Source organism: Pedobacter sp. MC2016-05 (assembly GCF_026239735.1).
Taxonomy (GTDB): domain Bacteria; phylum Bacteroidota; class Bacteroidia; order Sphingobacteriales; family Sphingobacteriaceae; genus Pedobacter.
Genome location: NZ_JAPIVT010000004.1, coordinates 173,015 through 230,685 on the forward strand (window position 1 = coordinate 173,015; position 57,671 = coordinate 230,685).

Consider the following 57,671-nt stretch of genomic DNA (forward strand, 5'->3'; position numbering starts at 1 on the left):
TCCATAGAAGGATTGCCAAAAGAATACGAAGGAAGAAATACGGTATTACTAGTGCCAACCTTTGCTGCCGGCTACAGCAACCCACTTGGCGAATTGACCGAAGAACATGAAGATGATTTGGAAGACATTGAAAACAGAGGGGAACTTTGTCCTAGCGTATGCCAGGGAACCGGACTTTAAAGAATGAATTTCACATCACCGATAGTTATAGCCGAAATAATGTGCCTTATAGGTGCAATTATATTTCTAAGAAATAATAAAAGCATTTTCTGGAAACTAAATATTGCCTATCTTCTTTTGGCGTTATTAACGGAGGCTGCAGGAAGTTATATGTCCTCTAAAAGAGAAAACAATCTTTGGTTATTTAACTCCTTTGTATTTTTCGAAATTAGCTTCATTTTTATTGGCATCTGGCATTGCCTGAAAAATTATTTAATCCCTAAGCCCATTATATATGTAGGTTTAGGGATCGTTTATTCGATTTATTTTGGCTTTATTGCTAAAGATTCGATTATGGTTTTTAACTCGACTGCTGTAACAGTAATGTCGGTGGTTTTTAGCCTCTACTGTCTTTATTATTATTATCTCTTGTTAAATGACGAAAAATTTATTGAAATCAAATATCATCCAGAATTTTGGTGGATAACGGGTGTATTGTTTTATTATTTTGGTGGAACGGTTTGTAACTTGTTAAGTGATGTATTTGATGTTCGTTTCGGCAAAAGTTTCACCCTCAGGTACGCTATTACCATAGCATTGAATTTTATTTTATATAGCGTTTGGACCTATTCTTACTTATGCAGAGCGAAACAACAAAAATTGCAATCTTAGTTGTTATTGCAACTTTGATTTTCTTACTAATGCCTGTTTTTTTGATTATGTACATCCGTTCGTATAACCGGCATAAAAAAAACCACATATTAGAGAAACAACACATGCAACAGCAGTTTGAGGCAGAGATGCTTCAAGCCAGAGTTGAAGTGCAAGATAATACCATGCAAGCTATTGCAACAGAACTGCATGATAATGTAGGGCAACTTTTAAGTTTAACTACTTTAACATTAAATTCAATTAATCTTGATCATAGCGACAAAGCCACTGTCAAAATAGAAAATTCCTTATCGCTGGTCAACAAATCTATCAAAGAGTTAAGAGAACTTGCCAAACTTTTACATGGTGAGCAAATAGTAGAAAATGGATTAGGCAATGCGTTACAACAAGAAATTAACTGGCTGGAAAAAACAGGTAGTTATGAATTGGAGGTTACCAATCAACTTCATAATCTGCAGGAAAACTCCCCAGATAAAGACTTAATTATTTTACGCATGCTACAGGAAATCATCAACAACATCATCAAACATGCAAACGCTACTTCAATCAGTTTTAATGCATACTACGAGGATAAAAAATTATATTTAAATGTTGAAGAAAATGGAGTAGGTTTCAATTACGAAAAGGCTAAAGCAAATAAAGCAGGTTTGGGATTAAGTTCCATTTCAAAGCGCATTGAAATGATAAATGGTAAAATGGCTTTAAATTCAACTCCAAATAAAGGCACTAACATCCTAATCGAAATCCCATATCCCTAAATCATGTTACCTCAACCCATATCTATTGCCATAGTTGATGATCATACCTTATTCCGTTCTGGATTAGCCAGCTTATTAGACGAATTTGACGAAATTAAGGTGTTATTTGAAGGCAAAAATGGCCAGGATTTACAACATAAGATTGTGAATCATCCAGATGTTCAACTCTTATTAATGGATATTAATATGCCAGTAATGGATGGATTTGCAGCTACTAAGTGGGTAAAGGAGCACCATACCAATGTAAATGTATTAGCATTGAGCATGCTTGAAGATGAAAAAGCCATTATTGGAATGCTAAGGGCTGGCGCAAGCGGATATATGCTTAAAGAGTCTACACCTAACGACCTTCTCTTGGCCATTAAGGCTGTTGTTGAAAAAGGGTTTTACATAAACGACCTGGTATCGGGCAGGCTTTTGATTGCTTTAAAAAATGGCGATTCAGGCCCAATCTTCAGTACAAGGGAACTTGCATTTTTGCAGCATTGCAGTACCGAACATACCTACAAAGAAATTGCCGACATGATGAATGTAAGCCCGCGAACTGTTGACAATTACAGGGAATCATTATTTGCCAAACTCAATATCCGATCTCGTACAGGATTGGTGGTTTATGCGATCAAGAATAACCTAATTACCATATAATCAGCACCGCTGAAAATCTTTACCTATTAAAAACTTGATAAAAAATTTGCATAACTAAATAATTAGTTTTAACTTTAGTTAAGGCATTGCCTAAAGCTTATCTCTATTTATTAAATATTATGGAAATTAAAGATCTAACCAAAGCAGAAGAACAGCTTATGCAGGTATTGTGGCAGTTGGAAAAAGCATTTGTAAAAGATGTTATCGATGAACTTCCCTTGCCAAAACCCGCTTATAATACCGTTTCAACGATTATCAGAATTTTAGAGACAAAAGGTTTTATTGGCCATGAGGCCTTTGGAAAAGCCCATCAGTATTTCCCGCTCATCAGCAAAGAAGAATATAAACGCCACGCCACCGAAAAGTTACTCGGCAACTATTTCGAGAATTCAGTAGAAAGTATGTTTTCTTTCTTCGTGAAAGAAGAGAAGTTAGATTTAAGTGATGTGGATGAAATTTTAAAAATGATTGATAAAATTAAACATAAGCCAAAATGAGTTTTGCCCATTACCTACTTCAGGTAAACTTATATTTAATTGTTTTTTATGGCTTTTATAAATTACTTTTAGATAAGGAAACCTACTTTTTACTCAACCGCGTTTACCTGGTAAGTGCTGGTGTATTATCATTATTTATTCCATTTATCCGACTGGAATGGCTCACTGAGCAAAAGGCTGCACAGCAGGTTTATACATCGGTAAATTGGGAAGCCGTATTAGAAAAAGCTACTATTGTAAGCGATAATAGCCATGGCCTTAATTGGGGTAATGCGTTTGTGTATATCTATTTTGCAGGCATAATCTTCTGCTTAGGCAAGCTTGCTTACAATTTACTCTCAGTACATAAGCTGATAAAAAATGCGAAATCGGGTTCTGCGTTTTCTTTTTTTAGTAAAAAAGTCGTCGATCAGGATTTGCCACTAATGGCGGTGATTGATGTACATGAAGAAGCCCACATTAAACAATGCCATACTGCAGATATTTTGTTTTTTGAGATTATTGGAGTTTTTACCTGGATAAATCCAATCATTTACTTCTACAAAAAATCCATTAAAAATATTCACGAATTTTTAGCAGATGAGCATGCTGCAGCATTTCAAGGTGACAAAGCTGAATATGCTATGCTCATCTTGAGTCAGTCGTTTGGAATTTCCCCTAATCGCCTAACCAATGGTTTCTTTGATAAATCACTCATCAAGAAACGGATCTTTATGTTGCAAAAAGAAAGATCAAAGAAAATAGCCATTTTGAAGTATGGCTTCTTTATTCCGCTTTTTGCAGTTCTCATTATTTTCTCCTCAGCAACGGTAAGAAAAAATGAAAAGCTGATTTCGATTACCAACCAAATACCACTGGATAAACCTATTGAAATGGTTCAGGAAATTATTATTCCTGAGCCAGGATTTGCTCCAGAAAAGTCATCTACCACTGAGATCATTCCTACAGCAGAAAAAGTAGCCGGAAATTGGAACAACTTTTATGCTTTCATGGCCAGATCTATAAAATATCCATCCGAAGCTCAGAAAAACAACCTTCAGGGCAATACTCAGATAAAATTCACCCTTCAAAACAATAAGGTAACAAACGTAAGCAGTGTTGTGAATTTGGGCGACGGCTGCGATGAGGAAGTGAGGAAAGCCATATTGTCGTACAGAAAATTTGAAAATCTGCCTAATGGTAAATACACGTTGAAAGTAGGTTTCACACTTTCCGGAAATAAGGCCGCCCCGCTTAAAAATAAGGAGACGATTAAACTGGCTACTTACCAAAAACTTTCTGATATTAATATTATTGGTTATTCTTCGCCTGTAGAAAGTGGCAGTGAGGAGGATAAGTTAGACAAAGTTTTTGACTTCGTTTCAATAGAGAAACAGCCGGAGTTTCCCGGAGGGATATCTAAGTTTTATGAGTATTTAAGCAAGACCATAAAGTATCCAAAACCAGCACAAGAAAATAATGTGCAGGGAAAAGTTTTTCTATCCTTCATCGTCGAGAAAGATGGTTCGCTTAGCGATGCTTTGATAACCCGCGGCCTGGGCAGTGGGTTAGATGAGGAAGCCTTAAGGGTAATAAAAAGTTCGCCAAGATGGAATCCTGGGATAACGGATGGTAAATCCGTTAGGGTAAAATACAACATCAACGTGAATTTCACACTAAATGTTGATGATGAGGTGAAGAAAGCAACTCGGATTAAAGGCCTTTCTACGAGCGACGTTTTTAACAACTCGAAATTTGATGGTGTTGTTGTGCTAAATGGAAAGGTAAGCCAAAGTGGCTTCGATTTTACAAAAATTGATAGTCGCGATATTCAATCAGTTTCGGTACTAAAAGATGCTGCAGCAACAAGTTTATACGGAGATAAGGGAAAAAACGGCGTGCTCATCATTACCACAAAAAATAACGATTTTAGAAAAGCAAGTGACACGGAACTTAGGTTAGATACCAACACACCGATTCTCAAAATAAGATAATTAAGATCAACGAATATGAAAAGAATATTAACGATTGTTATAGCGCTAGGTATGGCCTATAGCGTAAAAGCACAAACGAAACCAGATAGTACCAAAACGCCGAGCATTACTTTACGCGGTACAGCTACATCTGTTACGGAGCCCCTTATCGTAATTGACGGAAATAAGCAATATCAGCGAGGAACGGCGTCTATGGCTGGTGTGGATCCAAATAATATCGAATCAATAAACATTTTGAAAGATGCTGCATCAACCACTAAATATGGCCCTGACGGATTTGCGGGTGTTATTGAAATCAAAACTAAAAACGGTTTAGCAGGAATTTATAATAAGAACATAGATTCAAATAGTATCGGACTTAGTGGAAAAATTACCGGACTTAGTGTTCGCCCAAATGCTACAGGTGTGATCAGGAATTACAAGAGAAAAGATTCTGACCAAAAAGTGATTATCAGAAATCTCCTGCAAAAAGATTCCGATCCAAAAGCTAATCCAATTTATGTAGTTGATGGCAAGCAAGTAGATAATATAGAAACGCTTGATCCAAATACAATTGAATCAATTAATGTGCTGAAAGATGCTGCTGGAAAATCACAGTATGGTGAATCAGGCGCAAATGGAGTAGTTATTATTACTACAAAAGTTCCTAAAAAAGAATATCAAAAGAAAAACTAAATAAAAAACTTTAATACTATTTAACCATGAGAAAGCTAATGATTTTAGCCCTAACGGGCATTGCCATGCTTACCAATTCGGTAAAAGCACAAAAAATTTACGATTTTGTATCAGTGGAAAAGCAGCCAGCTTACCCTGGTGGAATTGTTAAATTCTATCAGTACATGAAAAACGAAATTAAATATCCTGAAGTAGCGAAGAATAATAAAATACAGGGAAAGGTATTTTTAAGCTTTATAGTGGAAAAAAATGGCAAGCTAACTGATGTGATTGTTGTTAGAAGCCTATCAAAAGAAACGGATGCAGAGGCCGTAAGAGTAATTAAAAATTCTCCGAACTGGAATCCTGGTGTACTTGACGGAATGCCAGTAAGAGTGAAGTATAACATTGCTGTTAACTTCAATTTTTCTGGAGATAAAACGAGTCAAAAAACAAGCAATAAACCAGGGTTAACACCTGAATTTCCTGGGGGAACAGAGAAGCTTTATAGCTATTTGGCTAAAAACATTAAATACCCAAAAGAAGCACAGAAAAATAATGTCCAAGGAAAAGTTTTTCTTGAATTTAATGTAGAAAAAAATGGAACCTTAACAGATATTGTTGTAACCAGAGGGCTATCCAAAGAAACTGATGCAGAAGCTATGAGGGTAATGAGAGCTGCACCAAGGTGGAATCCGGCAATTGGCACAGATGGCCATCCTGTAAAAACTAAATACCGCATGACGGTGAATTTCACGTTGTCTTAACATTTTGTAACGCCGTCAACATCGCAAAGTCTTAATTTCAACATAAGATTTTGCGATTTCATTGTACAATTCAAAGCGCATTGTATATTTGAGAATGATAAGTCAGCTCTTTAAATTTAGTATTTTGTCAATAGCGCTACTGTTTGCCTTAGAAAGTAAGATCAAGGCACAAAAAGTGATGATTCCGTTAGACTCGATCAAAAATTTCGATTTTTATGCTATAGAAAAGCCACCAGAATACCCCGGAGGATTACAAAAGTTCTATCAATATTTAGGCAGAAATACTAAATACCCAAAGCAAGCTTGGAAAGATAGAATAGGTGGAGCTGTAACGCTATCATTTGTTGTTGAGAGAAGTGGAGATTTAACGGAAGTAATGGTAGTTAGCGGCGTGAGGAAAGATATTGACGATGAAGCGATAAGAGTGGTAAGCAAATCGCCAAAATGGAATCCAGGAATACAAGATGGTAAACCAGTTAGGGTGAAATACAATATCAAGGTTAACTTTTCGCCCATTTAAGTACTATAGTTAACCACAAAACCCCAGCTAATAATAGTCGGGGTTTTATGTTTTCTCTCCTGTCTCGGAACACTAAATTTATAAAATATTTAATGTATATACAAATAATACAAAATAAAATTTCTAATTAGATATTTTTTTAATATGCTAACATAGAATATTTGCAACTTTCGCAAACTTTTATTTTGATGATCACATCAAGTTTAAGAACTCACCTGTTCAATTTTTTTACTTCTGCACCGCAGCACACCAAAAATAATCGAATCTGGTCAAGTTCTATCTTGGCAAGATTTACAAAATAAAAAGCCCCCATAAATATGGAGGCTTAAGAATCCGGTAACTAAACCGAACGCACAGTATAGTTTTAAACCGTTTCTTCTGAAACAAACTTTGCAGATGCAAAATCACGGTTCATCAAAGCAATATTTTCTAAAGAGATTCCTTTAGGGCATTCCGCTTCACATGCACCTGTATTGGTACAATTACCGAAACCTTCAGCATCCATTTGCGCTACCATGCTTTGCACACGACGATAACGCTCTGGCTGGCCTTGTGGTAATAACGCCAGCTGAGAAATTTTTGCAGAAACGAACAACATTGCCGAAGCATTTTTACATGTAGCCACACAAGCGCCGCAACCTATACAAGCTGCCGCTTCGAAAGCAGCATCTGCTTTCATTTTTGGAATTGGTAAGTTGTTAGCATCTTGTGCGTTTCCTGTGTTTACAGAAATAAAGCCACCAGCTGCAATCACTCTATCAAATGCAGAGCGATCTACAGTCAAATCTTTTACCACTGGAAAAGCTGCTGCTCTCCAAGGCTCCACAACGATAGTATCACCATCTTTGAATGAACGCATGTGCAATTGACAGGTGGTAACCAAGTCTTTCGGACCATGCGGACGACCGTTGATGAACATCGAACACATTCCGCAGATACCCTCACGGCAATCATGGTCGAATACCACCGGCTCTTCACCTTTAGTAATCAGATCTTCGTTTAACACATCGAACATCTCCAAGAAAGACATATCCGGAGAAATACCAGACAATTTATAATCGACCAAAGCACCTTTGGTTTTGTTATTTTTTTGACGCCAAACTTTTAGCGTTAAGTTCATATTTCCTGTACTCATGATATTGAGATTTTAGGTAGTTAGTACTTAGTAGTTAGTATTTAGAAGGAAGTTATCTAAGTACTAAATACTAATTTCTAAATACTATTTATAACTTCTTTGTGCTACTTTAATATTTTCAAACTTTAATTCTTCTTTATGAAGTTCAAAGTTTACACCTTCTTTAAATTCCCAGGCTGCTACGTAAGCAAAGTTTTCATCGTCACGTAAAGCCTCGCCCTCTTCTGTTTGGTACTCTTCACGGAAGTGACCACCACAACTTTCGTTACGGTTTAAAGCATCAATACACATTAGTTCGCCCAATTCGATGAAATCAGCAACACGGCCTGCTTTCTCCAACTCCGGATTTAATTCTTCTGCTAAACCAGGTACACGAACATTACTCCAGAATTCAGCACGTAAAGCTCTGATTTCCTCAATAGCTTCTTTAAGGCCTTTTTCATTACGAGCCATACCACATTTTTCCCACATGATATGGCCCAAACGTTTGTGGAAATGATCTACAGATTTAGTTCCTTTAATGTTGATAAGCTTGTTAAGAATCCCTTTCGCTCTCTCTTCTGCCTCTACGAATGCCGGGTGATCTGTCGGGATAGCCTTTACAGAAATCTCTTTGGATAAATAAGCACCAATAGTGTATGGAAGCACGAAATATCCATCAGCCAAACCTTGCATTAAAGCAGAAGCACCTAAACGGTTTGCTCCATGATCGGAGAAGTTAGCTTCACCAGTACAATATAAACCAGGTACAGAAGTCATTAAGTTATAATCAACCCAAAGGCCGCCCATTGTGTAGTGAACCGCTGGATAGATACGCATTGGCGTTTCGTAAGGATTCTCACCGGTAATCTGAGCATACATATCAAATAAGTTTCCGTATTTCTCTTTGATAACTGCTGTTCCCAAACGCATACAGGTTTCTTTATCAGGATTATGAATACCTGATTTAGAAGCTTCTATTCTACCGTAGCGTTCTGTATTAGCTTTAAAATCTAAATAAACCGCCAATTTTGAAGCACCTACACCGTAACCTGCATCACAACGCTCTTTTGCTGCCCTAGAGGCCACATCACGAGGCACAAGGTTACCAAAAGCAGGGTAACGACGCTCTAAATAATAATCTCTTTCATCTTCAGGAATTTCAGAAGCTTTACGGTTATCATCTTTCTTCTTAGGAACCCAGATACGTCCATCATTACGTAATGATTCAGACATCAGAGTTAATTTAGATTGGTGATCACCAGAAACTGGAATACAAGTTGGGTGAATTTGAGTGTAACACGGATTGGCGAAGTAAGCACCTTGTTTATGTGCTTTCCATGCTGCCGTAACGTTACTGCCCATTGCGTTTGTAGAAAGGTAAAATACGTTACCGTAACCACCTGTTCCTAAAACAACCGCATGACCAAAGTGACGCTCAATTTCGCCAGTGATTAGGTTACGGGCGATAATACCACGAGCCTTGCCATCAATTTTAACCACTTCAAGCATTTCATGGCGGGTATACATTTCTACTTTGCCCATACCAATCTGGCGTTCTAAAGCAGAATAAGCACCTAATAATAATTGCTGACCAGTTTGACCGGCTGCATAAAATGTACGTTGAACTTGCGTACCACCGAATGAACGGTTATCTAACAACCCACCATATTCGCGAGCTAAGGGAACACCCTGAGCCACACATTGATCTATAATGTTAGCACTTACCTCAGCCAGGCGATGCACATTCGCTTCGCGGGCTCTGTAATCGCCACCTTTAATTGTATCATAAAATAAACGATAAGTACTATCGCCATCATTCTGGTAATTTTTTGCTGCGTTAATACCACCTTGAGCAGCAATAGAGTGCGCTCTGCGTGGTGAATCCTGAAAGCAAAAACACTTTACCTTGTAACCCATTTCAGCTAAAGTTGCAGCTGCCGAAGCACCCGCTAAACCAGAACCTACAATAATTACTTCAATAGTTCTTTTGTTCGATGGGTTAACCAAAGGCACAGAAGACTTATACTTGGTCCATTTGGAGGTTAATTCGCCTTCTGGAATATTTGAGTTAATATCTGACATATCTCTTTTGTGCTAAAAACTTAATCAATTAAATGAGTATATACGGCAATCGGCATCAAAGCGAAAACAAGCGATATAATAATCGAATACCAAACACTTGTGCTTTTAATAATGCCATTGTATTTTGAATGATTCCATCCCATAGTTTGAAATGCCGAAGCAAAACCATGAAGTAGGTGATAGCACAATGAAATCATTAACAAAACATAGGCAACTACACGTACAGGATCCTGAAATTTCTCTCTCATTACCGCATAAAGATCTTCGTGACCGTTAGCATCTACCGTTGGAATACCAGTAAAGCGAGAAACCACCCAGAAATCTTTAAGGTGAATTACAAGGAAAATCAACAACAAAGTACCTAGCAAGCCCATAGAGCGGCTATACCATTTACTGTTGGCGCTTCCATTATAAACAGCATAGTTTTCTGGTCTTGCTTTTCTGTTTTGAATAGTCAAGTTTACCGCCTGGTAAATGTGAACCAGTAAACCTATAAACAATATGTACTCCCCAGCTCTGATAATCCAGTTTGTTGCCATAAAATGGGCTCCAATATTGAAAGTCAAACCATTATCGTCAAGAAATATCAACGAATTAATACCAGCATGTACAATTAAAAAGAGTATCAGGAATATTCCTGTAACACCCATAACGTATTTTCTTCCTATTGATGAAGAAAGCGCATTTCCGAAACCACTCATTTGATTAGGATTTATATCTAAATTTCTTGCAAAAGTATCTAATTATGAGTTTAATTTATAAACGATTATGACAAAACGCCGATAAAACATTTATTTAGAAACATTCTAAAAGCATTATAGATTTTTCTACAGAAATTCAATAACAACTATCCTCACATCATTATCTGATAAGCAAAATTAATCCATCATGTAATTTAACAAAATCTACAGGAACTAATCAGATCATCATTTAAAAGAAACGTTAATGATTTTCCATCGAGAATCATTTTTTACAGCTAGATTCTTATATTCATTCATAAAATGTTTTTTTTTATGAAACGTAACGCCATCTTGTTAGCTCCAATTTCTTTGATTCTATTTTCATGCGGAAGCATTAGGAAGTAAACAACGAATCCTCAGGCATTTAAATACAATTATTGTACTCCTACGCGTCCGTACATTAATTCCACTGGATTTTTCAAGGAAAAAACGGCCACTGATCTATCTGCTATAGATGCACTTTCTAAACACGATCAATTGCTGTGTCATTTGCTTGGCTTAAGTAATGAGATAAATGCGCTTTCACGCCTGAAAAAAGAAGGGACAAATAATACCGATTATTTAAGGTTAAAACAAAAAATAAATAGCCGCGTTGGTTTAGCGCAAGCGCAACTAACGGCGGTTACTGCAGAATTTGATTGTGAAGGGGAACGATCTGATATGGCCGCAGACTATCTGAATGGACTAAATAGCAAACGAAATCGGCAGCTCACCGTCGGTTCGGTGGTTATAGGTGCCCTCACTACGGTTGTAAGTGCAGTAGCAAAGAATAATACGCAAACTATTGTGGGCATAGGTGGTGGCTTGGTTAGCGCTGGTCTTGGTGAAATGACAATTAACCCCAAAGGGAAAAAGGTGGGATTTTACCATGGACACAACCCTTTAAGAACCATTTGGCGGGATGGAGAAAAGAATACCCATTACCCGGATTTTGTATGGAAGATGCTCAATGAAAAGCAATTCAGCTCAAGCGGTAACGTGACTTTGATTAATAGTATTAAAAACCGCTGGCTAAAGTTCGAGTTTAATGGGGGCGTAGATATCGATGAAGAAAAATTGCTGTTTGGGGATGGTGGGCTTTACGGAGCTGATGATTTACACACACGCTCAGCGATGATTAACCAATTGCAATCTACCATAAGATCAATCCATCAAGATTTTATCAGCCTAATGAGTTGGTCGATTCGATATAAAAACAATAAGAAAACAATTAATCCTCAAAGATCAACCTACCTTAAGGCAAATTATTTTGCACAAAAAAAGTCCTGATTTTCATCAGGACTTTTTACGATTTATGTGTTCGAGTTTTCTTAAGCTACTTTTACATTTACCGCGTTTAGGCCTTTTCTACCTTCTTCTACATCGTAGTTTACGGTATCATTCTCACGAATGTTGTCAATTAAGCCTGAAGCATGAACAAAAATTTCGGCATCGCCATTAGATGGAGTGATAAATCCGAAACCTTTAGTTTCATTAAAAAATTTTACTGTTCCTTGTTGCATTATATTGTATTTTAATTTGTTTCAAAGATAATGTTAATTACCTATAAATCAATTTTTTATTTTTATTTATTCAAATGAAGCTAATTATATTGATTCATTGCTATTTAAACCCCTATTTAGATGCATTAGGCAATTCAATCATCTCTGAAATTTTCCATTTTCAACATCCATGTCAACTAAAATAGCCTTTCAAATAATCAAATAGTTTGTGCTAACTGTATACCAGTTCATGCTTTTGGATGTATTCAATCCTTACCTTTTCAGTCATTTTGATCTTAAATATAGAATTGGATTTGCCTCCAGTTTCTTCACTCAAAACCAATAGTTCCTTATCAATCTCATGCAATAACATTTTTGGGCTAGTATAAGTTAATGAAACCACGTGAGCAGCCTTGTTTAACAAATCTGAATCTATTATTTCAAGTTCAGCCCATTCAAATTTGATTGCATTTCCATTTTCGTCCTTTAAAATTGGGATTTGATGTCCTAATTTTTCAATAACCTCCATGACCGAATAATGGAGCTTCTGATGCAAATCTTTGGCTTTTTTATTAGCCAAGATCATTTGAGAAAACGTATTTAACCGCTCGCCAGAAGTATATGGTTTAGATTTTTCTTGAAATTCCTTATAGGTATCATGAAAAATTCGTCGTTCGAAATCCGATCGGCACATAAAATTAAAATACTGTTTAGCACTAATGTTGATATAAGCCAAAGCCATAATTATTCGGTTTTAATTCTGGTCAAATGTGAAATCATAAAAATCTGGTTGCTACAAAGAATCCTTAGTGATCGGTACAAGCGAATTAAATAGCAAAAATGAATTTAAAATGAACTGTCATTAGCTAAAACGAGTAATCGTTACTATTCGCTTCAATTATAAAAATAAATATTCGAAAAGCAGGTTTCTATGCCTATCGGTAAGGATAGTTCTGCCATCCGCTTTACTCACCGAAAAAACGGGTTCGTGTTCGCTATTGCCAGGTTTAGAAAACATAAAACAAAGCAAGAAACAAAAAATATAAGTTACAGATTGGCACTTTCACCACTGCTGGAGCGAATAGACATCCCGTTCTGCTAATCCCAATTTTTATTAAAACTCTTTATATACTCAGGGGTTAATTACATACAATAATAGCTAACCAAAAAAATATGGAAACGAGAAACAACCACGCATTAATTCAGGCCTTATTAGATTGCGCTATGGCATGCGAACATTGCGGTTCTTCAAGCCTGAAGGAAGAGCAAGATATTGCAATGATGGTAGATTGTATTAAATTGAATAGAGATTGTGCAGACATTTGTACTCAGGCAGCAAGATTGCTGCAACGCGATTCAGTTATCGGAAGACAATACCTTTTGTTATGTGAAGAAATTTGTCGTTTATGCGCAGAAGAATGTAGTAACCATGATCATGAACATTGCAGACAATGTGCGGTTGCCTGCGAAGAATGTGCCGATGCCTGTCATGCTAACCACCAACCTATTGAGCAAGATTAATCCCAAAAAAATGTCCCGATGATTAAAGAGGGCACTGAAAAAGTAGACTTAAAATGGTCTATAGAAAAATTAGCGGATGAGTAGATTATAAGATCTCCATCCGCTATTTCCTTTTTGAGTATTTTATATTTTTTACTGATTCCAATTCATCAAGTTCTCTCGACCAATTTTAGTGTTTTATGGCCCTTTTGGCATGTTTTTTTTGTTAATAATGATCCCGATTTAGAATTTTAGTATTCTTTTTAGATTTACTACGAATATCGCAAGTGCACCTTGCATTCTCATGCTTTCAAGGCCATAGGAATTTGCTCTTTCATATCCATGCACATTTTTCAATTCACTATTTTCCGCCTCAATTTATATCTGTGTTTTGACTTTTCTCTGAAGTAATCGCTTTGTTGGAAGATCTCCTGCTCTTTGTGCTCATCTGGTTTTATTACAACCGAGTACGTTCTGCTTTTGGCTTCTGCTTTGTAACAGCCATCCTTTAGTGGGCATACTTTGCATTTTTCGATATCGAAATAATAGGTCATTACCTGATTGCTCTTATCTACCTTTTTGCCCTGCACCCGTTTATACATAGCCGGGTGCCCTGCAGGGCATACGAACATATCAGCGTCTTTGTTGTAATCAAACTTTTCTTCCTCTTTCCTGGTGCCATGGGTAATAGCAGGGTTCATCCTGGCAACGATCTTAATCTTATTTCCGTTCAAATCCTTAAGCTTGAGGTTGTTCTTGCCGGCATAAGCTGCATCACCTATGATGGTGTCAACCTCCATTCCGTTTGACTGTGTCTGTCCAATAATTTTGGCAACTCAGGACCATCGCCTTTCTCCCCGGAAGTAACAACAGTGGCCGTTATGATACGTTCCTCTGTCATTGCCAAATGAGTTTTGTAACCAAAAAAAACTGCTGTCAGCTGTTTTGTGGCCAACATTGGCATCCATATCTTTGGATATTGCATAGTTCTCCCGGGTATCTTCCACTGTTTCCTTTAAGAGGTTTAGCTCTCTTTCACAGCAGGGATTTCACTTAATGCTTCATCAGACTCGATAAGTTTTTGTAACTCCTTGCAGTATTCTATTTCTTTAAGGATATCATTTGACTCATTTTTCTCAGCCATCTGCCCCTTCAAGCCATCATCCAATAGATACACTGCCTTTCGAAGCAGTTTCGAGCGTTGCCTGAGTACTTCAATAGAGGAATATGGATTGGATCTGGAAAGTGAATGCGTCGCATCGGCAATGATGGACCTGGATTTAATAATGCCTTTTTCCAAGGCCAGGGAAACGGTTTGCCAATTAGAAGGTTTAAAAAATCCATATCCTTAAGGCGGAGCTTTCTGAACTTGGTCAATGAGCTTGAATTGATCACATCTTCTTCTGGGGATATCTCCAGGAAATATTTGAAGGACATATCATAGCGGGAACGCTCTACGACATCAACATCTGAAACGGAGAATGTGGTTTTCAAAAGCAGGTATTTAAACATGCGTACCGGACTCTCAGCATTACGCCCGTTGTCTATGCAGCCAAAAGTTCATTATATATAAAACCAAAATCTATAAGCTCGTTAATCTTGCGCAGCAGGTTTTCTTTGGGAACAATCAGATCATAAAGCCTGGAAAACTCGCTAAAGTGGATTTTTTGTTGTTGAAGAAGCATCTTAAAAGCAGTGATAATACACCTTTAAAATACAAAAAAAGGAGCAGAAAAACTAGTTTTCCACTCCTATATATCCTTTTTAATTAAGGGACTTTTTCAGTGCCCTCTGATTCAAATCGGGACATTTTTTTTGTTTCGTTCTGTCTGAATTATTGAGCTGGGAAACTAAAATTATAAGTTCCTTGTTCGCCCACACCAGAAATACTAATCATATTATTTCTGCCCTGAGGTAGCGCCTTTTGAACATCGGCAACCGAATTTACTGGCTGACCATTCACTTTAGTAATGATTAAACCTTTTTCTACTCCGATATTATCAAATGCTTTACCGGTAACAACCGATGTTACCACCACCCCACTATTAATTCCAAACTTGGTTTTTTGAGCTTGAGTTGCCGGAGCAAATGTTGCACCTAACTTAGAAACCTCTACATTTTTAGTAGCTGCATTATTGGCTGTTAAACCGATGCTAGATTCACCTTTTAAAGTAACCGTTATATCTTTCAAAGAACCATCTCTTAAAACACTTAGCTTCACTTTGTCTCCAGGATTCATACGGCCAATTCTTTCCTGCAAATCAGGAGAATCATTAATAACAACACCATCTACTTTTTTAATGATATCGCCTTTTTTAATTCCCGCGGCAGCGCCACCGCCACCAGCTACCACATCACTTACATACAATCCGCTTACTTCTGATGTTGTAATTCCTTCTGGTTTCTCATCACCACTTAAAGGGTAAAAATTAACACCAATGTATCCACGTTTTACCATTCCATATTTCATAAAATCATCAACGATTTTACGGGCTAAATTTACAGGAATAGCAAATCCATAACCTTGATTGTATCCACTTTGTGAAGCAATTGCAGAGTTAATACCTACTAATTCTCCATTTGCATTTACTAACGCTCCTCCACTGTTACCTGGGTTAATGGCCGCATCTGTTTGAATAAAGGATTCGATACTGGTGTTTGCAGGAGCCTGTGGTCTTTTACCCGTACGCTGATATTCGCGGTATTCTTCTTCTGTAATCTCGTTACCTTGTTGCTCACGACCGATAATGCCAATACTTCTATTTTTTGCACTCACGATACCCGCCGTAACTGTTGTCTGTAAATCGAGAGGGAACCCTACTGCCAATACCCATTCTCCTACCTGAACATTATCAGAGTTACCCATTTTCACAACAGGTAAACCAGTAGCATTAACTTTAATTAAAGCCAAATCTGTGTTAGGATCGCGGCCAATCACTTTTGCTTCTACTTTACGTCGGTCAGTCAATACGACCTCAACCTTCGATGCATTTTCTACCACGTGATTATTGGTAACGATATAACCATCCTGACTAATAATTACACCAGAACCTGATGCTGCTCGTGGTTGGCGTTGCATCTGGCGACCGCCGCCTCCAAAGAAATCATCGAACATATCAAATGGCGATGAGTTTCTTGATCCACCACCACTTTTGGCTTCATAAGTTGTTTTAATGTGTACCACTCCTGGTGCAACCGCGGCTGCAGCCTGGGTAAAATCAGCTGTGCCAGCCGATGATACTTTAAGTGGATTATTGGCGAAATATAAATTCTGCTTTTCAGAAATCGTACTGCCAGTTTGATTGCGTTCAAATAATTTGTAACCTCCAATTGCTGCTGCCCCACCTATAAAAGCAGCCAACACCGTAATACCTAATATTTTTTTCATGTGTTTGTATATTGTTTTTTAATGGTCATGAAGCGATCAAAAGCAATTGATTACTTTTTTTATTCGTTTAGCTTTTGATGGTTTCATGTGTTTGTATATTGTTTTTTAAATCCCCTGATTATTACAAGCATTAATGCTAGCTAATTGTTTGCTTATAACATTCGTTGTTATTTGTAATGATTGCAAGAGCAAAATTCACTTTGTTTTAGCAGATTGCCCCAGCAGTTTTTATCTGCTCAAATTTTCTTTAACAAGTTTATTCAAATTTAATACCATATAAACGATATTTGTATCAGTTAAGCACCACAAGGCATGTTAAAAAATGTTAAAACCTTTAACCCAGGCTTTGCGATTGCTAATTGCATCTCAAATATTGCATAAAAAAATGAAGGTTTCATGAAAATTAATTTCTTTAAATACCAGGGAGCGGGCAATGATTTCATTCTAATAGATCATACCATGAAACAATTAGAAGACATTGATAATGAGTTAATTGAACAACTATGTGATAGAAGATTTGGCATTGGCGCAGATGGATTAATGTTTTTAACGCAACATGATGATTACGATTTTGAAATGCATTATTTCAATGCGGATGGTAAGTTAGGTAGCATGTGCGGTAATGGTGGCAGGTGCATTGTGGCATTTGCCAAACAACTCGGTATTATTCAAAATGAAACGAACTTTTTGGCAGTAGACGGACCGCATTATGCCAGAATTTCAGAATCAGGAGATTGGGTGGAGCTACAAATGATTGATGTTGACAGCATTACCAATGATGGTGAAGCATTTGTTTTAAACACCGGCTCTCCACATTACGTTGCTTTACAAAGTGATTTAAAAAATTTCGATGTTTTTACACAGGGAAAAAACATTAGATACAATGAAGTTTATAGCGAAAAAGGCATCAATGTAAATTTCGTTGAAGATAAAGGCGACCATTTATTTGTGCGAACTTACGAACGTGGCGTAGAAGATGAAACTTATGCCTGCGGTACCGGCGTAACTGCTGTTGCAATGGCTATGGCGAAATACAAAAGTCAAACCGGCCATATCAAAACCGATATAAAAGTTTTGGGTGGAGATATCAAAATCGACTTTGATTACGATGGAAATGCATTTACAAACGTATTTTTATGCGGGCCGGCAAAATTGGTTTTTGAAGGAGAAGTTGGTTAATGCTAATCGATTGATAATAACCTTGCAAACACAAATCTACTCTCATTACAGTAACCCGATTTCTCTAAAGTGTAGATTTCACACTAAGGAAATGAAATAATGACTGTTTTTCTAAACAAAATCTTTAACAATTCTGCTAAGAGAAGAGGCTTATTTAACATCGATTAACATCTGTCTCAAGATATTTACACAATAATTTCTGGAACAAATCAGCGATATCACCCTCGAAAACAAGCATTTAATACCAAAAATAGCCCTTTAGAGATAAAAAATAAATCAATCGATTGATTAAATGACAGAATTTGGACAGACTTAATTTCTTTTAGGCTTTATTTTTGGGCAGAAATCGGCAAGTTGAAAACCACCATTCACTACGCTTTCAGATCCGGAAATTAAAATTTAAATACACACAAAAATAGTCCATGAGAAAAGTAACAACTCTCGTTTTTGGCATGAGCATCGCTATTGTTTTAGCATCATGCGGAAATAATGATGAACAGAAGAAAGCCGCCGCAGCTGCAGCGGCTGGTCCCCAAGCCTACCCTGTTTTTACGGTTAACGCACAAACCACAGAACTGAATTCAGATTATCCAGCAACCATCGAAGGGATTCAAAATATCGATATCCGCCCTAAAGTTGATGGTTTCATTCAAAAAATATTGGTAGATGAAGGTGCAGTTGTTAAAAAAGGGCAATTACTTTTCACGATAATGGCACCACAATATGAGCAAGAAGTTAGAACGGCGAGAGCTGCGATTAGCAGTGCAGAGGCTGATGTAAATGCAGCACAACTTCAGGTAAATAAAACTCGCCCTCTAGTGGAAAAAGACATCATCAGCAAATACGACTTAGATGCAGCGCAGCTAACCTTGCAAAGTAGAAAAGCAGCGTTAGCGCAAGCCAAAGCTGCGTTAGCAAATGCTCAGGTAAATTTGGGTTATACTTCTATCACAAGCCCTGTTGATGGCGTGGTTGGTAGCCTTCCTTTCAGAACCGGAAGTTTAGTGAGCAGTTCCAGTACCGAACCTCTTACCACGGTTTCGAACACATCTAAAGTTTATGCCTACTTCTCACTTAATGAAAAACAATTATTAGATTTTTCTAAAACATATAAAGGAAGTACATTGGCACAGCAGATGAAAAACATTCCGGCAGTTAGTTTGGTATTGGCTGATGGAACTGTTTATGCTCAAAATGGTAAAATTGAATCCATCAATGGCCAAATTAATACCGCTACAGGTTCTGCTAGTTTAAGAGCTACATTCCCTAATCCAGTTTCTTTATTAAAAAATGGTGCAAGTGCTTCGGTTCGAGTGCCGCAGAAAGTTGAAAATGCAATTCTTGTTCCTCAAAAATCAACAATCGATTTACAGGGAAAGAAATTTGTTTACGTGTTAGGCGATTCCTCAAAAATTATCAGTACCGAAATCCAGATAATGGACTTAGCTAAAGATAAATTTTATGTGGTAACCAAAGGTTTAAAAGCTGGCGATAAAATCGTTCTGGAAGGGTTTCAATCTTTAAAAGATGGAGCTAAAATTAAACCAGAAGAACAAAGTGCCGATTCAGTTTATGCTGATATAAAAAAATAAAGATATCATCACTGCAGTCATAATATCAGTGTAATCAATATTAAATATGTTTAAGAAATTTATAGAAAGACCGGTACTATCTACGGTTATATCCATTATCATCGTTATTCTCGGTGTTTTAGGTTTAGCTACTTTACCGGTTTCGCAATATCCAGAGATAGCACCGCCTACAGTACAGGTTTCCACTTCGTACCAAGGTGCCAATGCAGATGTGGTAATGAATAGCGTTGTTGTTCCGCTTGAAGAGCAAATTAATGGTGTGGAAGACATGACGTACATGACTTCTAGCGCCAGTAACGATGGTACTGCAACCATCACGGTTAACTTTAAATTGGGCACAAACCCAGATTTGGCAGCAGTAAACGTTCAAAACAGGGTGGCAAGGGCAACCAGTTTATTACCTGCAGAGGTAACCAGGTCAGGTGTAATTACAGCAAAAAGGCAAGCGAGTAACGTTTTGATTTTTGGTTTGTACAGTGATGATCCATCTTATGATCAAAAGTTTTTACAGAATTACGCCAATATCAACATCATTCCGCAAATTAAGCGTATTAATGGTGTTGGTGATGCCAGCGCTTTCGGAACGTTGGATTATACCATGCGTATCTGGCTGAAACCAGATATTATGGCCACTTACGGGTTGGTTCCAAGTGACGTAAATACGGCTTTGGCCGATCAAAACGTGGAAGCCGCTCCAGGGCAATTTGGTGAACAAGGCGATCAGGCTTTTCAATACACACTAAAATATACAGGCCGTTTAAAAGATGAAGCACAATTTGGCAACATCATTATTAAATCGACTGCCAGCGGACAAATTCTTCGCTTAAAAGATATTGCAAGAATTGAATTAGGTGCTCAAAGTTATGCCAGTTCTGTAAAATTTAATGGAAAGCAAGCTTTAGGTATTGCCATTAACCAAACAGCAGGATCGAATGCGAAAGAAGTAATTGAGAACTCCATTAAAACTTTGGATGAAGCTCAAAAATCCTTTCCAAAAGGGGTTCATTACTCAACTTTGGTTAACGTAAATGATTTCCTGGATGCCTCGATTGAAAAAGTAATCCACACGTTGATTGAAGCTTTTATCCTGGTATTCTTGGTGGTATTTATCTTCTTACAAGATTTCCGTTCTACTTTAATTCCGGCGATAAGTGTTCCTGTAGCGATTATTGGAACGTTCTTCTTTTTAAGTTTGTTCGGTTTTACCATTAACTTACTTACCCTATTTGCACTTGTACTCGCCATCGGTATTGTAGTGGATGATGCAATTGTGGTAGTGGAGGCCGTCCACGCCAAGCTTGATGAAGGTTACACGGATGCAAAAAAAGCCACGGTAGATGCCATGGATGATATTAGTGGTGCCATCATTTCCATCACATTGGTAATGGCTGCAGTATTTATCCCGGTAAGTTTTATCCAAGGCTCATCAGGAGTATTTTACAAACAGTTTGGTTTAACACTGGCCATTTCGATTATTTTATCAGCTGTAAATGCGTTAACACTGAGTCCGGCATTATGTGCTTTGTTTTTAAAGCCACACAAAGACGATCATGGGAAAAAGAAAAACTTTTTAGAGCGTTTTTATGCTGCATTTAATACTTCTTTTGATGCCGTTACGGGAAAATATAAAAAATCGGTTAGCTTTCTATCCAGAACAAAATGGCTGGTTGGCGTCGGGATTTTATTTTTCACGGGTCTTTTAATATGGACAATGAATACTACACCAAAAGGTTTTGTGCCGAATGAGGATTTAGGAACGATCATGTCTGATATTTCATTGCCTGCGGGAACTTCTCAAGAGGAAACCAATATTGTGATTGCAAAAATTGATAGCATCGCACATAAAATCCCAGAGATCAAAAACACTTTGAGAGTAGTTGGTCGAAGCATGATTAGTGGTTCTGGAAGTTCGTACGGGATGGTAATTTCTCGATTAACCCCTTGGGATGAACGTAAAGGGCGTGATGTTAAAACCATCATTGGCGAATTATTTGCTAAAACAGCTACGATTAAAGGTGCTAAAATTATTTTCTTTGCACCGCCAACTATTCAGGGTTTTGGTACCAGTGGAGGTTTTGAGTTTCAATTGCAAGATAAAACTGGTGGCGATATTAAGAAGTTTAATGAAGTTGGTAACGGATTTTTAGCGGCTTTAAGTCAGCGTCCGGAAATTCAATATGCTTCTACCTCTTTTAACCCGAATTTCCCGCAATATCAAATCGATGTTAACGTGGCAAAAGTAAAACAAGCAGGATTAAACGTAAGTGATGTTTTGGGCGTAATGCAAGGTTACTATGGTGGGGTTTATGCATCAAATTTTAATAAATTTGGTAAACAATTTAGGGTAATGTATCAGGCGGAAGCGGCGTATCGTTCAAATGAACAAACGTTAACGCGTATTTTTGTTCGAAATCCTTCTGGCCAAATGGCACCAATTTCGGAGTTTATTACCCTTACAAAAGTTTACGGTCCACAAGCAATTTCCCGTTTCAATTTGTTTACATCAATTGCTGTTACAGGGAATCCAAATGCAGGTTATAGTTCCGGCGATGCGCTTGCAGCCGTTCAAGAAGAAGCTGCGAAACATTTACCTGCAGGATATGGATATGAGTTTTCGGGGTTATCTCGTGAAGAGATGAGCAGCGGTAGCCAGACCATATTCATCTTCTTACTGTGCGTAATTTTCGTTTATTTCTTACTGGCAGCCCAATATGAAAGTTATATTTTACCGTTGGCAGTATTAATATCACTCCCAATCGGTTTGGCGGGAACCTTTATTTTCGATAAAATTTTCGGCATCGATAATAACATCTATACTCAAATTACGCTCATTATGCTCGTTGGTTTGTTAGCGAAAAATGCAATTTTGATTGTAGAATATGCGGTGGATAGAAGACGAAAAGGCATGAGCATTGTGAATGCGGCAATTGATGGCGCAACCGCACGTTTACGTCCAATTTTGATGACTTCATTTGCATTTATCCTCGGATTACTCCCACTAATGCTTTCATCAGGTGTTGGTGCATCAGGAAATAAATCAATTGGAACAGGTGCCGTTGGTGGTATGTTAATCGGTACCATTTTCGGTATTTTCGTAATTCCGGCATTGTTCATTGTCTTCCAGTCATTACAAGAAAGGGTAAGCAATAAATCTCCTTTTGACGAAGGGATTGAAAAAGAGCAAACTCCCGAAGAGTACGAATTAGCAACCGCTAGCAGCAAACATTAATTTAATCCGAACATGAAATTCACACATAAGTATTCCTTTTTAATTGGTATTTCCATACTTACCTTAAGTGCCTGCGTGACGCAAAAATACGAACGCCCTCAGGTTAAGAATGAAGATTTATACCGGGATAATAATACAACAGATACAATAACCATGGCAGATTTGCCATGGAAAAGCCTCTTTTCTGATACGACTTTACAGTCGTTGATTCAACAGGGAATCAATCAAAATCTGGATCTTAAACAAGCGATTGAACGGATCAAAATTTCTGAAGCTACTTTACGTCAAAGTCGTGCAGCGTTTCTACCAAGCTTACAAGCTGATGTTTCCGTTACCGATGCAAAACAGTCTCAAGCGGCGCTAAACTTTCCAGCGGGAATTAACATTAACTTAGAAACCCAAACATACAGAGCTGCTTTAAGCACGGCCTGGGAAGCTGATATTTGGGGCAAACTAAGTAGCGCCAAACGTGCTGCCTTTGCAACTTTATTGCAAAGCGATGCGGCAAAACGTGCCGTTCAAACGCAGTTAATAGCCACTATCGCGAATAACTATTATACTTTATTGGCTTTAGATAAACAATTGGCGATTACGGAGCAAACGATTAAAATCAGAACGCAGGATGTAGAAACCATGAAAGCGCTAAAAGAAGGCGCTGTTGTAAATGGTGCGGCTGTAGTTCAAAGTGAGGCCAATCTATATGCCGCTCAGGTAACACTCCCTGATTTAAAAAGAAGCATTAAAGAAGCCGAAAACGCTTTGAGCATTATTTTAGCACAAGCACCCGGAACGATTAATCGCACCAACTTAGATCAGCAAATTCCTTATGCCAATTTGCAAACTGGTGTTTCTGCGCAACTATTGCAGAACCGTCCAGACGTTATTGCAGCAGAATTCGGATTTAGATCTGCATTTGAAAATACCAACGTAGCTAAAACTTATTTCTACCCAGCTTTAACATTGACAGCTACAGGTGGCTTAACGAGTTTACAGCTGAGCAATTTTTTCGATAATTCTATATTCTATAATTTAGTTGGAGGATTAACCCAACCCATTTTTGCTAAAGGTGCCAATAAAGCCCGCTTAACAACTGCACAGGCAAATCAACAAATAGCATTTTATGCTTTTCAACAAGCACTTTTAACCGGCGGACAAGAGGTTTCAAACGCTTTATACGCTTACCAGACTGCTGCTGAAAAAGAGGAAACAAGAGCAAAACAGATTGCTTCGTTAACAAAAGCAGTTGATTTTACTAAAGAGTTATTGCGCTACAGTTCAGCAACAAATTATACCGATGTTTTGACTTCAGAACAGAGTTTGTTAACTGCCCAGTTAAGTGGAATAAACGATAGGTTACAAAAACTTCAATCTGTAGTTAATTTATACAGAGCATTAGGTGGCGGTTGGAAATAACCGATTAATTCTGGGTTTAAGAGTTACGAATTTAGATTTTAGAAGTCTGCAACAATCGTAATTCTTAAACCCAAAATCTTAAATCAAAGGTTTCCGAAAAGCGAAAAGGTTAAGCAATTGCCTATCAATCGTAATTCGTAAATCTAAAATCGTAAATCAACGATACATTCCTTTGCTATCAATAAAATCTATCACCTTATCTGGCAAAAAGAACTGAACGTTCTTTCCTTCTTTAATTGCTTTTCTGATAAATGTTGAAGAGATCTCCATTAAAGGTGTATCTGTGAAAGTGATCGAAGGATGATTAATCCAGTCGGTAACATCAGCCCCCGGACGCGGGTAAACGTAAATCTGGTAGTTATCCAACAGTACTTCGTAATTTTTCCATTTCTTAAAAGAAACCAGATTATCAGCTCCCATAATCAACACAAATTCTTTTGTTGGATAACGTTCATGCAAATAGGTTAACGTATCTATGGTATATGAGGGTTGCGGTAAGGAAAACTCGATATCGCTAACGCGAATGTGATCTGTATTTTCAGTAGCTAATTGTGCCATTTCCAAACGATCATACATGTTGGTTAAGCCTTTTTTATCTTTCAAAGGATTATGTGGAGAAACTACTAGCCATACCTCATCAAGACCTGAATGATTAGCCATATAATTGGCAATGATCAGATGCCCCGTATGAATGGGATTATAAGAACCGAAAAATAGACCAGTTTTCAATTTGCAGTTTTCAGTTAGAGGGTTTATCAAATCGACATTGAGAGGCACGAAGCAATCTTACCCGAGCATTTAAATTTAGGCCGTCAAAAGAGATTGCTTCGTGCCTCGCAATGACGACCGAAGATAGAGTATTAACTCCTTATAAAATCGCCCACCAGTTTCTCAGCCTCAGCACATGCTGTAGCTAAATCGTAATTTTTAAGTATCACATCGAACTTATCAGCGTAGGTTAATTCTTTTTCTGCTTTGATAAAACGCTCTTGCAGCTTTTCATGGCTATCCGTTCCTCTTCCGCTTAAACGTTCTTTCAATACTTCTAACGATGGTGGTTGAACAAAAATAGCCAATGCATCTTCCTCATATTTGCGCTTTAAACGAATACCGCCTTCTACATCAATATCAAAGATAACGTGCTTCCCATCATTCCAGATGCGCTCAATTTCTGAGCGCAAGGTTCCATAGAAAGTGCCATTATAAACTTCCTCAAACTCCACGAATTCCTGGCGTGCCACTTTATGCAAAAACTCTTCTTTCGATATGAAGTAGTAGTCGTTTTCATGGGTTTCAGCACCCCTCAACTCGCGTGTTGTCGCAGAAATTGAAAAGCTTAACTCTGGAAACTTGCTTAATAAATGGTGTACGATAGTGGTTTTGCCGGCTCCAGATGGCGCTGAAAATATGATTAATTTGCCTTGTTTCATGTTGTAAGCTGAAAGCAAAAAGCTGAAAGACCAAAGCTGCTTTACGCTTTAGTCTTTAGTCTTTCTCCTTATAATACGTTTAATAACTGTTCTTTAATTTTCTCTAGCTCTTCCTTCATACCCACAACATATTGCTGCATTTGAGCATCGTTTGCTTTCGCACCCATTGTGTTTATTTCTCTTCCGATCTCTTGTGAAATGAAACCCATTTTTTTTCCATTTGCTTCTTTACTTGCTAAAGTTTGCAAGAAATAATCGCAATGACTTTTTAAACGCGTTTTCTCTTCGGTGATATCAATTTTATCAATATAGTAGATCAATTCCTGTTCAAAACGATTTTGATCGATGTTTACCTTTCCAACTGCATCGTCTAAAAACTGTGAGAATTTATCACGGATAGCTGCAATTCTCTTTGGTTCAAGTTCTTCAACAGATTTGAAATAAGAAAGAATATTTTTAATCCTAAGCTCTAAATCGGCTTTCAAAACTGCTCCTTCATCTTCCCTAAATTTATTGAAATTAGCCAAGGCCTGACTGAAGATTTGATATAAATGGTTCCATTCATCCTCACTCACACTCTCCTCTTTATATGAAATTACATCCGGAAAGGTTAAAGCAGTTTGAAGTAGATTGGTACTGTTGGCGCCTAATTCGGCATTAACGGAAGTAAGTTGATTGTAATAATGCGTAAGTAATGCAGTATTAATAGTGGCACCAGTCACTTCACCGTTGGCACGTTCTACATTAATACTCAAACTCACTTTGCCACGTTCGATATCTTTACTGCAAACATTGCGCAGTATTAATTCTTTATCAGAAAACGCTTTAGGATATTTTAAGTTAAGCTCAAGAAATTTACTGTTGAGCGATTTGATTTCGACACTGTATTTTGCATTTGCATAATCGGCTGTTGCTAAGCCGTATCCTGTCATGGATTTTATCATGCGCAAAGGTAGGTAATTATAAAGATATAATCCAATATACAAGAGAATCAGAAGTACGGTAAGTTCGGATTTTCGTAATGTAAATTTTTAACTACTTTTGAAATTCTCAATCGAAACTCTATGAAAAAAATTGCTCTCATACTGATACTCTTACCATTTTACGGATTTGCCCAAAATTTAGGATTTCCAGGAGGAAAAGATCTACCAAACATATTGAGAATGATTGGTATACCATTTGGAAAAACAAAGTTCGAATGCTTAACTCTTATGAAAGCTAAAGGATATGTTTCGATATCTTCAAAATCTGAATATTTAACATTTAAAAATGTAAAATATGGCATTATAAGGATCCATCAGTTGCCTTCTATTTTTATAAAGGGAAATTTTTTCACGGATTAGTAATTTTAATACCTAACGCAGAACCGAAAGCATTTGATGAATATGAATCGCTAGTAGCAGATATCAATGAAAAATATGATGAATCAGATCCTATTAGAGATTTCAAAACACCCTACAGCCTTGGCGATGGGTATGAGGTGACTGCAATCATGGGTGGATATACGGAAATTAGTGATACTTGGAAAAACAAGGGATTAGGAACAATAGTCGCAAAGATTAACAAAACCCTATTAATTACAGTCGATTACTATCATATAGACATGACTGCCTCGGCGTTGAAAGAACAAAAAACTAAAAATCTTATGGATTTTTAGTTAGTAATAATCCATCAGTAAGAATTCAAATCAAATTTATCAGCTAGTGTAAACCAGTTTTAAAATCTAAGTTAAGCTCTGTTCATAGCTGAAATTATTTGGCCTTGTGGTTTTCGCATTAACGTTTATTTAACAAATAAAAGGTTAACAAATGTTAATTTTACAAAAAATACTTCACGTAGGAAATCTGTTTGTAAACAAATAATAGAACATTAGTGATATTGCCATTGTTTAGAAACAACTGCAGATGAAACGCAACTTTCGACTCATCTATAGATATTTGATAAATTAATTGCTGATGAAATTTTTTAAAACCGCGATCATTCCATTTTTTTTATTGCTTATCAGCTTTAATCTTAAAGCACAAGACTTTATTGTTAAGGGTGTTGTTTTTGAAAAAGGAGCGAATATCCGGGTTGCTCTAGCAGAAATTACCAACCTACGAACCAATTTGGGTGTAGGAAGTAATGATTTGGGTTATTTTCAGCTAAAAGCTAAAGTCGGCGACACTTTACTCATCACTAAAAGAAATTTAACAGACCAAAGAATCATTATAAAAGGTACTCAAGATATTTTGATTTATTTAGTGAGAGAAAGCACCATGCTGAACGAAGTGACCATTGTCGGCAACACCAAAAAGCAAGATTTAGCAGAAATTAAGAGAGAATTTCAGAACAAGGGGGTCTATAAAGGGGGGAAGACACCTTTATTATCTGTGTTATCAAATCCTTTAAATGCGATTTATAATTTATTTGGCAAGGATCCCAAAAATGCCCGAAGGTTTGGACGCTATGCAGATAATGAAATTAAACAATCGCAAATAGATGTTTATTTTAACCAATCTATCATCAAGAATAATACAGAATTGAGAGGTGATACGCTGGAACGCTATATGCTGGATTGCAGACCCACTTTTGATAAAGCTCAATATTGGAACAGCTACGATTATATCAAATACATTAAAGAATCATCAAAGAACTTTACCGATACGTTGGGGAAAGGGAAGTAGTTATCAGTTGCCAGTTTGCAGTTCGTAGTTGGCGATTACAAAATTAATGACCAATCATTTTACCTTAAATAGATAATGCTTCGCAGGCTTTTTCTGCAGCAAGTTTCTCTGCATTTTTCTTATTGTAATCTCTACCGGTACCATGCTTTTCACCATCTACAATGGCACTGATGGTAAATAGTTTTGCGCTTTCGCCTTCACCGTTCTGAGCAAGCTCAAAAGTAACATCCTTACCATGGCGTTGACACCACTCAATGAGTTTACTCTTGAAATTGGTTTCCGTAAGTTCTAGTGTATGAATATCGATATGAGGCTTAACTATCCTTCTAAGCAGAAACTCCTTAGTAAAATTGTAACCCTTATCCATATAAATGGCGCCGACGATGGCTTCGAAAGCATCGCCCAACATAGAATTGTGTTTGGTTTGGATACTAACTGAACGCTGATCGAACTGGATTAACTTATCAAAACCTATCTTTTTTGCCAATTGGTTTAGATTAGCTCGATTAACAATTTTAGAACGCATTTCAGTTAAGAAACCTTCTTCCTTATAAGGATAGTGCTTAAAAAGAAGTTCGGCTATAACCGAACCTAAAACTGCATCGCCAAGAAATTCTAATCGTTCATTACTGCTCCTGCTACCATTTTTTAAAACTTTAGCTACAGACCGGTGCCTGAAAGCCATTCTATAAAGCGTAACATTGCCCGGAACAAAGCCTAAAATATTTTTCAGCTTTTTAACAAACTCCTTTTCAGGAGAAAGATAAAGTTTATATAATTTTAATATCGGCATTAAATAAATAACACAATTAGCGGCTAATAAGCATATTTAACTAAGTTATCTATTTTTAATTAGCATACAAAATTATATAGCAAAGCTGAATAAATTATTCTTCGTATTTCTTGAAAATTACCGAAGCATTGTGACCACCGAAACCGAAAGTATTACTTAAAGCAGCTCTAACTTCACGTTTTTGAGCTTTGTTGAAAGTAAAATTCAATTTAGGATCAAAGGCAGGGTCATCTGTGAAGTGATTAATTGTAGGAGGTACAATATCATTTTGAACAGACAGAATTGCGGCAATCGCTTCAATAGCTCCGGCGGCACCTAATAGGTGGCCCGTCATTGATTTTGTTGAACTGATGTTTAAGCGGTAGGCATCTTCTCCGAAAAGATCAGCAATGGCCTTAGTTTCACTAATATCGCCAAGTGGCGTAGAAGTTCCATGAACATTGATGTAATCGATATCTGCAGTAGTTAAACCTGCATCTCTCAAAGCGTTAGTCATTACCATTCTGGCACCTAAACCCTCAGGGTGTGGAGCAGTGATGTGATTTGCATCAGCACTCATCCCTCCACCCACAAGTTCTGCATAGATTTTTGCACCCCTTGCTTTGGCATGTTCAAGTTCTTCTAGAATAATAGTTCCTGCGCCTTCACCAGCCACAAAGCCATCACGGTCTTTATCAAAAGGACGCGAAGCGGTTTGAGGATCATCATTGCGTGTAGATAACGCATGCATGGCGTTAAAACCACCCATTCCTGCTTCATTAATAATGGCTTCTGAACCACCACTGATGATCACATCTGCCATACCCAAACGGATATAGTTGAATGCATCAATCATTGCATTGGTAGAGGAAGCACATGCCGAAACAGTTGCAAAATTTGGCCCACGTAAGCCATATTTGATAGAGATATGCCCCGGAGCGATATCAATAATCATCTTAGGAATAAAAAATGGATTGTATCTTGGCGTACCATCTCCCTTGGCGAAATTCGAAATTTCATCAAGAAAGGTTTTCAATCCACCTATGCCAGCGCCCCAAATAACACCGATTCTGTTGGTATCTAATTTCTCGAAATCAAAACCACCATCTTTTACAGCTTCATCTGTTGCTACTAAAGCATATTGTACAAACGGATCTAGCTTGCGGGCTTCCTTTTTCTCCAGAAAATCTTCCGGATTAAAGTTTTTTACCTCACATGCGAATTTGGTTTTAAACTTTTCAGTATTAAAACCCACAATAGGAGCAGCGCCACTCACCCCGTTAGTCAATCCTTCCCAAAAATCAGGAACATTATTGCCTATAGGAGTGAGCGCACCCAACCCTGTTACTACTACTCTTTTTAATTCCATTTATACTGAAAAAGCGTAATTCTATTTAACGTTTTTTTCCAAATAAGCAATCGCTTGACCAACTGTACCGATGGTTTCAGCCTGATCGTCAGGGATAGCTACATTAAATTCTTTTTCAAATTCCATAATCAATTCTACGGTATCTAAAGAATCTGCACCCAAATCGTTGGTGAATGAAGCCTCTGGCGTAACTTCGCTTTCGTCAACACCTAGTTTTTCTACGATAATAGCCTTAACTCTTGAAGCAATATCAGACATAATTTTATAATTTAATGGTTAAATAATTCTGTGCAAAGAAAAATAAATTCTTACAATTTTCAAATGTTTTTATTTCGACACCTAAATTTGGCTCTCAAATAACAAGCGAATATAGAATTAGTTTTTTAATTTCGTTCTGTAAATAATTTATTTCGACTTGAATAGAACTTACCTGAAATTAACGTTAGACCTTGATTTTATACTAATTGCGATCACAGCACCCCTAAAAGACTATGTCCTATGCCACAAAATTAATACGAGGTTGAACACCGAATTTGAAAAAATTGAAGACCATGAAATATTTTTTAACATTGATGAACCGGCGTGGTCTTTCTCTAAATATTATTTTTTTGTAGAGCAAGGTGAGATAGAATATTACCTTATAAGTAACAGAAGTAGTGATGGTTTGCTGGTTCCGGAAATGGGAAATGTAGATTTTTTTATTATAATTAAGGAATTTATCGACAAGGAAGATCTTAATTATTTAATTAACGGATTAAACAAACTCCCTGATATTCAAGTTGCTGCAAAAATAGATCCTACCAAATTAAAGAGTAAAGAGAATTTGGTAATATAAAAATTATATACTTGGTGTATTAAATACACTATATTTGACGGTTATAAACAACGAACAAAAAACAAAATATATAAAATTTAATGCAGTTTAATTATTTTAGATAATTAATTAGCGTTTTCTGAAACTGCATTGCTAAAATCAAATAATTAAATGAAACCTTTTCATTCAAGAACTAAAATTGTTGCTACGCTTGGGCCAGCATCAGCAAAACCAGAAGTATTATATAGTATGTTTAACGCAGGTTTGGATGTTTGTCGTCTAAATTTTTCGCATGGTTCTCAAGCAGATCATCAGGCCGTTTTAGATACCATCCGCGATTTAAATAAGAAATACGATTATAATGTAGGTATCCTTGCAGATTTACAAGGCCCAAAAATCCGTATCGGTTTAGTAAAAGAAGGCGGGATTAACTTAATTAATGGTAAAACCACCGTTATCACTACACAAGAATGCATTGGTAACGAAGAACGTATTTATATAACGTACCAGAACTTTCCTCAAGATGTTCAGGCAGGTGAAATCATCCTTTTGGATGATGGAAAACTGCAAATGAAAGTTATTTCTACCAATCTTAAAGATGAGGTGCTTTGTGAAATTGTTCACGGCGGGATCTTAACTTCAAGAAAAGGAGTAAACCTTCCAAACACAAAGGTTTCTATCCCATCTTTAACTCCAGAAGATAGAGAAAACCTAGAATTCGTTTTAGAAAATGATGTAGAATGGATCGGTTTATCTTTCGTTCGTAAAGCTGAAGATATTATCGAACTGAAAAAAATTATTGCAGAGCGTGGTAAAACTGCCCGTGTAATTGCAAAAATTGAAAAACCAGAAGCTATTGCCAATATCGATGAAATTATCGCTGTTACTGATGGTATTATGGTTGCCCGGGGTGATTTGGGTGTTGAATGCCCAATGGAAGAAGTTCCTTTATTACAAAAAATGATTGTTGCTAAATGTAGAGCAGCTTCAAAACCTGTAATTGTAGCCACTCAAATGTTGGAAAGTATGATCACTACGCCTCGCCCAACTCGTGCAGAGGTGAATGACGTAGCCAATTCAGTTTTGGATGGTGCAGATGCGGTAATGTTAAGTGGTGAAACTTCAGTTGGAGAATTTCCTTTGATCGTTATTGAAACGATGCAGAAAATCATTCAAAACATTGAGCAAAACAATTATCCATTTAATCCTGATAAGTTTTTAAAACCAAAATCTGCCTCTTTCTTGAGCGATGCGATTTGTGATTCTGCTTGTTTCTTAGCTAAGCAAACCAATGCTGTTGGTATTGTATCAATGACTTTAAGTGGTTATACTGCTTTTGAAATCTCTAGCCACAGACCGGAGGCTTTAACCTTCATCTTCACGAGTAATAGAGCACTTTTAAATGCAGTTAGCTTATTATGGGGCGTTAGAGGTTTTTACTATGATAAATGGGAAAGTACAGACAACACCATTATTGAGGTAAACGAATTCTTAAAAAGCAAAAAATTGGTTAAGCAAGGCGATATTTTAATTAATACTGCTGCAATTCCAATAGAAGCGAAAGGAAAAACCAATATGTTAAAAATTACAGTTGTTGATTAATTTAACAACTCATCAAATAAAAATGCTTCCTGTAAAATTGGAAGCATTTTTTTTGAATAAAAAAATTACTTTTGCATCCGCAGCCATATTTGCATCAACAATCCGGAGAGGTGTCAGAGTGGTCGATCGAGCACGCTTGGAAAGCGTGTGTACTTAACGGTACCGCGGGTTCGAATCCCGCTCTCTCCGCAAAATGCTATCTTTTTTAAGATGGCATTTTTTATTTAAGCTGTTAGGGTAACGTAGCTTAAGCTTATTTTACAAACGTTAATTTGTATTATTCTTGCTAAATTAATCTGATCTCACGAAACACTTTTAATTTTATCCCAAAGATTAACCAACTAACTATTATGAATAAATATTGGCTAACCGCAATTGCCCTGTCCATAATGACTTCGGCGAATGCCCAACAGAAAGTTTTAACCGAAAAAGATTATGAACATGCGGAAAGCTTTATGGCTTACAACACTTCTAAATACATTGATAATGTAGGTGTTACACCCAATTGGCTTGAAGGGGATAACTTTTGGTTTACTATTAAAAATGCTAACGGTACGCAAACCTTTTTGGTAAATCCTGACAAGAAAACGAAAACCTTAACTACAGAATATGGAAAAGGTTTGGCCTCACCTCCTCCTACTGCAAGAAGAAGGGGCGGCGGCGACGAAGTACTTTCTCCTGATGGGAAAAAAGCCATTCTAATTAAAGATTTTAATTTATATGTGAAAGATGTGGCATCAGGCAAACTCACTCAGTTAACTACTGATGGAGTGAAAGATTATGGTTACGCAACTGACAATGCCGGGTGGAAACATAGCGATGCGCCCATCCTACGCTGGTCGCCAGATTCGAAGAAAATTACGACCTTCCAACAGGACCAAAGAAATTCGAAAGAGATGTATTTGGTAACCACCAATGTTGGTGCTCCAAAACTGGAAGCCTGGAAATATCCATTGCCGGGAGATAAAGAAATCCCTACCATCAGACGCGTAGTTATCGATATTGAAAACCCAAAGGTAATTTCTTTAAACATTCCTCCTGACCCGCACCGTGGTACTTTGAGTGATGACATTTCGAGCAGTGGAACTTTTGATGATATTGATTGGAAGGCTGATGGATCGGAAGTTGCTTTTGTATCTACCTCGAGAGATCACAAAAATGAGAAATTTCGCATCGCAAATGCAAGCACAGGTGCTGTTCGGGAAGTCTTTGAAGAAACCGTAAAAACACAGTTCGAATCGGGTCAAGGCACCATTAATTGGAGATATTTACCAGCAAGCAAAGAAATTATTTGGTATTCTGAACGAGATAATTGGGGTCATTTATATCTTTATGACGCCACTACCGGCAAAGTAAAAAATCAAATAACTAAAGGAGATTGGGTAGTTACAAGGCTGCTTAAAGTGGATGAAAAAACGCGTACGCTTTATTTTATCGCCAATGGTCGAGATAAACTGAATCCATATTTTGGCCACTTTTTTACGATTGGTTTCGATGGTAAAAACTTGAAAGATTTAACCCCAGAACCAGGTAACCACATGGTTACCTTCTCTCCTTCCGGAAAATTTTTCATCGATAATTATTCTCAACCTAACGTTCCAGCGAATGTTGTTTTAAAGGAAATAAATGGTAAGGTAGTTAGCGAACTGGCTCAAACGGACGTTTCGAGATTAACTGCAATCGGCTGGAAAGCGCCTACACCAGTTACTGTAAAAGCTAATGACGGCAAGACTGACATTTACGGCTTGGTATTTACGCCATCAAAAATGGATGCAACTAAAAAATATCCGGTAATCGATTACATTTATCCAGGGCCACAAGGTGGAAGTGTGGGCAGCTGGTTCTTTTCAGCATCGCGTGGCGATAACCAAGCTTTGGCAGAACTAGGTTTTATTGTCGTGGTACTTGAAGGAACAAGTAACCCAGGTCGATCTAAAAGCTACCACGATATGAATTATGGCAATATGGCCGAAAACACATTACCTGATCAAATTACCGCGATCAAACAACTAGCTACCAAATACCCAATCGATACGGCCAAAGTTGGTATCTGGGGCCATTCTGGCGGTGGGTTCGCAACAGCTGCTGCGATGTTCCGTTATCCGGATTTCTTTAAGGTTGGAATATCAGAATCAGGAAACCACGACAATAGAAATTATGAGGATGATTGGGGCGAACGCTACAATGGATTGGCAGAAAACGTAGATTATGCAGCGCAAGCCAATCAAACTTATGCCAAAAATTTAAAAGGAAAGCTCATGTTGGTTCATGGAATGATGGATGACAACGTACCACCTTACAATACTTTATTAGTTGTGGAAGCTTTACAAAAGGTTAATAAAAGTTTTGATTTAGTGATTTTTCCGAACAGTGCCCATGGTTATGGTCCGTATTCTGCTTATATGATGAGAAGAAGATGGGATTATTTTGTACAGCATTTGTTAGGAGCTGAACCGCCCAAAGACTATAAAATGGTTGGCACAGTGATTAAGTAAACACATACAAAAGGGTTTGATAGTATCGAAACCCTTTTGTATTTCCAAACAAGGTTAATCTATGTTAAAATTTTAATAGACAGTTAATTATCCTTTACATTAGCTAACAATGAAATATTTCTTTTTCTTTGTGCTAATCATTATCTCCAATCGCTTATTTTCCCAACAAATTAGCGGACAAGTGTTGGATGATATTTCCAGAATTCCGATCGAAAATGCTGTAGTCAAATACGGAAATGAAGTAAGCATAACCTCGAGTACCGGAAAATTTTCATTTCTTAAAAATCCGTCTATCCAAATTTTAAAAATTAATAAGTTAGGCTATGAAGAAAAGGAATTAAGCCTAATTAATAACTTTAAAGATGTGATCGTCCTTTTGCGTTCGGTTGCTATCAATTTAAATGATGTTACCATTTATTCTAAACGAGATTACCTTGAAGACTCGTTGAAGATACGGGAAGATTTCGCAAAGGTTTTCGCTTATAAAGACCCTACCATTAAAGATGTACTGGTTAAAAAAGGTTTGCGCTATAAAACCCAGGGATCAAACCTGGTATCCAACTCCACTTCCTCAATTTTAAGTTTGGATATTTTAAGAACAATTGGTCTGCTCACCAAGAATAAAAATTCACTTTCAAAATTAAAGAAAGTGCAGTTGAAAGATGAGGAAACAAATTATATCAATAATCGTTTCTCACCAGAAAAAATAAGTTCTATCACTAAACTGGAAGATGATTCATTGAATAATTTTATTGAAAAATATCGTCCTTCTGCTGCCGAAATTAGAAAAATGAATGATTATGAAATACTGATGTATGTGAAGCGTAGCTACGTAGATTTTATTAAGCCAAACAAAGATTAACTTTAAAAGTTAATTATTAAACATCAATTTAAATGGGAAAAACGAGATCACTTAACAACGTTATTATTACCGGAAGCACAGGCATGGTTGGTGAAGGTGTATTAATCCAGTGCCTAAATAACCCCGAAATAGATTCAATTTTGGTGATTAACCGGAAACCATGCGGTTATGTTCATGCTAAACTTAAGGAAATTGTTCACCAGGATTTTTTCGATTTCAAAGCTATCGAAGATGAACTGAAAGGCTATAATGCCTGCTTTTTCTGTCTTGGTATTTCATCAGTTGGGGTTGATAACGAGACTTATTATCGCATGACTTATTCACTTACAATGCATGTTGCAGATACTTTGGTTAAGTTAAATGATAATATGACTTTTTGTTATGTTTCTGGCAGTGGAACAGATATAAATGGAAGATTAAACTGGCAGAAGGTAAAAGGTAAAACAGAAAACGAATTAACCAAATTACCTTTTAAGCAGGTTTATCACTTCCGCCCGGGTTTTATCAAACCAATTAGAAAGCAAAAATTTGCCCACAATTTTTATAAGTATATCAACTGGATGTTTCCTATTGGAAGAAAATTTTTCCCTAATGGTTTTTGTAAGATGACCGAACTCGGAGATGCGATGATTAATACATTATATTATCAAAGCGAAAGAAGAATATTGGAAGGAAAAGATATTATTAAGCTGGGTAAAGAATTTTCTTGAAATCGAAAATTAATGAGGTAAAACGGGGTATATAAAACAAACTGTGTCAATCTAAAATAATGCTTCTCAAAAAAATCTAGTTCAAATCTAATATCATTCTATCAGGAAACCAAATGGCAAGTTTCTGAGCAGTTGTAGCCCAATTGCTCAGAGGCATAGTCCATTTCTGGCTAATGTTCTTTTGCGCCAGATAGATCAATTTCAGCAACGCCATATCTGAAGTAAATGCACCCTTTGTTTTGGTGACTTTTCGAACCTGTCGGTGAAATCCCTCAATAGTATTTGTGGTGTAAATGAGTTTTCTGATTGCAGCATCATATCGAAAATAGGCGGTGAGTTTGGACCAGTTTCTTCTCCAGGACTCCAGTACCTTTTCATATTTCTTGCCCCATTTCTCATCTAGCCTCAGCTCTGCCAGCTCAAGGGTTTCAGCTTGATAGACAGGCCTCAAATCTTTCATGAAGGCCTTTTGATCTTTTGATGCAACATATTTTAAACTATTCCGTATCTGGTGAACAATGCATGTTTGTATTTCCGTTTGCGGGTAAACGGCATTGATTGCTTGTGGAAATCCATTCAGGTTATCAATGCAGGCGATTAGAATATCCTTAACTCCCCGGTTCTGCAAATCGGTAATTACGCTCAGCCAAAAATTGGCACCCTCGCTCTGAGAAACGTACATTCCTAAAAGTTCTTTATGTCCGTGACGGTTTATTCCAAGTATATTGTAGACAGCATGTGAAACCATTCGGTGATCTTCTTTTACTTTGTAATGCATAGCGTCAAGCCAAACGATTGTGTAGAGCTCTTCAAGAGGCCTAGATTGCCATTCCTTTACCTCGGGTATAATCTTATCGGTAATAGCGGAAAGTGTTGTATGATTGATATCAGTATCATACATATCCTTAATATGCCTCGAAATATCCCGAAGGCTCATCCCAAGACCATACATGCCGATGATCTTACTCTCCAGGCTCTCAGCCAGAATGGTCTCCCTTTTACGGACGATCTCAGGCTCAAAAGTGGAGTTTCTATCGCGGGGAGTCTGAATTGAGATTGTCCCAACGGAGGTTTTGATGTCCTTCGAGGTCTTACCATTTTTCCGGTTACCTGAAAAACGCTCATTCTCGTCAAGGTGGGTTTCCATTTCTGCCTCAAGGGCAGAATCAAGAAAACTTTTAAGCAAAGGAGCGAATGCACCATCTTTGCCATACAAGGATTTACCCGAACGCAATTGCTCAAGGGCTTTTTGTTTCATTAACTCATAAGCGAGCTGTTCTTCTCTCGTCATAATAAACTGTATCTAAAGTTAGTAAATTAACTTTTGACACAGTTTATTTTACATTCTCGTAAAACGGAAAATAGTGTTGGGCTCTTAACCCGTAACAATCTTCCGTTTTGAATTTTACGCTATTTCTTATTATCAACTTTACGTTGATTATCTTTATTCGATGTTTGATCGGAACGCTGACCTCCACCATTTGTTATTCCCTGCATTTTCTTGTCAACTTTTACATCGTGATTTGCTCTGTCGGCAATTGAACTTCCTTGGGTTGTTGGATTGTTCTTAGGTGTATTTACGTTTTTCATGGCAATAAATTTTAAGTTAAACATTTATTCCGAGCGCCATTATATTAACCGACCATCACTCATTATGTTTTAATTTTTTTGGTTTTTGAAATCTCTTGTTTACATTTTTCGCTCTGCGGAAGCGTTAAACTCAAGACCTTTTTATTGATTGTTGCTATCTTAGTTCTACGAAATGTTCCTACTTCGCTGTTTTGTAGCTTTTATATTCTTTAATCCAATTCCATAAAGCGAAGCCTGCAATGATGGTGAAAAGAATGTATTCGACACCAAAAAACATGGCCCCTTTCAAAAAGTATAAATAGGTCGCTACAACATCAATCATTAGCCAAATAATCCAACATTCTATTCGCTTTTGAATCATTAAAAATGTAGTAATTATACTCATCACTAAAATAAATGAATCGACAAAGGGATAGGCGCTTGGCAGGTTAAAAACAAATGGGAACAAGTGATGTAACTGTCCGGCCAGTGTACCGATTAATACTGTTCCAATTACACCGACAGCCAAAAAGATCAGAAACTGCTTTCTGGGCATAAAGCTTATCTTCAACTGTTTCTTTTTGTCTTCTTCTTCCGGTTTCGGATTTGCCCATCGCCACCAGCCAAGAATGTTGGTAATGAAAAAGAAACCCATTAAAAACATATCAGGATAAAGCTGTATCTGGTAATAAAAAAAAGCGGATAAAAACACATTGACAATACCTGCCGGCCAACTCCAGATGTTTGCCCTTGCAGATAGAATAACCGAAATAACCCCTGTAACCACTGCAAAAAATTCGAGATAGCTCATCGGGTAATTAAGGACTGTAAAAAAGATGCTTTTGGTATTAAAAAAATCCATCCTCTAATAAGATAAGTTTCAATCTAAATTAGAACATAATATTGTAGTTATATACTGAAAGTAAACAAAAATTGAAAACCAAATGTTGTTCAAACTAATTAACCGATAAGTTCTAACCGAATCCTTAATCAATTTCGAGATTATAATTCAATTAAAAGGCAAACGGGCTTAAGCTATTGCTTTTTACCAGACTTATTGTTTGAATGTAAGTTGTCGCTAGCTGTGTAGGCTTAGCCAATTTTCAATTTGCAAAATTTGTATCTTTGTACATATTACATGGGAAAACAAAAATTTTATGATACTGCGATTAAGCAGGAACGAGCCGTTTTGGTTGGCGTTGTTACTCCAGGAGAAAAGGAGGAGCAAACAAAAGAATATTTAGATGAATTGGCTTTTCTTGTTGATACAGCAGGAGGGCAAGTCGAGAAAGTATTTACTCAGAAGATGCTGAAGCCCGAGCGGGCAACATTTGTGGGTACAGGAAAGCTAGAGGAGATTAAAGCTTATGTAAAATCGGAAGAGATTGATACCGTTGTTTTTGATGATGAACTTTCACCATCGCAGTTGCGGAATATTGATCGTGAGTTGGGTGTAAAAGTTTTAGATCGAAGCAACCTGATCCTCGACATTTTTGCCAGCAGAGCCCAAACGGCACAAGCAAAAACCCAGGTAGAATTAGCACAGCTTCAATATGTATTGCCACGATTAACCGGTATGTGGACTCACTTAGAGCGCCAAAAGGGTGGTATCGGTATGCGTGGACCTGGAGAAACGCAGATTGAGAGTGATAGACGTATTATTTTAAATAAAATTTCGCTACTTAAGGAGCGGTTAAGAAATATAGATAGACAAAACGAAACTCAACGCAAAAATCGTGGTCAGCTGATTCGAGTAGCTTTAGTTGGATATACTAATGTAGGCAAGTCTACTATCATGAACATGCTTTCCAAATCGGAAGTGTTTGCCGAAAATAAGCTTTTTGCTACACTAGATACTACGGTTAGAAAAGTGGTAATTGAAAACTTACCATTCTTACTCTCAGATACTGTTGGGTTTATCAGAAAACTGCCCCATCATTTGGTAGAGTGCTTTAAATCGACCCTCGATGAAGTTCGCGAAGCTGATTTATTGATTCATGTTGTAGACGTTTCGCATCCAAATTTCGAAGATCAGATTAATACTGTTAACGAAACACTAAAGGATATCGGCGCCATTGATAAGGATATGATTTTGGTGTTTAATAAAATTGATGCCTACGTTTCGCCCGAAGTGGAAGATGAGGACGATGATGGTAAATTAAGCATTGATAAATTCAAGAAAAGCTGGATGAGCCATGGAAAGGTGCCCGTGTTATTTATATCGGCTACAGAAAAAGAAAACATTGAAGAGTTTAAAACATTGTTATATGATAAGGTAAAAGCGGCTCATGTAGCGAGGTATCCTTATGATAGTAATTTGTTATATTAATTAAATCAAACCGTCATTGCGAGGCACGAAGCAATCTAATTTGCGAGTAAGATTGCTTCGTACTTCGCAATGATGAAAAATAAAACTTATGGAAAGTAAACGTCAGCAGAAATTTGCAGGAGTACTACAAGAAGAGTTAGCACAAGTTTTTCAGCGTGAAGGTGGAGCATTTTTACCAAATACGTTGGTAACCATTACACGTGTTCGGGTATCGCCAGATTTGGCAGTAGCGAAAGTATATTTAAGTTTTTTTAATACCACTAATACCACTTTATCAATTAATACGGTAAATGCACATGCTGGTGAAATTAGATATAAACTGGGAGCCAGAATTCGCCATCAGGTTAGAGTGGTGCCAGAGCTTACTTTTTTTGTAGATGACACAAACGAATACGTAGAGCGCATGGATCACTTGTTTGATAAAATTGCTAAAGAACCGAGACAAAAAGAAGAAGGCGAAGAATAGTTATCGTGAGAAAATTAAGAGAACCGGTAAACTTCTTTACTCATTTTATACCCGCATTGGTAGCGATACCTGCGGGTTATTTTTTGCTTCAAAAATGCGATATACCAATTGAATTTACAGCAGCCTGGATTTACAGCATTGCCACATTTATTTTGTTTGGAGTAAGTGCCACTTACCACGGTTTCCCAGCAAGTGACTATGGCATTCGCTTTTGGCAAAAATTTGATCATTGCTGCATTTATTTAATGATTGCAGGATCATACACCCCCACTGCCCTACTAGTTTTTGATGGTTGGTTACGCTGGAGTTTATTCGCTATTGTATGGTTAATTGCAATAATTGGTTGCCTTTTAAAAATTTTTAACAAACTTAAAAGCACTACTATATCCCTCTCCATTTATATTTTAATGGGTTGTTTAATTGTTCCATTATTACAGAAAATGCTAGGCACATTGCCTATTGGTGCCATTTTCTGGTTATTATTCGGCGGCATCTTCTACATCGGTGGCACGTATTATTACGCCAAGGATAAACAAATGTTTCGTTGGATGCACAGCCATGAGTTATGGCATATTTTTGTTATTGGCGGTGCGTTGTCACATTACATTTATAATTACGTTTATATTTTTGACCAGCTTTAATGAAAACCTTTGAACAAATTATTAACGAAAATGCGTCTGCCATTCAAAAAATTGTCGACTTTGATCTTAAACAAGATCAACTTTTACCTCTCGATTTTACTGCCTCGAATTTAGAATTGACTGATGCTATTTTAAACGATACAGATTCTTTTTCTGAGTGGATAAACCAAAAACTCAGCACCGCTAAGGCTCGCTATGGTATCGGCGGTTATAATGAGCATCGTACGATTTATTCGCGAAGTGCTCATTTTAGTAGTGCAGAAGAACCTCGGCGGTTACATTTGGGGGTAGATATTTGGGGTGAAGCTGGAACTTCAATTTACAATTTTTACGATGCCGAGATCCACAGTTTTGCCAACAACAATGCTTTCGGCGATTATGGTGCCACAGTTATCTTAAGCTACAATATCGAAGGTTTTAAATTCCATGCGCTTTATGGCCACCTGAGTTTATCATCACTTAACCAATTAGAAGTAGGCAAAATGATTTTAGCCGGAGAAAAAATTGCTGAACTCGGCACCAAAGAAGAAAATGGTAACTGGCCACCTCACCTTCATTTTCAACTGATAAAAAATATTGAAAGCTATGAAGGCGATTATCCTGGCGTTTGTAAGTTTAGCAAAAGAAACCAATACCTGGCAAATTGCCCAGATCCAAACGTCATCTTAAATTTTACGTTTAACAGGCAACAATAAAAATGTTCAAAATAATCTGGGGGAGCGAATTTAAACATTGTCAACCTTACCGTTGTTATCTTTTTACAATTGTGAGGTTTATATTCCACGAAAGCATATCTGTAGTGCGACTAAAACCGTAAATTAGTAACTATGAAAAGGCTAGTCACTATCTTTTTGATATTTTGTGGTACCGCTGCAATGGCGCAGTTGCAATTTAAAACAGGCAAAGATGGTTTTACGAGTTTCTTAAGAGAAAAAACCATTTACCCCTCATTTTCAAAAAACAACTGTATACAGGGTACCGTAAACATCAGTTTTAAACTAGATGAAAAAGGAAATGTTTATTCCTCAAGAGTAACCAAAAGCATTTTAAGCGAATTGGATGAAGAGGCGTTGCGGTTGGTGAGGCTAAGCAGTGGTAAATGGAAAGTTCCTGTCGGTTATGATACCACAACAGCAGTTATAGTACCCGTTAATTTTAAGCTTTCTGGTTTTAATTGCGAAGGCAAATCGAGTAGAGATATGCAAGATGCCATTCGCAGTTACCAGGCAGAAGAAGGTTTGACAAATTCTGTAATTAATTTTTATAAAAACATTGATCAGGCAAAACCGGGACAAGAAGCACAGATTATCGCTATTAAGAATCAATTGGGTATTGATGACGATTATTTAAATGAGCGAATTGACAACGGCTTAAAAAAAATTAAACAAGGTGATAAACAAGGCGCCTGCGAAGATTTTTTGTTTGTTAAAAATATGGGTAGTAGTTTAGCAGATCAGTATCTTTCCAAATACTGTAAGTAAATGAGAACTGCCACTAAGTTTTTTGCCCTGCTAGATATCATTAGCATTTTGCTCCTTGCTAAACAATTTTGGGCAATTATTACCCATATAAATGAAATTCCGGATCAACTGTTATCGCAAATAAGGGTCGTTTTAACACTGCCCATGTTTTTGTCGTTATTTCTATCTGCAATTGGCTTATTCCTTTTCAAAAAAAATTGGTTTTATGACCTACTTTATTCAATTCCCCTTCAGGTTAATCGTTTGGATATTTTCCATTGGCTTTATAACCTTTTTGCCAGAAATTTTAAATTTAGGCGAACGATGGTTCGATATACTATTTAAGATTTGTTTTATTGCTGAGTTTTTCAGACTCTACTTTACCATTCAAATTTATCGGAATAATAGCCTATCATAAAATACGCTAATATGATGTTTTGAATAAATAAAACTATTAAATTTGATTATGACAGCAGTAGAAATCAAAAAAGAGATAAACAAGGCTTTGGATCAAGTTACAGAAAAGCTTCTTGTTGATATTTTGGATTTAATTAAAGAAGTTCAACTAGAAAGAACTTCTAATTCAACTTTGACTTCAAACTTTAAAAAAATTCTATCCGAAGATAGTGAGGTACTTCATAAACTTGCTCAATGATTTCAATCAAGGAAACCGAAATTATACACAACATATTAATTGATAAGTTTGGAGGAAGTAAAGGAGTTCGCGATTTTGGTTTAATTGAATCTGCTTTAGCTAGACCTTTCGCAACATTCAACGATGAAGATTAATATCCAACACCAATAGAGAAAGCTTCTGCTATTTTAGAAAGTTGATAAATCATCCTTTCGTAGATGGCAATAAAAGAACTGCATATACTTTGATGCGACTCATCCTATTAGAAAATGGATTAGATATTACAGCTAGCCAGCAGCTAAAATATGATCTGGTAATTTCTGCAAGTATGGGGGAATTTCGTTTTGAAGATATCAGGAATTGGATCCAGAATAACCTAAAAAAATAAAGAACCACAAAAGTATCAAATTAAATTTCTTAATCTATTTTACACCACAACCGTTATCGCAGCCGGTAATATATGGGCTTCAACTGTGTTTATTTTCCCTATATATTCACCATCAACCTGAAAATGCGCCTTATGTTTAGACGAAATTTTAATTGCCGATGTTTGAAAAATCTCTACTTTTTTAGGGTTAAATGGAAGGCGTGTAATCCAAACTTTCAATATCTCCAGGTATGAATAATCTTTAACCAAAACGATTTCAAAAAGTTCATCGTCCAACTTTCCATCAGGATTAATTTTTAAACCCGAGCCATACATTGTCGCATTTGCGATGGCTACCATAGCTGCTTTGGATTTAATAGTTTCACCCTTAATATTCAGTTCAACATCCATGCGTTTATGATTCCACAAGGCATGCCATGTCGCTTTAGCATATCCCCACATTCCACGCTCGGGCAAAGTATCAAACTTCTTTACCAGGTAAGCATTAAATCCCAGATCAGATAGATGAATGCATATTTCATCATTTATTTTAACCACGTGGATCTTTTGGGTTCTTCCAAATTTCAGTAAATCAAGTGCTTCGGTAATTTCTTGAGGTATTCCCAGCTCCTTAGCCATCCCGTTTGCAGATCCTGCGGGGATAATCCCAATTGGAATTTCTTTATTTAACAAACACTCGGCCACCAGTTTCAACGTTCCGTCGCCGCCAACGGCAACCACACGGTCGGGTTGCGACTGTTCGATTTTAGCTTTTATTTTATCTAACGAACAATCATCAGGCAATTCAAAAAGTTCGATGTTCACATCTCCTCCTTTGAAGTGAGTAGAAATTACTTCTTTTAAATTAATATCGTGACTTCCAGAACCTGGATTAATGATAAATAGCAATTTCATGTTTTAGCCTTAAATGCGTTACTTCACAAACAACTTTTAATTCACTCTGTTTTAACTTCGATGAATAAATCTGTAAGCGTAAAAATTTACCACGGCTATGGCCACAAACATAACCTGGTAGTTTATGGCCATGTTTTTAAACGAAGGGCTAAAACATCTCAAATTTACAGCAACAATATTTTAGTAAATATTATTCATTTACTGAAACTTTTCATCTTAAAACCCTATCCTTTAGTTAATATTAGGTTACAGTTTTTCGATCAAACCATTTACAATAAAACCGAAAAAGATGGTTTTTTTAAATTTGAATGGGAAGCGCTACATGATGTAGAAGCGGGCTGGCATTTTGTAAAAGTTGAAGCTTTAGATGAAAATAACCAGGTTTTAGCTGCTAACGAGGGCAAAGTTTATGTACCGCACATTACACAATATGCTTTCATTTCTGATATTGACGATACGGTAATGATTTCACACTCGGCTACTATTGGAAGAAGGTTGAGAGAACTTTTTATCAAAAATCCACACACCAGAAAAACATTTCCAGATGCCGCCAGTCATTACCAGCAGCTAGCGTTATCCCATACCGAAAAGAACCAGCCGAACCCCTTCTTTTATGTAAGCAGTAGCGAATGGAACCTTTACGATTATTTGGTAGAAACATTTCACTTTAACAAATTGCCAGATGGTGCTTTTTTGCTAAACACGTTAAAACGCTGGAGCGACTTAATTAAAACAGGAAAAACTGGTCATGAAGGCAAATTACTCCGGGTAATGCGTATTTTGGATGCCTTTCCGAACCAAAAGTTTATTTTTTTTGGTGATAATTCACAGCAGGATCCATTTATATATGCCTCCATTGTAGAAAAATATCCAAAAAATATCGAAGCGGTTTACATCCGTAATATTCGTCCTGAAAAAGAAAATGAAACCCGTGAACTACTTCAGAAAGTAGAGGCAAAAAATGTTTGTGCCTGCTTATTTAAAAATAGTAATGAGGCCATTGAGCACTCTAAAAAAATTGGCTTAATACAATAGTTTTTGGAGCGCAATTTTTCGTTTTCATCGGGTAATTTGTTCCCGCTTTTCATTTCATGCCTCGCTACGCTACGGGCATTCCATTACAATCGGGGCTAGTAAACAAAACCTGCAGCCTTTTACGAAATTGACTTTCCAAATGGCGTGAAAGCCAAATTCATCAATTTGAAATGCTGCCTGCCAAAAGGAATCCCGATAATGGTAATGCAGAATAAAATGCCAAATAACAAATGCGTTAGCGCAATCCAAAAACCGCCACAAACCAGCCAAAGGATATTCATGATGGTAGATAGACAACCTGTATTGGATGAAGTATCGGTGATTTTAACGCCAAACGGAGCTAACCCAACAATGGCAAACTTAAAACACTGGATGCCGAAAGGAATACCTACAATGGTTAAGCATAAAATTAAACCACCAATAATATATTCGAAAAATATAAAAATTCCGCCAAAAATAATCCAGATGATATTGCCTAAGAAGTTCATTCAATTTTTTAGGTTAAGATATATATTGGCCTAAAATGTTACACTGCGAAAATTGATTTCTGTTTTTTCATTGATTGATTCTTATTAATTTACACTCACACACAAAGGAAAACAAATTATGAAAAACCTATTAATTGCGGCCGCACTTGCCGCCTGCTTCGCAACAAGTATTGCAGAAGCCCAAACTGTAAGTGGACTCAGGCTGAGCGAATTGAAAACGGATTACATTCAGTTTAAACCTATTTCCCGAACCTTCTCCGAGAAAGTGTTTATCGCTGTAGATTATGGCCAAAATGTACAATATGTAGAAGACAGTTTTATTAAGGATGATGATGGAAAAAGGATGGAATTTAAATCTGCGATGGATTTTTTGAATAAAGTTAAACCTTATGGATACGAGCTGTTTCAAGTCTTTTCCGAACAAACTGGAGCCGACAGTAGCAGGCCCGTGTATGTACTCAAAAGAAAATAAAACACCAAAAATCTAAGGGTTTCAGGTCATTTGAAGTCTCCATACTTTAAGCAAAAAGAGCCATTCATTTTTAGGAATAGCTCTTTTTGTTAACGTGACCGAAATTTTTGCTTTGCTTATGGATTAGGTCTAAAAATTTCTTCTGAACTTTTTTAATTTTAAATAAAATCTAGGGTATTAAACTTCTTATTTAAAATATCGGCATTATTTACATCCAGCCATTTATCTAAAATGGTGCCGTAAACCTGTCTAAAATCCAGCTGATATTTCAAATCACCAGTATCTAAATCGCTTAAATTCGGAGCGCTGTTAAATATGCCCTGTTTTTTTAACCTTCCGCCAAAAACGAACATATTATTTGCGGTGCCGTGATCGGTACCGTTACTCGCATTCTGCTCTACGCGACGGCCAAATTCTGAAAAAGTAACCACTAAAGTATCTTCCAGTTTATTGTTCGATTTTAAGTCTTTCAAAAACGCAGCCATGCCTTCGCTGTATTGTTTCAGCAAATTTCCCTGTTGGTTTATTTGGTTAACGTGTGTATCGAAACCGCTGAGGGAAACGTAATATACCCTGGTTTTCAATCCAGATGAGATAAATTTGGATACCGTTTTCAATTGATTTGCAAAACCACTTTGAGGATAGGTGGATTTTGATTGGTAAATTTTAGACGTATTTTGAATGTAACTTGCCGATGATTGCGTTTCGATCATGGTCTTGTACAAATAACCTAAATTATCTTCATCCAAATGCTCCTTATCACTCTTAAGCACAGCCTTAAAAAAAGGTTCGTTAGTATTGCGATATAAAGCCGCCGGGTCTTTCACGGCCATTCCTTTCTTGGTTTGTCCTTTCATGGCCAAAGAAAGTGAGTCATCAACCTCTATGGCAGTGTAGGGAAATTTACAGGTTTGGCAATTGCTATCGAGGTATCTTCCTATCCAACCGGTAGATAAAAACTGGTTGCTATCACTTCCTGTTTGCCAAATATCCATCGAACGGAAATGTGAACGATCTGGGTTTGGATACCCAACATCGTTGATAATCGTCATCCAGCCGTGATCGTAAATTTCTTGCAGTGCCTGCATATTCGGATTCAAACCTTGCATATCGTTCAGCTTAATCACTTCTTCTGGTTTGATAGCAATGCCCTTACGTTTCTGATAGTAAATATCGTTCCCAAACGGAACAACAGTGTTTAAGCCATCATTACCACCAGAAAGCTGGACCACCACCAAATTTTTATATAAACTTAGCTCATCAAGTGCCATCGCCTCAAGTGGTTTCATAAATGCTGGCACGAACAACGAACCTGCTGCTACAAAACCTGTATTTCTTAAAAAATTTCTTCTGTTCATCTTCTTATTTTTTTTGATTGATGATTTAGCAAAGCTGATATTCGGGCATGCTTGTAATTTCTATAGCTGTGCTTCTTAAACCCTTATTATCAGCAACCATTCTGGTTATTTTATTATTCAATTTAGGCTGTAACAAGAATTCCGTGAGCTCCACAGGAGTTAATTCTTTGGGTAAAGTATCTAAAAATTTTGGCCAGTCGGCTTGGGCATTTACGTACGTTTTTGGCTTCTTGGTATTATTAGCCATGGTTGTGGCGGTTCTGCTCATAGCAATTACAGCTTCGTCTTCCGGATCGGCTTTACCGCTAAAATCGATTTCGCCATCGTTTAAAACCAACGAGGGGATCCGCATTCTGAGCATCAGCGATGAGCTATCAATCCAGCTTTGCCCGCCTGGCCAACCTGCCACGTTTGGTGGATTAAATAGGTATTGCCCTAAGCTACTTTGGAGTTGAATGAGTACTTGCGGCTTATTGTAGGTAACGAAAAATTCGCGACTTAAACCAATCAAAAACTCAGCGGGCGATTTTATTTTAGTACCTACATTTTCCGGGCTATAAAACCAATCAGCGGTAAACAATTTCCGCATCATTTCGGATATATCGTATTTAGCGTTATAAAAATGGTTTGCCAATTCTTTAACGTGTTCTTCATTAGGAGTATCATTTACAAAAAACTTATAAATTTTTCTGCTGATGAAGGTGGCAGTTTCGGGTTTATCCAGAATAATATCGATGATATTTTCGCCTTCGAAATTTCCAATTTTACCGAAAAAAGTTTTGGTACCATCATCATGTTGGTTCTTCCTAAAAAAGAAAGTCCCATCTTTATCGTAAGTCCAACCGGTAAATGCCCTGGCCGACTCTTTAATATCATTTTCTGTATAATTACCTCTACCTAAAGTAAATAACTCCATCAGTTCACGGGCAAAGTTTTCATTAGGTTTACCTTTTTTGTTCTGCTGATTATTGAGATACTGCAACATAGCGGGAGATTTTGATACTTCAAGTAACAGCATTCTGAAGCTTCCTAAACCATGCTGGCGTTGTATGTTGTTGAGTTGTTGTGCATACATGGGGTTACTGTTCCGGCAAGCAAAATGCCCATGCCAAAATAGGGTCATCTTCTCTTGCAATGGGCTATCGGTATTGATCATCTTACTAACCCAGGCAATATTCAAATCGCGACTTACCGCGTTCTGCATCTGGACAATTTCCCTACGCATTTTCTTTTCATCATCAGTTGGATCTTTTTTCGCGTACAAGCCGGCTTGAACCAGCATTTGCCTTCTCGATTCGAAATCGTTTGCCAAAGTGATGGCACCGTCCTTGCTGGGTTCTTGAAGTAACCCATCAACAACTTTGTTGATGTTCTTTTTGCTTAGTTTATTTAAATCAGGATAAGAAATGCCGAAGCCTGCACGGTTGTAAAGATGCTTTACTTTGATGAAATTATCTTTTGCGCTCATAATGGACAATTTAACAGTATGACATAAATTAAACGTCAGGGTTTAATGTTTGTTTTCTTTCTTATTTTCGCACATGTTTTTTCAACTGCTTGAAGAGAACCATAGTTTTCCCGATCCGAAGTTAGCTGAACCTGATGGTTTACTGGCGATTGGTGGTGATTTAAGTATAGATAGATTACTCAACGCCTATTCAAATGGGATATTTCCATGGTTTAGCGAAGGTGATCCTATCTTATGGTACGCCCCTCATGAGCGATGTGTAATTTTTCCAGAAAAAATAAAGATTAGTAAAAGCATGAAAAAAGTTTTAGCTGCTGAAACTTTCGCCGTTACTTTTGATAAAGCATTTACTGAAGTAATTATAAATTGCGCCAATACACCACGGCAGGGCCAAGATGGCACATGGATTACCGATGAAATGCAAAAAGCTTATATCAATTTACATGAACAAGGTTTTGCCCATAGTATTGAAGTTTGGTTAAAAGAAACTCTGGTTGGCGGATTATATGGCTTAAAAATTAATCGTGTTTTTTGTGGCGAAAGTATGTTTAGCCATGTCAGTAACGCTTCGAAAGTCGCCTTAATTTATTTAAGCAAATTGAATGTTGAATTAATTGATTGTCAAATGCCGAACGATCATCTTTTGAGTTTGGGTGCAGAAATGATTGATATGAAAGACTATCTCGACATATTGCAAGAAAAAAGAAACCTTCCATCGAAATAGCAATATTAACTTGTTAAACTAAGCATCGTCAAAACAAAGGAAATAAAAAAACCTGCAACTTTACATTTGCAGGTTTCAATTTTAGGTTTACAATTCTCTAACCCAAATATTTCTAAAGCTAATAGGAGGACTAGGATCGCCATGATCTTGCAATTTTATTGATGATGGACCATGCTTCTTATATTCTGGCGCACCAATGTACCTGGTTTCTCCTTTTAGTACAAAGCTGTTTTGCAAGAGTACACCATTTAATAATACCGTTACGATAGCCGGTTTTTCAACCGCACCATCATCGTTAAAACGTGGCGCATTCCAGATGATATCATAGTATTGCCATTCTCCTGGTTTTTTATTTGCGTTGGCTAAAGGAGTACCTTGTTTGTAAACACTTCCAGTTTGACCGTTTACATAGGTTTTGTTGTTATAAGCATCCATAATCTGAATTTCATAACCGTCATCTCCTCCGCCAGTCGACGCTAAAAACACTCCGCTATTCCCTCTCGCTTGTCCTTCACCCGTAATATTTGCAGGAATTTTCCATTCCATGTGCAATTGATAATCGGTAAACTTTTTATTCGTTTCGATATTTCCTGTACCTTTTTTAACGGTAAAAAAACCGTCGTCTATTGTCCAGGCGGCAGGTTTTGTAGGGTCTTTTACCGAATGCCATGCATCCAGGTTTCTACCATCAAATAATATGATGGCATCCGAAGGTGCATTTTGAGGGAGTTGACCTGGTGAAATAACTTTAGGAACGGGTTCCCAAACCTCGGTCGTTTTAGGATCTTTGGCTGGATCAATCTTCTTTTCCTGTGCAATTGCTGACATGCCTAGTAAAGTTGGAATAATAAATAATGCGTATTTGCTCATAGTTATTGATTAACATTTAAAGTTAACCAGTTTATTAAGAAATGAAAGTTTCGTATTGAATTTATTACTACAACTCTGTAGAAATGATAGTTTCTTTAATCACAACATCATCCGATTCTAAATCTAAATCTTGCTGCTGTTCTGCCAAATCGCGGGCCGGGCAATAACCTGTAATGCCGCGGTATAACAATCCGGCACCAACTGCTGCGCCTGTAGCCCCAATTACCGGATGAGAGAAAATGCTGGTTAAACCTTTAAACAAAAGGTAGGAACCCACCACTCCAGATAATATGCGCTCAGAACGTGAGGTGTTTTGAAATAATTCAGGGTACTTCCAAGCCTCTTTAACATTATTCAAGGCTGTATTTAAATTTTCATTTGTCATAATCGTAGATTTTAAATTTTAGGATATAACAAATTGATTTTGATAGAGTTTTAGTATTACCTTAATAAATCTTTAATATCATCTTTACTAAGCGATTTAAAGAAACTCTCTTCGGTGGTAATTAATGAATTTGCCAAAGACCTTTTGCGATTTTGCAGCGCAAGAATCTTTTCCTCAACAGTATCTTTCGCAATAAATTTGTAGATAAAAACCTTTTTATCTTGACCAATCCGGTGTGTTCTATCAATGGCCTGCTGTTCTACCGCAGGGTTCCACCATGGATCCAAGATGAAAACATAATCTGCCTGAGTAAGATTTAAACCTACACCACCAGCTTTGATAGAAATCAAAAACACTTTTAAATTTTCATTCTGTTGAAATTCCAAAACAGTTTCGCCTCTATTTCTGGTTGCTCCATCTAAATACGCAAAAGGAATGTGTTCTGCATCGAAGTGTTTTTTAAAGATATCCAGATGTTTTACAAATTGAGAAAACACCAACACCTTATGTCCACCCTTTAATACATTATCAAGTGTATGGATTACATTCTCAAACTTACCTGAATCAGAATCGTAGGTTCCATCGATCATAACCGGATGGTTAGCTAATTGTCGCAGTGCGGTTAAGCCCTGCAAAAGTTGAACCTGTTTTTGCGCAAAAGTGCCGTTATCCATACTTTCCAATAAATCGTTGCGATAAGCAGATTTGGTTTTTTCGTAATAAGCGGCTTGATCTTCGCTCATATCGCAATAAATGACCTGCTCGGTTTTTGGAGGTAATTCTGCGGCCACCTGTTCCTTGGTTCGGCGAAGTACAAAAGGTTTTATTAAAGACTGGAGTTTTCGTGCTTTTTCTTCATCCTTCTTTTTTTCGATCGCCTGTACATATTCATCATAAAAAAAAGCTTGCGTACCCAGTAATCCAGGGTTTAAAAAGGTAAGCTGCGACCACAAATCACCTACTGAATTTTCTACTGGCGTACCACTTAGAATAAGTCGGTGTTTAGATTTCAAACTCCGAACGGATTTGAATGATTTAGAAGATGGGTTTTTGATATTCTGGCTTTCATCCAAAATAACATAATTGAAGTAAAAGTTTTTTAGCTCTTCTATGTCTACCCTGGTCACACCGTAAGTGGTAATAATAATATCGTAGCTGGCAAACTTCGCTACATCTTTATTTCGATTACCACCCGTATGGGCATAGATTTTCAGCTTTGGGGTAAATTTCTTTGCCTCGGTAAGCCAGTTATAAATTAACGAAGTAGGCATAATAATTAAGGAAGTAGATTGTAATCCACCAGCTTGATCATCCTCTTTTACTTTTTGCAACATAGCCAGCGTTTGGATAGTTTTACCCAAACCCATATCATCGGCCAAACAACCGCCAAAGTTATATTCCCTCAAAAAGCTAAACCAATTGTAACCAGCTTTTTGATAGTCGCGTAAACTGCCCTTAAAATTAACTGGCATCTGTGTATCGGCGATATCCTCAAAATCTACCAATCGTTGCAGCTTGCGTTCTAAGGTTACATTCGCCAAACTGTCTTCAGCCAAATCATTTATTAAACCGATATGATGCTTTTTTAACTTTATTCCACCGGTAGTTTCGGCAAGGCTAAACAGACTTCCATATTGGGTGAACCATTTTTCAGGGATGATGGCTACTTCTCCATCGGGAAGCAAAAATTCCCTTCGTTTGTGTAAAATATGCTGTTTTAATGAAAGGAAAGGAATCTGGTATTTACCGAACCAAACTACCGCATTGATATCGAACCAATCGTTGCCTTCCTTTACCTCTAAATCAATTTTATTGGCTCCGAAAACAAAACGCTTTTGCCCTGTGGCTTGTTCAATTTCAAAACTTGCGGCAAGCAAAATTTCTATGTGCTCATTCACCCAGTTAATTGCTGCATAACTCGGGCTTTCTTCTTCTACAGCAACCTCTAAATTACTAAAAAGCGAACTTGTCTTTTTTAACCCCAGGGACAAAAGTAAGTTATATTGTTTTTTCTCCCAATCTGCCGAACGTTTTATACGATGGAAAATATAATTGTCATCAGTTTTCTCTAAACGAACGGTTACTTTGTGTGCGTTTTCGACAGGGAAGGTATATTCGCCATACTTAAAATATAACTGAATTTGCGATAAGCCACCATCAACATATAAAACCTTTATAATTGGGATTGCCTCAAACTGTTCTGTTCTGATCTCAAAACCCTCGGCGTAAACATGGTGCTTTTCAATAAGTGGAGCAACAAACTTTTCAAAGTATGTTGCCTCGGTAGCTTTCGGAATAGCAATGTATCGTTTCGCCAGAAATGGCTGCAGTTTTTTTCCTTCTATATCCTGATCAAAAAAGTAAAGTACATCATTTAATAATAACCAGGCAGGTTTGTTACTAATAATCTGCGCCTCCTTAAACATGAATTCGATGCGCAGGTTTTGATATTTAATGGTAGGGAAATACCTAGTTTCGGTTTCATTTCTACGGAAGTGGAAAAGGATTGAAGCAGGTTCGGCAGCCAATTCGATTTTGCGCTCAACTGGCCACCCGTCTTTATCCATGACGTAAAGTTCATTTTTAACCTTCAATATCTCGAGTGCTTCGGCAAGTTTTTTTTCTATTTTAGGGCGAACACTATCATAGAATTTAACATCGAAGATTTTGGTAAAAAACTCGGTAGGTCTGATTAACTTTTTATAGTATTTTTTGATTACAGAATCTTGCTCTATATCATCCAAAATCTTAATTAGCTTATAGTCGATTTCAGTCAAGCAAGCTGCAAATTCTTCTGCGGTATGGGTAAAAATTCGTTGATAGGTAAATGAAAAATCACCTTGTGGATTTAATTGAACAATATGAGGCTCAATTAAATAGCCTAAATACTCATGTTTGCACAAAGAGTACACCACTTTACAAGGTTTAGAACTATCGACGCGTAACATTGATTGGGATAAAATTTTTCTAAGCTACCTCGCTTAAAAAACTTTAAACTTACAATATTTTCAGGTTACATCAAAAGAAGTGTAACATTTTAGCGAAGAATTATTCCTTAATTTTTGGAAGCTTTTATTTTTATCTATTGGCTGATTAAAATATCATATTTAGTAAGAAGGCCAGCTAACCCGGATTGGGAAAATTTAGCTTTTTTTATCCGATTATTATCCGGATTGATAGAATAACTATAAGCCGTTTTAAAATCGGCTTTTTCTAGAATCGTTTTATCAAACGTTGCGCTCAATAAATCGCAATTATCGAAGATGGAATTAGACAAATCGCATTCAGAAAAATCAACTTCGTGGAGTTGTGAATTTCTAAATTCGGTCTTTTTTATTTTGAGTTTATAAAAGGAAGAATGATCGATTTTACAATTATTAAAATAGAAAGCTAAACCAAAATCATTGCAACTTTCGAAGCGCAAACCGAGCATTTTACAATCGTTAAAGCTTACTTCATTAAATGTTGTTTTGGTTAAATCAGCTAAGCTTAGGTTACAAGAAATAAATTCGCAATCGAGAAATTTTACACCACTTAAATCGGAGCTGGAAAAATTACAACCATTGAATTTACAGTTTTCGTATTCTGCTTTTGATAATGAACGTAAAGTAAAATCCTGTTTATTGAAGGTTTGTTCGGCGATGTAATTTTCTGACATTTGATTGCAAATTTTCTCAAAACAAAGATAAAAATTATACTTGCTGACAGGAAAATCAATGAAAGAAAATGCTGAATAAATTTAGCAGATATTAGTTAACAGATGAATATCGGCGTGATGCAGATAATCATCTGATAACTAACCCTATTTACAAAACTTAAGCTCGATTAAGAAATAGCAATTTTTTCAATCCGCATTTATATCAACCTACAATCCATCACCAAACTTATAATTAGGCAAAATGCTTACTGGCAACTTCCCTTTTGGCACCAAACGGTTATTAATTACCGCAGCTGCCGAAACTTGCATATAGTCTTCTTTTTGGTAAGCCACTATTAAACCTTTACTGTTTTCCAGGCCTGGTAGAGCCGATAAATTATATGGATTTGCAAAAAGAGAAAATACAGTATTCTTTGTTGAAAGTTCCTTAATGAAATTTTTTACGCCTGCGTTTAATGGAATATTATTTCCTGGTCTGGCTCTACTATCGTGAATCCCTACAATTACCTGATCAAAGGCGCCAATTTCTCTAGCTACGTTAGATATTTGAGTTGACGTTGCATCCTTATCCAAAACGTAATAAACAGAGTTGTAAAATCCTTTTGAGATCTCTTTTTGGAATCTGGTAACCGATGGAACACCAATACTGATAATGGCTGTCCTTCTAATTGGCACCATATTTTTAATGTAGTCTTTTCCTTTAAGTAAGGTAACCGAGGCATTGGCCAATTCCTGCACCAGGGCAGTACTTGTACCTCTATTTACACCAGCAACAATTCCTTGGGTAACTACTGTATCTCTACTGCCCAAACCTGCCCAATATTTGGCAGTTAATATTTTCCTCACACTTTCATCAATAGCTTTCATATCGATTCGGCCTTGCCTTACCGCTTTCCGCACTAAAGTTATGGCTCTATCGCTGTTTTCCGAAAGCTCTAAAATGTCATTTCCTGCAATAATGCCCAACAAATCCGCCTCACCATTTTTGAAATATTTTACCACGCCTTTCATATCCATGGCATCAGAAATAATTAAGCCTTTAAATCCTAAACGTTGCTTCAAAATCCCCGTAACGATTGGTTTTGACAGTGTTGATGGTAGATTTGGGGTGTTATCTAAAGACGGAATATTCATGTGAGCAATCATCACACCTGAAGCACCTTGCTTAATTAGTTCTCTGAAAGGATACATCTCCAAACTATCCAATCGGGCAGCTGTAAAGGTAAGTTGAGGAAGATCGTAATGCGAATCCACATCCGTATCGCCATGGCCAGGGAAATGTTTTAATGTGGTTAGCAAGCCGCCATCTTGCATCCCTTTCATGTAAGCGCCGGTTTTGGTTGCTACATTGTATTTATTCTCACCGAACGAGCGATAATTGATTACTGGATTTTTTGGGTTATTATTGATATCGGCATCAGGAGCAAGATTCATCTGCATACCCATTCGCTTAAAATCTTTGGCCACTTCCTGGCCCATTCTATAAATCAAATCCGTGTTCTGGATAGCTCCAAGCGTCATTTGGTAGGGGAACGAAATGGTACTATCCAAACGCATACCCAAACCCCACTCGCCATCATTTGCCACGATTAAAGGTACATGACTTACTTTTTGGTAGGCATTTGTAGCACGGGCTTGCCTTACTGGTCCGCCCTGGAAAAATATCACCCCTCCCAACTGCTCTTTTTTAACTACCAAACCTACCGAATCGGTATATTTCTGACCTAGATTGGTGTGCGCCCGAAC

General features: G+C 37.1%; 57 protein-coding genes, 1 tRNA gene and 1 pseudogene (2 of these 59 running past the window's edge). 34 read left to right on the top strand and 25 right to left on the bottom strand.

Annotated features, from left to right (window positions below; all coding sequences use genetic code 11):
* The 9 genes from OQZ33_RS07995 to OQZ33_RS08035 form a co-directional block, all read left to right on the top strand.
* On the top strand, positions 1 to 180 hold the final stretch of the coding sequence (locus tag OQZ33_RS07995) for a hypothetical protein (RefSeq protein WP_265798527.1). 207 nt of this gene lie to the left of the window's left edge; the window shows 180 of its 387 coding nt (coding positions 208-387); the start codon falls outside the window, past its left edge; its stop codon occupies positions 178 to 180.
* 3 nt (positions 181 to 183) lie between these two features.
* Positions 184 to 831 (top strand): hypothetical protein, encoded by a 648-nt coding sequence (locus OQZ33_RS08000; RefSeq protein WP_265798528.1) that lies wholly within the window; start codon positions 184 to 186, stop codon positions 829 to 831.
* 104 nt (positions 832 to 935) lie between these two features.
* Entirely contained in the window at positions 936 to 1,589 is a 654-nt protein-coding gene (locus tag OQZ33_RS08005) for a sensor histidine kinase (RefSeq protein ID WP_265798529.1), read from the top strand.
* A gap of 3 nt (positions 1,590 to 1,592) precedes the next feature.
* Positions 1,593 to 2,234, top strand: a complete 642-nt coding sequence (locus OQZ33_RS08010) for a response regulator transcription factor (protein ID WP_265798530.1) — start codon at positions 1,593 to 1,595, stop codon at positions 2,232 to 2,234.
* 119 nt (positions 2,235 to 2,353) lie between these two features.
* Complete coding sequence (locus tag OQZ33_RS08015) at positions 2,354 to 2,731, top strand: BlaI/MecI/CopY family transcriptional regulator (RefSeq protein ID WP_265798531.1); 378 nt, start codon at positions 2,354 to 2,356, stop codon at positions 2,729 to 2,731.
* Positions 2,728 to 4,704 (top strand): M56 family metallopeptidase protein, encoded by a 1,977-nt coding sequence (locus tag OQZ33_RS08020; protein ID WP_265798532.1) that lies wholly within the window; start codon positions 2,728 to 2,730, stop codon positions 4,702 to 4,704. The genes OQZ33_RS08015 and OQZ33_RS08020 overlap by 4 nt, the downstream gene beginning before the upstream one ends.
* 15 nt (positions 4,705 to 4,719) lie before the next feature.
* The gene (locus tag OQZ33_RS08025) at positions 4,720 to 5,379 is read left to right on the top strand and encodes a TonB-dependent receptor plug domain-containing protein (RefSeq protein ID WP_265798533.1); all 660 of its coding nucleotides are present in this window, start codon (positions 4,720 to 4,722) and stop codon (positions 5,377 to 5,379) included.
* A 26-nt stretch (positions 5,380 to 5,405) separates the two neighbouring features.
* Positions 5,406 to 6,125: an energy transducer TonB gene (locus OQZ33_RS08030; RefSeq protein ID WP_265798534.1), complete on the top strand. Its 720-nt coding sequence runs from the start codon at positions 5,406 to 5,408 to the stop codon at positions 6,123 to 6,125.
* A gap of 124 nt (positions 6,126 to 6,249) precedes the next feature.
* Positions 6,250 to 6,645, top strand: a complete 396-nt coding sequence (locus OQZ33_RS08035; protein ID WP_265798535.1) for an energy transducer TonB — start codon at positions 6,250 to 6,252, stop codon at positions 6,643 to 6,645.
* A gap of 364 nt (positions 6,646 to 7,009) precedes the next feature.
* Here OQZ33_RS08035 and OQZ33_RS08040 read toward each other — a convergent pair whose 3' ends face one another.
* From OQZ33_RS08040 to OQZ33_RS08050, 3 genes are all read right to left on the bottom strand, one after another.
* Positions 7,010 to 7,780, bottom strand: coding sequence for a succinate dehydrogenase/fumarate reductase iron-sulfur subunit (locus OQZ33_RS08040; protein ID WP_056848311.1), 771 nt, complete (start codon positions 7,778 to 7,780; stop codon positions 7,010 to 7,012).
* A gap of 84 nt (positions 7,781 to 7,864) precedes the next feature.
* Positions 7,865 to 9,844, bottom strand: coding sequence for a fumarate reductase/succinate dehydrogenase flavoprotein subunit (locus tag OQZ33_RS08045; protein ID WP_265798536.1), 1,980 nt, complete (start codon positions 9,842 to 9,844; stop codon positions 7,865 to 7,867).
* A gap of 20 nt (positions 9,845 to 9,864) precedes the next feature.
* The gene (locus tag OQZ33_RS08050) at positions 9,865 to 10,545 is read right to left on the bottom strand and encodes a succinate dehydrogenase cytochrome b subunit (RefSeq protein WP_056848309.1); all 681 of its coding nucleotides are present in this window, start codon (positions 10,543 to 10,545) and stop codon (positions 9,865 to 9,867) included.
* A 516-nt stretch (positions 10,546 to 11,061) separates the two neighbouring features.
* Here OQZ33_RS08050 and OQZ33_RS08055 point away from each other — a divergent pair.
* Positions 11,062 to 11,853 carry a hypothetical protein gene (locus OQZ33_RS08055; protein WP_265798537.1) on the top strand — a complete coding sequence of 264 codons (792 nt, stop codon included), beginning with the start codon at positions 11,062 to 11,064 and terminating at the stop codon, positions 11,851 to 11,853.
* 41 nt (positions 11,854 to 11,894) lie between these two features.
* Here the strand turns inward: OQZ33_RS08055 and OQZ33_RS08060 are convergent, their stop codons facing one another.
* Both OQZ33_RS08060 and OQZ33_RS08065 read right to left on the bottom strand, forming a co-directional pair.
* Positions 11,895 to 12,086, bottom strand: coding sequence for a cold-shock protein (locus OQZ33_RS08060; RefSeq protein WP_010599638.1), 192 nt, complete (start codon positions 12,084 to 12,086; stop codon positions 11,895 to 11,897).
* 211 nt (positions 12,087 to 12,297) lie between these two features.
* Positions 12,298 to 12,807 carry a hypothetical protein gene (locus tag OQZ33_RS08065; protein WP_265798538.1) on the bottom strand — a complete coding sequence of 170 codons (510 nt, stop codon included), beginning with the start codon at positions 12,805 to 12,807 and terminating at the stop codon, positions 12,298 to 12,300.
* 431 nt (positions 12,808 to 13,238) lie between these two features.
* On the opposite strand from OQZ33_RS08065, the gene OQZ33_RS08070 reads away from it, so the two are divergent.
* Positions 13,239 to 13,586 (top strand): four-helix bundle copper-binding protein, encoded by a 348-nt coding sequence (locus tag OQZ33_RS08070; protein ID WP_056848307.1) that lies wholly within the window; start codon positions 13,239 to 13,241, stop codon positions 13,584 to 13,586.
* Positions 13,587 to 13,808: 222 nt separating this feature from the next.
* Here OQZ33_RS08070 and OQZ33_RS08075 read toward each other — a convergent pair.
* Positions 13,809 to 15,250, bottom strand: a pseudogene (locus OQZ33_RS08075) (IS1182 family transposase).
* A gap of 149 nt (positions 15,251 to 15,399) precedes the next feature.
* A complete protein-coding gene (locus tag OQZ33_RS08080; protein WP_265798540.1) occupies positions 15,400 to 16,953 on the bottom strand; it encodes a trypsin-like peptidase domain-containing protein in 1,554 nt (517 codons plus the stop codon).
* Positions 16,954 to 17,349: 396 nt separating this feature from the next.
* Between OQZ33_RS08080 and dapF the strand changes: the two genes are divergently transcribed.
* The 4 genes from dapF (at position 17,350) to OQZ33_RS08100 (ending at position 24,366) form a co-directional block, all read left to right on the top strand.
* Positions 17,350 to 18,132, top strand: a complete 783-nt coding sequence (dapF, locus tag OQZ33_RS08085) for a diaminopimelate epimerase (protein WP_265798541.1) — start codon at positions 17,350 to 17,352, stop codon at positions 18,130 to 18,132.
* A 422-nt stretch (positions 18,133 to 18,554) separates the two neighbouring features.
* Positions 18,555 to 19,724, top strand: coding sequence for an efflux RND transporter periplasmic adaptor subunit (locus OQZ33_RS08090; RefSeq protein WP_265798542.1), 1,170 nt, complete (start codon positions 18,555 to 18,557; stop codon positions 19,722 to 19,724).
* 46 nt (positions 19,725 to 19,770) lie between these two features.
* On the top strand, positions 19,771 to 22,953 hold the full coding sequence (locus tag OQZ33_RS08095) for an efflux RND transporter permease subunit (RefSeq protein ID WP_265798543.1): 3,183 nt from the start codon (positions 19,771 to 19,773) through the stop codon (positions 22,951 to 22,953).
* Positions 22,954 to 22,965: 12 nt separating this feature from the next.
* Positions 22,966 to 24,366, top strand: coding sequence for an efflux transporter outer membrane subunit (locus tag OQZ33_RS08100; RefSeq protein ID WP_265798544.1), 1,401 nt, complete (start codon positions 22,966 to 22,968; stop codon positions 24,364 to 24,366).
* Positions 24,367 to 24,522: 156 nt separating this feature from the next.
* On the opposite strand, the gene nadD is transcribed toward OQZ33_RS08100, so the two are convergent.
* The 3 genes from nadD to OQZ33_RS08115 all read right to left on the bottom strand — a co-directional run bounded on the left by nadD (position 24,523) and on the right by OQZ33_RS08115 (position 26,728).
* Positions 24,523 to 25,095: a nicotinate (nicotinamide) nucleotide adenylyltransferase gene (gene nadD, locus OQZ33_RS08105; protein WP_265798545.1), complete on the bottom strand. Its 573-nt coding sequence runs from the start codon at positions 25,093 to 25,095 to the stop codon at positions 24,523 to 24,525.
* Positions 25,096 to 25,226: 131 nt separating this feature from the next.
* A complete protein-coding gene (gene gmk, locus OQZ33_RS08110) occupies positions 25,227 to 25,796 on the bottom strand; it encodes a guanylate kinase (RefSeq protein WP_056848300.1) in 570 nt (189 codons plus the stop codon).
* Positions 25,797 to 25,864: 68 nt separating this feature from the next.
* A complete protein-coding gene (locus OQZ33_RS08115) occupies positions 25,865 to 26,728 on the bottom strand; it encodes a YicC/YloC family endoribonuclease (protein ID WP_265798546.1) in 864 nt (287 codons plus the stop codon).
* Positions 26,729 to 26,860: 132 nt separating this feature from the next.
* On the opposite strand from OQZ33_RS08115, the gene OQZ33_RS08120 reads away from it, so the two are divergent.
* Positions 26,861 to 27,139 carry a hypothetical protein gene (locus OQZ33_RS08120; protein ID WP_265798547.1) on the top strand — a complete coding sequence of 93 codons (279 nt, stop codon included), beginning with the start codon at positions 26,861 to 26,863 and terminating at the stop codon, positions 27,137 to 27,139.
* A gap of 612 nt (positions 27,140 to 27,751) precedes the next feature.
* A complete protein-coding gene (locus OQZ33_RS08125; protein ID WP_265798548.1) occupies positions 27,752 to 28,462 on the top strand; it encodes a hypothetical protein in 711 nt (236 codons plus the stop codon).
* 64 nt (positions 28,463 to 28,526) lie between these two features.
* Here the strand turns inward: OQZ33_RS08125 and rnc are convergent, their stop codons facing one another.
* The 3 genes from rnc to OQZ33_RS08140 all read right to left on the bottom strand — a co-directional run bounded on the left by rnc (position 28,527) and on the right by OQZ33_RS08140 (position 30,861).
* Positions 28,527 to 29,255: a ribonuclease III gene (rnc, locus tag OQZ33_RS08130; protein WP_265798549.1), complete on the bottom strand. Its 729-nt coding sequence runs from the start codon at positions 29,253 to 29,255 to the stop codon at positions 28,527 to 28,529.
* 94 nt (positions 29,256 to 29,349) lie between these two features.
* Positions 29,350 to 30,603 (bottom strand): beta-ketoacyl-ACP synthase II, encoded by a 1,254-nt coding sequence (fabF, locus tag OQZ33_RS08135; RefSeq protein WP_265798550.1) that lies wholly within the window; start codon positions 30,601 to 30,603, stop codon positions 29,350 to 29,352.
* Positions 30,604 to 30,624: 21 nt separating this feature from the next.
* A complete protein-coding gene (locus tag OQZ33_RS08140) occupies positions 30,625 to 30,861 on the bottom strand; it encodes an acyl carrier protein (protein ID WP_008508386.1) in 237 nt (78 codons plus the stop codon).
* A gap of 157 nt (positions 30,862 to 31,018) precedes the next feature.
* Here OQZ33_RS08140 and OQZ33_RS08145 point away from each other — a divergent pair, with 157 nt between their 5' ends.
* The 6 genes from OQZ33_RS08145 to OQZ33_RS08170 all read left to right on the top strand — a co-directional run bounded on the left by OQZ33_RS08145 (position 31,019) and on the right by OQZ33_RS08170 (position 37,086).
* The gene (locus OQZ33_RS08145; protein ID WP_056848295.1) at positions 31,019 to 31,438 is read left to right on the top strand and encodes an IPExxxVDY family protein; all 420 of its coding nucleotides are present in this window, start codon (positions 31,019 to 31,021) and stop codon (positions 31,436 to 31,438) included.
* A gap of 150 nt (positions 31,439 to 31,588) precedes the next feature.
* Complete coding sequence (pyk, locus tag OQZ33_RS08150) at positions 31,589 to 33,019, top strand: pyruvate kinase (protein WP_265798551.1); 1,431 nt, start codon at positions 31,589 to 31,591, stop codon at positions 33,017 to 33,019.
* A 104-nt stretch (positions 33,020 to 33,123) separates the two neighbouring features.
* Positions 33,124 to 33,208 (top strand) — tRNA-Ser (locus OQZ33_RS08155).
* Between the two features lie 161 nt (positions 33,209 to 33,369).
* Positions 33,370 to 35,514, top strand: coding sequence for a S9 family peptidase (locus tag OQZ33_RS08160; RefSeq protein ID WP_265798552.1), 2,145 nt, complete (start codon positions 33,370 to 33,372; stop codon positions 35,512 to 35,514).
* Positions 35,515 to 35,623: 109 nt separating this feature from the next.
* A complete protein-coding gene (locus OQZ33_RS08165; protein ID WP_265798553.1) occupies positions 35,624 to 36,376 on the top strand; it encodes a hypothetical protein in 753 nt (250 codons plus the stop codon).
* 32 nt (positions 36,377 to 36,408) lie between these two features.
* Positions 36,409 to 37,086: an NAD-dependent epimerase/dehydratase family protein gene (locus tag OQZ33_RS08170; RefSeq protein WP_265798554.1), complete on the top strand. Its 678-nt coding sequence runs from the start codon at positions 36,409 to 36,411 to the stop codon at positions 37,084 to 37,086.
* 76 nt (positions 37,087 to 37,162) lie between these two features.
* On the opposite strand, the gene OQZ33_RS08175 is transcribed toward OQZ33_RS08170, so the two are convergent.
* From OQZ33_RS08175 to pnuC, 3 genes are all read right to left on the bottom strand, one after another.
* Positions 37,163 to 38,377, bottom strand: coding sequence for an IS256 family transposase (locus OQZ33_RS08175; RefSeq protein ID WP_265798555.1), 1,215 nt, complete (start codon positions 38,375 to 38,377; stop codon positions 37,163 to 37,165).
* 119 nt (positions 38,378 to 38,496) lie between these two features.
* Positions 38,497 to 38,676 (bottom strand): hypothetical protein, encoded by a 180-nt coding sequence (locus tag OQZ33_RS08180; protein WP_056849236.1) that lies wholly within the window; start codon positions 38,674 to 38,676, stop codon positions 38,497 to 38,499.
* A 178-nt stretch (positions 38,677 to 38,854) separates the two neighbouring features.
* A complete protein-coding gene (pnuC, locus tag OQZ33_RS08185) occupies positions 38,855 to 39,466 on the bottom strand; it encodes a nicotinamide riboside transporter PnuC (protein ID WP_265798556.1) in 612 nt (203 codons plus the stop codon).
* A gap of 327 nt (positions 39,467 to 39,793) precedes the next feature.
* Between pnuC and hflX the strand changes: the two genes are divergently transcribed.
* From hflX to OQZ33_RS24475, 8 genes are all read left to right on the top strand, one after another.
* Positions 39,794 to 40,984, top strand: coding sequence for a GTPase HflX (hflX, locus tag OQZ33_RS08190; protein ID WP_265798557.1), 1,191 nt, complete (start codon positions 39,794 to 39,796; stop codon positions 40,982 to 40,984).
* 88 nt (positions 40,985 to 41,072) lie between these two features.
* On the top strand, positions 41,073 to 41,450 hold the full coding sequence (gene rbfA, locus OQZ33_RS08195; protein ID WP_056848286.1) for a 30S ribosome-binding factor RbfA: 378 nt from the start codon (positions 41,073 to 41,075) through the stop codon (positions 41,448 to 41,450).
* A 5-nt stretch (positions 41,451 to 41,455) separates the two neighbouring features.
* Positions 41,456 to 42,091: a PAQR family membrane homeostasis protein TrhA gene (gene trhA / locus OQZ33_RS08200; RefSeq protein ID WP_265798558.1), complete on the top strand. Its 636-nt coding sequence runs from the start codon at positions 41,456 to 41,458 to the stop codon at positions 42,089 to 42,091.
* Complete coding sequence (locus OQZ33_RS08205) at positions 42,091 to 42,786, top strand: peptidoglycan DD-metalloendopeptidase family protein (RefSeq protein ID WP_265798559.1); 696 nt, start codon at positions 42,091 to 42,093, stop codon at positions 42,784 to 42,786. Before trhA ends, OQZ33_RS08205 begins: the two co-directional genes overlap by 1 nt.
* A gap of 132 nt (positions 42,787 to 42,918) precedes the next feature.
* A complete protein-coding gene (locus OQZ33_RS08210; protein WP_265798560.1) occupies positions 42,919 to 43,572 on the top strand; it encodes an energy transducer TonB in 654 nt (217 codons plus the stop codon).
* Between the two features lie 445 nt (positions 43,573 to 44,017).
* Positions 44,018 to 44,206, top strand: a complete 189-nt coding sequence (locus OQZ33_RS08215) for a hypothetical protein (RefSeq protein WP_265798561.1) — start codon at positions 44,018 to 44,020, stop codon at positions 44,204 to 44,206.
* Entirely contained in the window at positions 44,203 to 44,340 is a 138-nt protein-coding gene (locus OQZ33_RS08220) for a hypothetical protein (RefSeq protein WP_265798562.1), read from the top strand. Before OQZ33_RS08215 ends, OQZ33_RS08220 begins: the two co-directional genes overlap by 4 nt.
* Positions 44,341 to 44,381: 41 nt before the next feature.
* Positions 44,382 to 44,573, top strand: a complete 192-nt coding sequence (locus tag OQZ33_RS24475) for a type II toxin-antitoxin system death-on-curing family toxin (RefSeq protein WP_416338746.1) — start codon at positions 44,382 to 44,384, stop codon at positions 44,571 to 44,573.
* Positions 44,574 to 44,612: 39 nt separating this feature from the next.
* Here the strand turns inward: OQZ33_RS24475 and OQZ33_RS08225 are convergent, their stop codons facing one another.
* The gene (locus OQZ33_RS08225) at positions 44,613 to 45,467 is read right to left on the bottom strand and encodes a diacylglycerol/lipid kinase family protein (protein WP_265798563.1); all 855 of its coding nucleotides are present in this window, start codon (positions 45,465 to 45,467) and stop codon (positions 44,613 to 44,615) included.
* A gap of 60 nt (positions 45,468 to 45,527) precedes the next feature.
* Between OQZ33_RS08225 and OQZ33_RS08230 the strand changes: the two genes are divergently transcribed.
* The gene (locus tag OQZ33_RS08230) at positions 45,528 to 46,502 is read left to right on the top strand and encodes an App1 family protein (RefSeq protein ID WP_265798564.1); all 975 of its coding nucleotides are present in this window, start codon (positions 45,528 to 45,530) and stop codon (positions 46,500 to 46,502) included.
* 119 nt (positions 46,503 to 46,621) lie between these two features.
* On the opposite strand, the gene OQZ33_RS08235 is transcribed toward OQZ33_RS08230, so the two are convergent.
* The gene (locus OQZ33_RS08235; protein ID WP_265798565.1) at positions 46,622 to 46,990 is read right to left on the bottom strand and encodes a YccF domain-containing protein; all 369 of its coding nucleotides are present in this window, start codon (positions 46,988 to 46,990) and stop codon (positions 46,622 to 46,624) included.
* 118 nt (positions 46,991 to 47,108) lie between these two features.
* On the opposite strand from OQZ33_RS08235, the gene OQZ33_RS08240 reads away from it, so the two are divergent.
* Positions 47,109 to 47,462, top strand: a complete 354-nt coding sequence (locus OQZ33_RS08240) for a hypothetical protein (RefSeq protein WP_265798566.1) — start codon at positions 47,109 to 47,111, stop codon at positions 47,460 to 47,462.
* 158 nt (positions 47,463 to 47,620) lie between these two features.
* On the opposite strand, the gene OQZ33_RS08245 is transcribed toward OQZ33_RS08240, so the two are convergent.
* Together OQZ33_RS08245 and OQZ33_RS08250 are read right to left on the bottom strand one after the other, a co-directional pair.
* Positions 47,621 to 48,820, bottom strand: a complete 1,200-nt coding sequence (locus OQZ33_RS08245) for a DUF1501 domain-containing protein (RefSeq protein ID WP_265798567.1) — start codon at positions 48,818 to 48,820, stop codon at positions 47,621 to 47,623.
* Positions 48,821 to 48,845: 25 nt separating this feature from the next.
* The gene (locus OQZ33_RS08250; RefSeq protein ID WP_265798568.1) at positions 48,846 to 50,288 is read right to left on the bottom strand and encodes a DUF1800 domain-containing protein; all 1,443 of its coding nucleotides are present in this window, start codon (positions 50,286 to 50,288) and stop codon (positions 48,846 to 48,848) included.
* A 73-nt stretch (positions 50,289 to 50,361) separates the two neighbouring features.
* On the opposite strand from OQZ33_RS08250, the gene aat reads away from it, so the two are divergent.
* Entirely contained in the window at positions 50,362 to 51,012 is a 651-nt protein-coding gene (gene aat / locus OQZ33_RS08255; protein WP_265798569.1) for a leucyl/phenylalanyl-tRNA--protein transferase, read from the top strand.
* A gap of 87 nt (positions 51,013 to 51,099) precedes the next feature.
* Here aat and OQZ33_RS08260 read toward each other — a convergent pair whose 3' ends face one another.
* The 5 genes from OQZ33_RS08260 to OQZ33_RS08280 all read right to left on the bottom strand — a co-directional run.
* Positions 51,100 to 51,882 (bottom strand): 3-keto-disaccharide hydrolase, encoded by a 783-nt coding sequence (locus tag OQZ33_RS08260; protein WP_265798570.1) that lies wholly within the window; start codon positions 51,880 to 51,882, stop codon positions 51,100 to 51,102.
* A gap of 67 nt (positions 51,883 to 51,949) precedes the next feature.
* Positions 51,950 to 52,267, bottom strand: coding sequence for a DUF2892 domain-containing protein (locus tag OQZ33_RS08265; RefSeq protein WP_265798571.1), 318 nt, complete (start codon positions 52,265 to 52,267; stop codon positions 51,950 to 51,952).
* Between the two features lie 56 nt (positions 52,268 to 52,323).
* Positions 52,324 to 55,215 carry a DEAD/DEAH box helicase gene (locus OQZ33_RS08270; protein WP_265798572.1) on the bottom strand — a complete coding sequence of 964 codons (2,892 nt, stop codon included), beginning with the start codon at positions 55,213 to 55,215 and terminating at the stop codon, positions 52,324 to 52,326.
* Between the two features lie 134 nt (positions 55,216 to 55,349).
* Positions 55,350 to 55,925, bottom strand: a complete 576-nt coding sequence (locus OQZ33_RS08275) for a pentapeptide repeat-containing protein (protein ID WP_265798573.1) — start codon at positions 55,923 to 55,925, stop codon at positions 55,350 to 55,352.
* A gap of 207 nt (positions 55,926 to 56,132) precedes the next feature.
* Positions 56,133 to 57,671, bottom strand: the 3' portion of a protein-coding gene (locus tag OQZ33_RS08280; protein WP_265798574.1) for a glycoside hydrolase family 3 protein. It continues 162 nt past the right edge of the window; only the last 1,539 of its 1,701 coding nucleotides appear in the window; the start codon falls outside the window, past its right edge; the stop codon is at positions 56,133 to 56,135.

What these genes read in the sequence shown, in the direction of transcription:
- OQZ33_RS08000 (WP_265798528.1), top strand. Translation starts at nt 184, where the DNA reads ATGAATTTCACATCACCGATAGTTATAGCCGAAATAATGTGCCTTATA.
- OQZ33_RS08005 (WP_265798529.1), top strand. Translation starts at nt 936, where the DNA reads ATGCAACAGCAGTTTGAGGCAGAGATGCTTCAAGCCAGAGTTGAAGTG.
- OQZ33_RS08010 (WP_265798530.1), top strand. Translation starts at nt 1,593, where the DNA reads ATGTTACCTCAACCCATATCTATTGCCATAGTTGATGATCATACCTTA.
- OQZ33_RS08015 (WP_265798531.1), top strand. Translation starts at nt 2,354, where the DNA reads ATGGAAATTAAAGATCTAACCAAAGCAGAAGAACAGCTTATGCAGGTA.
- OQZ33_RS08020 (WP_265798532.1), top strand. Translation starts at nt 2,728, where the DNA reads ATGAGTTTTGCCCATTACCTACTTCAGGTAAACTTATATTTAATTGTT.
- OQZ33_RS08025 (WP_265798533.1), top strand. Translation starts at nt 4,720, where the DNA reads ATGAAAAGAATATTAACGATTGTTATAGCGCTAGGTATGGCCTATAGC.
- OQZ33_RS08030 (WP_265798534.1), top strand. Translation starts at nt 5,406, where the DNA reads ATGAGAAAGCTAATGATTTTAGCCCTAACGGGCATTGCCATGCTTACC.
- OQZ33_RS08040 (WP_056848311.1), bottom strand. Translation starts at nt 7,780, where the DNA reads ATGAGTACAGGAAATATGAACTTAACGCTAAAAGTTTGGCGTCAAAAA.
- OQZ33_RS08045 (WP_265798536.1), bottom strand. Translation starts at nt 9,844, where the DNA reads ATGTCAGATATTAACTCAAATATTCCAGAAGGCGAATTAACCTCCAAA.
- OQZ33_RS08050 (WP_056848309.1), bottom strand. Translation starts at nt 10,545, where the DNA reads ATGAGTGGTTTCGGAAATGCGCTTTCTTCATCAATAGGAAGAAAATAC.
- OQZ33_RS08060 (WP_010599638.1), bottom strand. Translation starts at nt 12,086, where the DNA reads ATGCAACAAGGAACAGTAAAATTTTTTAATGAAACTAAAGGTTTCGGA.
- OQZ33_RS08065 (WP_265798538.1), bottom strand. Translation starts at nt 12,807, where the DNA reads ATGGCTTTGGCTTATATCAACATTAGTGCTAAACAGTATTTTAATTTT.
- OQZ33_RS08070 (WP_056848307.1), top strand. Translation starts at nt 13,239, where the DNA reads ATGGAAACGAGAAACAACCACGCATTAATTCAGGCCTTATTAGATTGC.
- OQZ33_RS08080 (WP_265798540.1), bottom strand. Translation starts at nt 16,953, where the DNA reads ATGAAAAAAATATTAGGTATTACGGTGTTGGCTGCTTTTATAGGTGGG.
- dapF (WP_265798541.1), top strand. Translation starts at nt 17,350, where the DNA reads ATGAAAATTAATTTCTTTAAATACCAGGGAGCGGGCAATGATTTCATT.
- OQZ33_RS08090 (WP_265798542.1), top strand. Translation starts at nt 18,555, where the DNA reads ATGAGAAAAGTAACAACTCTCGTTTTTGGCATGAGCATCGCTATTGTT.
- OQZ33_RS08095 (WP_265798543.1), top strand. Translation starts at nt 19,771, where the DNA reads ATGTTTAAGAAATTTATAGAAAGACCGGTACTATCTACGGTTATATCC.
- OQZ33_RS08100 (WP_265798544.1), top strand. Translation starts at nt 22,966, where the DNA reads ATGAAATTCACACATAAGTATTCCTTTTTAATTGGTATTTCCATACTT.
- gmk (WP_056848300.1), bottom strand. Translation starts at nt 25,796, where the DNA reads ATGAAACAAGGCAAATTAATCATATTTTCAGCGCCATCTGGAGCCGGC.
- OQZ33_RS08115 (WP_265798546.1), bottom strand. Translation starts at nt 26,728, where the DNA reads ATGACAGGATACGGCTTAGCAACAGCCGATTATGCAAATGCAAAATAC.
- OQZ33_RS08120 (WP_265798547.1), top strand. Translation starts at nt 26,861, where the DNA reads ATGAAAAAAATTGCTCTCATACTGATACTCTTACCATTTTACGGATTT.
- OQZ33_RS08125 (WP_265798548.1), top strand. Translation starts at nt 27,752, where the DNA reads ATGAAATTTTTTAAAACCGCGATCATTCCATTTTTTTTATTGCTTATC.
- rnc (WP_265798549.1), bottom strand. Translation starts at nt 29,255, where the DNA reads ATGCCGATATTAAAATTATATAAACTTTATCTTTCTCCTGAAAAGGAG.
- fabF (WP_265798550.1), bottom strand. Translation starts at nt 30,603, where the DNA reads ATGGAATTAAAAAGAGTAGTAGTAACAGGGTTGGGTGCGCTCACTCCT.
- OQZ33_RS08140 (WP_008508386.1), bottom strand. Translation starts at nt 30,861, where the DNA reads ATGTCTGATATTGCTTCAAGAGTTAAGGCTATTATCGTAGAAAAACTA.
- pyk (WP_265798551.1), top strand. Translation starts at nt 31,589, where the DNA reads ATGAAACCTTTTCATTCAAGAACTAAAATTGTTGCTACGCTTGGGCCA.
- OQZ33_RS08160 (WP_265798552.1), top strand. Translation starts at nt 33,370, where the DNA reads ATGAATAAATATTGGCTAACCGCAATTGCCCTGTCCATAATGACTTCG.
- OQZ33_RS08165 (WP_265798553.1), top strand. Translation starts at nt 35,624, where the DNA reads ATGAAATATTTCTTTTTCTTTGTGCTAATCATTATCTCCAATCGCTTA.
- OQZ33_RS08170 (WP_265798554.1), top strand. Translation starts at nt 36,409, where the DNA reads ATGGGAAAAACGAGATCACTTAACAACGTTATTATTACCGGAAGCACA.
- OQZ33_RS08175 (WP_265798555.1), bottom strand. Translation starts at nt 38,377, where the DNA reads ATGACGAGAGAAGAACAGCTCGCTTATGAGTTAATGAAACAAAAAGCC.
- OQZ33_RS08180 (WP_056849236.1), bottom strand. Translation starts at nt 38,676, where the DNA reads ATGAAAAACGTAAATACACCTAAGAACAATCCAACAACCCAAGGAAGT.
- pnuC (WP_265798556.1), bottom strand. Translation starts at nt 39,466, where the DNA reads ATGAGCTATCTCGAATTTTTTGCAGTGGTTACAGGGGTTATTTCGGTT.
- hflX (WP_265798557.1), top strand. Translation starts at nt 39,794, where the DNA reads ATGGGAAAACAAAAATTTTATGATACTGCGATTAAGCAGGAACGAGCC.
- rbfA (WP_056848286.1), top strand. Translation starts at nt 41,073, where the DNA reads ATGGAAAGTAAACGTCAGCAGAAATTTGCAGGAGTACTACAAGAAGAG.
- OQZ33_RS08205 (WP_265798559.1), top strand. Translation starts at nt 42,091, where the DNA reads ATGAAAACCTTTGAACAAATTATTAACGAAAATGCGTCTGCCATTCAA.
- OQZ33_RS08210 (WP_265798560.1), top strand. Translation starts at nt 42,919, where the DNA reads ATGAAAAGGCTAGTCACTATCTTTTTGATATTTTGTGGTACCGCTGCA.
- OQZ33_RS08215 (WP_265798561.1), top strand. Translation starts at nt 44,018, where the DNA reads ATGACAGCAGTAGAAATCAAAAAAGAGATAAACAAGGCTTTGGATCAA.
- OQZ33_RS08220 (WP_265798562.1), top strand. Translation starts at nt 44,203, where the DNA reads ATGATTTCAATCAAGGAAACCGAAATTATACACAACATATTAATTGAT.
- OQZ33_RS08225 (WP_265798563.1), bottom strand. Translation starts at nt 45,467, where the DNA reads ATGAAATTGCTATTTATCATTAATCCAGGTTCTGGAAGTCACGATATT.
- OQZ33_RS08230 (WP_265798564.1), top strand. Translation starts at nt 45,528, where the DNA reads ATGAATAAATCTGTAAGCGTAAAAATTTACCACGGCTATGGCCACAAA.
- OQZ33_RS08235 (WP_265798565.1), bottom strand. Translation starts at nt 46,990, where the DNA reads ATGAACTTCTTAGGCAATATCATCTGGATTATTTTTGGCGGAATTTTT.
- OQZ33_RS08240 (WP_265798566.1), top strand. Translation starts at nt 47,109, where the DNA reads ATGAAAAACCTATTAATTGCGGCCGCACTTGCCGCCTGCTTCGCAACA.
- OQZ33_RS08245 (WP_265798567.1), bottom strand. Translation starts at nt 48,820, where the DNA reads ATGAACAGAAGAAATTTTTTAAGAAATACAGGTTTTGTAGCAGCAGGT.
- OQZ33_RS08250 (WP_265798568.1), bottom strand. Translation starts at nt 50,288, where the DNA reads ATGAGCGCAAAAGATAATTTCATCAAAGTAAAGCATCTTTACAACCGT.
- aat (WP_265798569.1), top strand. Translation starts at nt 50,362, where the DNA reads ATGTTTTTTCAACTGCTTGAAGAGAACCATAGTTTTCCCGATCCGAAG.
- OQZ33_RS08260 (WP_265798570.1), bottom strand. Translation starts at nt 51,882, where the DNA reads ATGAGCAAATACGCATTATTTATTATTCCAACTTTACTAGGCATGTCA.
- OQZ33_RS08265 (WP_265798571.1), bottom strand. Translation starts at nt 52,267, where the DNA reads ATGACAAATGAAAATTTAAATACAGCCTTGAATAATGTTAAAGAGGCT.
- OQZ33_RS08270 (WP_265798572.1), bottom strand. Translation starts at nt 55,215, where the DNA reads ATGTTACGCGTCGATAGTTCTAAACCTTGTAAAGTGGTGTACTCTTTG.
- OQZ33_RS08275 (WP_265798573.1), bottom strand. Translation starts at nt 55,925, where the DNA reads ATGTCAGAAAATTACATCGCCGAACAAACCTTCAATAAACAGGATTTT.